Below are 57,099 nucleotides of genomic sequence, written 5' to 3'. Positions count from 1 at the left end.
ATATTGGAACGCTCTGATTCTACTCGTAAAATTGATCCCTCACAGTTTACTAAAGACCTTGTATTCAAGGTGCTGCCAAGTGTAATTGCCACTATTGTCGGTGCATGGTTACTCATACATTTTGGCCTCAAATAAAATGAACAGGAGACGATTAAATGACTAAAATCAACTGGAAAGTAAGACTGAAAAAGAAAACATTCCTTGTTGCGATTTTCTCTGCAACGCTGTTATTCGTACAAGCAATTGCCTCTGCATTTGGATACGACTTAACTGTATTTGGCGACAATTTGACTGAGAAATTTAATGCGCTTCTAACTTTTTTAACTGCAATGGGTATCATTGTTGACCCAACAACTCAAGGTATTTCTGATAGTGAACAAGCAATGGATTATGATTCACCGAGCTAAAACCCCTGCCCTTCTCTTAATTGAGGAGGGTATTTTTTTCGTTTTTTAAGAAAACATTAATCTTCCTTATTCCCTTAAATATGATAAAATATTACATATTTAGTCTATTGGATACATAGAGGGAGGGATTTCAATGGAGCAATTAATTCCGTCATCCACAGTTGGAGTTAAAATCAATGAGTGGTATAAATACATACGGATGTTCGCCGTTCCAGATGCAGAGGTATTAAAAGCAGAGGTTGAAGAAGAAATAAAACATATGAAGGAAGACCAAGACTTATTGCTGTATTATTCTCTAATGTGTTTTCGTCATCAGCTAATGCTTGATTACCTTGAACCTAAGTCATTGAATGAAGAACGCCCTAAAATTTCAGACTTATTAGAAAAGATCGAAAGTACCCAAACGAAACTTAAAGGTGTCCTGGAATACTACTGCAATTTCTTTAGAGGAATGTATGAATTTGATAAAAAGGATTATATAAAAGCAATAAGGTCATATAAAATTGCTGAGAAAAAGCTCGCTTTAGTAACAGACGAAATTGAACGAGCTGAGTTTTATTTCAAAATGGCTGAAGTGTATTATCATATGAAACAAACCCATGTATCAATGCATTATGCAGAAGCAGCCCTTAACATTTATAAAAACCAAAAAACTTATACTGTTCGCAGAATTCAATGTGCATTTGTTGTAGCAGGCAACTTTGATGATTTGGAAAGTCATGAAAAAGCAGTTCCCCATCTTCAGAGAGCCTTAAAAGACTCAAAGGCCATAAACAAACACAAGCTAATTGGTGCATCATTATATAATTTGGGAAACTGTTATTATAAGATGAAAGAGTATGACAAAGCTGCTGAATATATTGAACAAGCAGTCTCATTATACGAAAACGATAAAAGCGATCTTCTCCCTCACACGTTATTTACGCTTACACAAATTTACTTTAAAATGAAAGATATTGAAAAAGCCTTTATTCTTTATAAAAAAGGAATCGAGAAAGCACAAGCCATAAATGACGATGTCTTAGTTGCTGAGTTTAATTACTTAAAGGCTTTATATATCGACTCTATAGATAAACGCACAGTTTTCCGAACTTTTTCTGTACTTAAAGAAAATGTTATGTATCCAGATTTAGAGGAATTAGCACTCGACACGGCTAATTATTGTAAGGAGATAGGGCAATTTGAAAACTCAACCGCCTTTTTTGACGTTATGGTGGATGCCCGAATCCAAATACAAAGAGGAGAGTGTTTATATGAAATTTAAACTTGCATTAGCGACCTTGTCAGTTGTCGTTGGATTAGCAGTGTTTAGTGGCTTTTCATCCTCGAATGATAAAGAATTCCATGAAGCTAAAAGGAATATCACTTCTATTCAACCAACCAAGTTTTTTGTTTAATGTTTAACCCTTCTCAATGAGAAGGGTTTTTAACTCAGTTAAATACATCATTGACGTAAAGACTTCATTCCTCCATCAATCCACTTATCAAAATCCGATATCACTATGTCAGAATGATAATAGGTTCCAAGCAATGGACTACTACCGATAATCCAGGGATGAGTTATAGTATTATCCAACCGGCCTTGAACATCTGTATAGCCCGAATAAAAATCATTTGACATTACAATAGGGTTTATACTATTTTTATTCCCTAAATCTGATAACTTCGATGCTTTTGCTACAGATGCTCCTATCCAGACTAAGTTGCTTATGCCAAAAGATTTTCTCCCAGCCTTTACTGCTAAAGTTACAGAAGCGTCGAGACCAATGCCAGCCTTAATTCTAGGTAAGTCTCTCTTAGATAATAAATCATTTAACATGCGCATATAAGTATTTATATAAAAGGCTCTTTCAGCTAGATAGTATAGCTCCTCACAAGTTGGAGCAGAGTATATAGCATATACACAATCTCCTCGTATCCCTATCTCCTTCAGGTTATCTCCGGCTTCTTTCCGCAGTATTTCTATAATTTCAGAAGTAAAGCCTCGAATTACCTTGGCTACATCTATATCATTCTTGCTAATAAACAACGAAGTTGAGTCTCTAAGATCAACAAAGATTGCTGCAGCCCAAGCTTTGTAGCCATTTGTATAAGTAAAGTCTTCATCTTTAGGAAACTTATTTACTTTATTTATCAAACTTTTTTCATCCAGAATCCCTTCAACCTTACTCTTCCTCTCTATGTAATCATATTTTTTTAACCTCATTGACTCCCCCCATATAAGTCCAGAAAAATTCAATTAAATATACAGTCACAATGTTTGCAATATATAGACAAAAAAATTGGCCGACCACTTATGTTGTGCGGCGTCTAAGGGTTTGGTTACCTAGCGTGGCGCCTACATAAGCGTCATTATAAAAGCACCCTCTAAAAACTCTAACATATTGTGGAATTATATTTAAGATGTCGAATGCCTCAAACTCAAATTTTATTCATTTGCTTCATGTAATCGATTCCGGATTTAGTGATCCTCCATTTCATCTTTTCCTTACCTTGAATCTGAACTTTTTCTCCATCGACCAACTGTTTCTTAGAAAGATATAGCCTTACCGCTCGTATATAACATTCGTATCTTTTTTCCGCTTTTGAGTTTACCAATATTGCTTTTTGTTCTGTTGTTAAGTCTAATCTTTCTGCAACTTCATGATAGATATCCTTAATGAAAGACCCATTCCTTCTATATAAGGTTTTGAGCAACTCCATTTGGAAATCTGAGAATGCTGGCAGCATTCCTTTTTTGTAACTGCTATTTCGATTTGCCTTCATCTTCGTCTCCCCTTTCCTAATACAAGGCAAAGTATATCAGAAAGGGTTCCATATAAATCGCTCTCTGCAATCAACTAAAATATGGAATTAAACACGCTTATTATTATGATTTGTGTCCACCAGTCAACCCTGCTCTGTGAAGCGCAGTTCCTGCAGGTGTATAAGAAACTGCTCTCAGAATCGCTTTTGATCCATATTTGCTTCTAATTCCATCCATCACAAACCCGAGTTTCCTTCTCTTTTCATTATTCACTTCAAATAAGCTCAACTGTTGATTAACATCATCCTCTATATTTGATAACGCAACTGAGATACTTCTCACTGTTTTCCCCGAGTAAAACTTATTAAAGAGCATCAAGCAGCATTTATAAATGTCCATGGTTATATTTGTGGGTAGATCAATTGTTTTGGCTCGATGAAATCCACCACCAAGCTCATCCTTGCTGTATCCAATTCCTAGGCTTATTGTTCGACCAACTTTATTATGCGTGCGTGCCCTTCTTGCGACTTCTTCACAAATCTCCAGAAGAACAGCCTTAATTTCTTCTCTCCTTGTGTAATCCCTCAGTAAGATCTGACTCTTACCAAAACTAATCTGACCTTGCATTAACGGTGCACCTATTTCTGATAAATCGATTCCATGAGCATGATAATACAACTGGTTCCCCATTATTCCGAACTTCTTTTCAAGCAGCTCTAAAGGAAATTTAGCTAACTGACCTACAGTTGATATCCCCATTCGGTTCAGGTTTCTTTCCATCCTCCCTCCTATTCCCCACATTTTAGACAACGGGTGAACCTTCCAGAGTTTATTTGGCACATCTTCATATCTCCAACGTGCAATACCACTCTTCGTTTTCTTACTCTCCAGGTCAAGCGCAAGCTTACTTAGCAACATATTGTCACCAATGCCTACTGTGCACATTAGGCCAAATTCTCTCCACATGCTGCTTTGAATTGCTTTAGCCATTTCTTCAGGATCTTCTTTTCCTGCATCTAAAAAAGATTCATCAATTGAATACGTATGGACACATTTTTCAGGAACAAATCTGTAAAACAGCTTTGTAATCTCAGTCGAAACTCTGATGAAAAGCTTCATTTGCGGATTTACAATGTGTATTCTTGGATCTTCAGGTATCTCAAATAGTCTCGATCCTGTTTTGATTCCAAAATCTTTTTTAAGTGCAGGAGATGCAGCTAATACTACACTTCCCTGTCTCTCCGTATTCCCTACAACGGCAAGATAACATGTTAAAGGATTAAGCCCCATTGTTACAGCCGATACAGAAGCATAAAAGGATTTCATATCGACACAAAGTATATTTTTACGTGGAAATTGTGAGTAATCAATCATTGTATGTGACTCCTATGATGTTATTCATGTTGATATAAACTGTATTGTCGTTCTGGTCTTTTACGTGAAGCTTTTGTTGTTCAAAATTAATGTAATGGACTCTGCCGGTGACATTTTCAACGAATCCATTGTTAAAGAGTTTGAATTTCAACTCTTTATTAAATTCAAGTGCCTCAGAGACGAGAATATCCATCTCTTCAATTTGTTGGTCATCTAAGGATGGCTTTTCAATTTTTGATACATCCATCAAATCTTGTTTAAGCTGCGTTAAATGTTCTGAAAGCATCATTGATGTCCATTTGATTGTTCCTCGATCTCTAAGCATATCGACTCACTCCTTCATTGATCTAATATTAACAGAACACACGTTCTTTATTCAATATAGATAAGAACAAAAGTTCGATGTAAATGGTGGTAATAAAATATAAAGGTCAATAATGATATACGTAGTATTAATAAAGGAGAGATTCTTTTCGACGAGGGAGAGTGTGTTGGTGAATGAAGAAGAGGTTAATTGGATTTTTGGTGTTAGTTCCTGTTTTGATTATGTCAGGTATAAATTTAACCGAAGCAAATAAAAAGTCCCCTTTGGAAGTAATTGATAGTATTCGGGATGAATTTGGTTTATTTAGTGTGCAAATTGGTCAAACAGATCCGGCAATTACAATTGGCATGGATCAAACCAAAAGTGAAGCAAAGCTCCGTGAATATTTAGAAGATAATCTGTCTAGAGAAGCAAAAGAAAAATATAAGATTTATATATTCAAAGATGATATTGATAAGTTGGAGAAAGAACATCGAGAGTATTTGAAAGCAAATAACCCTAATAAGTAAAACGCCCAGCACTTTTATTAAGCTGGGCATTGTTTTCATTATTTAAATAGAATTTCTATAAGCATTAATTGCTTCATTTCGTACCAGCATATTATTTTTATTAACCATGCCTAAGTTATAAGCTTTTTTGATAACACCTAATACCTGTGAATCCATTGTAGAAAGGTTTCCACCTGCAGTAAATCTTAATTTCCAGTCTTCTAAAGACTTATTCAAATCAAGCGTGCTTTTTTTATTCTCGGGTTTAACAATCTCATTTTTCTCAAGTTTTTCGCAAAACTCGTTAAAACCTATGGAAGATTGCTGGGTATTGTTCTGACCGTACCCTTCTGTAGCTAAGCTACAAAAAGCTAAGAATTTTGGATCTTTAGTTACATCATAATTAGAAGTACTAATCACCTGGTTCACTCTCTTTCAAAATCAATTTTTTGGCTATAAAGAAAAGTAGTACCTGAGCTTAGTGCTCTTATCTGAATTGAGTTATCTTGAAGTGCGTCCATAGGAATCTCAAAATATTTATCCCAGCCTATTACCACCTTATTTTGACCAAGGATAGCATCAGATTTAAACATTTTAGCTGTGCCGTCATACAACAGATTTTTACCATCTTTGCCTGTGATAACTGTTAACTTGGTATAACCCATAAACCGAGCTTTCACATATAGTTTATTTCCCTTCAAAACGTTTGGCGCTTTGGTTTGACTAAAAGTGATGTTATCCCAAGCAAAATCGTTTCCGTCTGATGTAATCCCTGTAATTTGTAGATAATAAAGTGGTGTTGCTTCTGCTGCTTTGGCTTTTGATGAATCAGTGAAAGCAAAAGCTACTACTGCTAGAAGAACAAGCAGAACATACGTAATTCTCTTCTTCATTTCCTAAATCCTCCTTGGTACAAGTTTACATGTTAAATATCGTCATTTGAAGAGAATTGTTTAATATTTGAAATGAAAAAAGAACTTGCATTTTGCAAGTTCTTTTCATATTGTCAATTTATTGTGAATTTTTAACGACAAGGATATTTATGTATAGTATAATATTTCCTGTACATTAAGTTTGCTCACTCAAGGGAGTCTTGCTCATCCCCTAATGAAAGGGGGTGGGAAAATGACTGTTTACGAATCATTAATGATAATGATCAATTTTGGCGGGTTGATATTAAATACCGTCTTGTTGATCTTCAACATAATGATGATTGTAACGTCAAGTCAAAAGAAAAAATAGACCTCCCTTGAGACTGGAAACCTTAAAGGGTTAGGTCTATCTAAGTTTATTTCTGCATCAGAGCAAGCCCTTTGATGGGCAGCTTTTTGTACATAGCCGGGGTGTTGGTAGCACCTTGGCCTTTTTTATTTTATGCATTTCATTAAACAAAATGCAAAAAATAATTATATAATTGTATCATTACCCTAATTATAACCATATAAAAATGGTATTTGCAATACTATTGCTTGGTGGATAAAACCATTATTTTATTTGGATTTCAAATTTTAAGCTGTATTACTGATTTAAGATACCTTCGGTGAATTTAAAAGTTTGTTTTAAATTGCGACCTTCTTGCCCCTTTTGAGACCATATAATTTGCACCTCTAATTCAGAAGCCTTATCAGCTAGTATAATGTTCTTAAACCTCAACGGTGAACCATCGTTTAGACTATCTGCCAGCTCTCTTGAACCTTCACTTTGTTTTTCACACTTTTCTTCAGGACAGCCAAAAAGTGAATATTTGGTGATCGAATTAGGATCATCTCTAAACAATTGTACATCCGCTGTGGCTGCTTCTTTCCCAATGTTTTTAATTTCAACTGAATATATTTTATACTCTCCTTTTTTAGGACGTGCAAATTTCTTTTCGTTTTTTGCTTCACTTAACTCTACTGACCATTGATCAGTTTTTTGTTTGGTGGGCAATTCCTTAAAAGAAGATGACGCTTCAGTCTTTGTTTGCACAAAAAACAATACAAGTAACAAGACACTTAATAAAAGTAACAACCTCTTCATTTCAGTTACCTACCTTCTTTTTTTATTATCTTGTCCAAAAAAAGTGTCTTATACATTGTTTTAACCAATAAAAAAACTCTCAAAAAGAGAGTTCAACATCGCAATACTTTTTTTAAGAGATTATTCAATTTCTACGCCATCATATGCATCGCCTAGTGATATAAAGTCATTCCTTAACCAATACCAATGTTTACCCTTATTCTCAAGCAGTCGCTGTATTAAATCGGTAAATGAGCTTGCTATCACCTGTGTTTCACCGACTATTCCATGTCGATCAAAAAAGCTGTCATAGCATTTTCCTTTTCTCTCTTCGTTTAAGTCAATTGTTAGATATTCTCCTTTTCCATCCGTGCAAACAATATACCACTCGGATGAAATGTCTTCTTCACAGAGTTCTCCAACAATAATGGGATTAGCCAATTTAAACTCATCTGGTCTAACTATGTATATTGGATAATCCGCATTTTCAAATAAAACTGCACCACCACATTGTTCATAAAATTCACTAATATCTATTGGTAGTTGATGTTTCTCGTCTAGTATTGGGAGACCATCAGCTTCAAACAGCCGACAATCTGATGTAGAAGCAATCTTCTTGATTAACATATCGATACTCATATCTATGTCCGCACCTACTTTCTAAAGTTGTATTGATTAAATGCATTATAATATTGCTGTCTTGCTTCTTTAGGAACTTTAGCAGCATCAAACATCTTCTCAGTAAGGTCTTGTATTTCCCTAGGCGATACTTCTTTCCAATTTACTTTGCCGCCAACTTTTTTCCCTGTTTTTTCGTACAACCATTCTCTATAAACTTTCTTGGTAGCATTGTGTTGCTCCTTAGTTAAAGCTACTGTTGGCGTATTACTACCTCTACTCACATAATTCCGAACATTATGTTTAGCCCATACATCCATTACACCGTGATGATTCTCTAAAGGACTGTTACTTGGTCTATAATCAACGACATCGAAAGGTTTTACTTCTTTATCTGACCCTTTAGCAAAACTCATTAGTTGATTTTTTAAGTTTGCTCCATCCACTACATTGTATGGCACGTCCCCTGCCATAGCAAGATCGTACTTAGGGTTATACGGAAGCAAATCTGGAATCTTAACGTCCTTAATTTTCTTCCCTGCTTGACTTGCTTTGTTTATCACTTTGCCCGCTGCATCTGCTTTGTTAATGGCTCCTGCACCTTTTGTTCCGACAACAGCTGCAGCCACTGAGCCAATTGCATACGTCACCCATCTTGATCTAGAATAGGCATCCCCATTCACCATATCTTTTTGATATGACTCTTCTATTGCTGCTGAAACAGCATCATATGTTTTGACTGGATGAAGAACTGCATTGCCCAGTGCTGACAATGTTTCTCCTGGATCGGTGATCAAGTCCCATATACCGGTTACAGTGTCTTTTCCAACATCGTATAAACCAACTCCTACACCTTTTACGATATCCCAGGTGATTTCTCCTGCTCCCTCTAGCTGCTTCGCTTGTTCGATTTGCACCGCAAGCTGAACTTGAGATGGCTCCAGATTCTCGTAGCCTACTTTCTTAGCGATCTCTAAATACTCATCAGGATCAGACATACCATCATTAAGTTTTTTCTTTAATTCTTTGATTTCTCGTTCTTTTGCTTCTTCTTTTTTCACACTTAAGTAAGCTTCAGAATGCTTCTCAATATCGCCTTTTTTCTTATGTATGTCACTTTCTCTGTACGCTTTAGCGTTATAGTGAATCGGGGTGGCGTTCTTCCCTTTGCCTGTTGATTCCTGCAGCTTTTTAAAGTCTTGCTGAATAAATTGTTCGTTTGGTTCTGTTTCAGCGTATTCTGTTTTTAAATCCTCATCAAGCTTGTTTAGCTTATCGATTGTTTTTTCACGTTTGTCATCTGCAGAAGAAAGTTTGTCTTTGAAGTCTTCTGTTGAGAATATTTCAAGGGGAAGAATATCATTGATGTCGTTTAATATGTCTTTCATTGCTTTTTTCTGTTCAGACATAATGGATTTTGATTTTGTATAAGCGTTAGCCAACTCGTGTTCTAGAAAGGATTCTTCTATGTAAGCATCAGACATCTTAGCATCTTCAAGTTTTGCAGAAACGCTGCTTAAGAAAGCAATTTTCATATCAATTAAATCAATCCATTGATCTGTAACACCGACATGATCTTGATAAAATGCTTTAATGTTGTCTGCGCCCTTACCGGAAAACTCGCTGTCATCTAGGTCAGCTACGTCCTTAAAGGCTTTTCTGAGCTTCACCATTTGTGACCTTAGTTCCTTGTACTCTTTGGTTCTTTTATCTGCTTCAGAGAGTAATGAATCAGCCTCAAATACCTTCATATCATTCTCCTTCCTATCCCTACTCTATGTAAATTTTACCACAATTATCTATTTGAATAACAGAAAAAGACAGCCAAAATGACCACCCTTTAATGATTAACATGTAAAACTAAAAAATCTTTGGGTGCATCTTTAATTTATGTTCTTATATTAAGCTTTAGCATCTCTTTCAAGTTCCCAATACTTATTTCCATTTGAGCTTAAAAGTCGATCAAACCAAATTTCAAAATTCGCCTTTAAATCTACTGCTTCATCAAAATGATCAATCGAATCCAAATAAAATAAGTAATCTAAGTCCCCTTTTCCATATCTATTCGAATCTATAACATACCTTCCATCAAAATGATATCCAATTAAAAACACTTTTCTGGTAGGTCTTCTGTTTCATTGTATTTCATAACATCTTCAATGCTGAGTATTTCGATTCCATCAAGAAACTCCAATCCATTATGTAGAGCTAAGAACTCCTTATAATCCTTCGGTAAACTTACATTAAAATGAGATTCTAATTTTCTAATTTCTTCTTCTGTTGCGGGTTCATTAAATTCAAATGTAGCATCTTCTAACACGAAGCCACCTGGTTGAATCATCGGAAAAGTGCCGTACTTGGAAATAGCTTCTTTAATACCTGCAATTGTCAAGTGAATAAGTTTGCCTTCTTCCATCAATGCTCCTCCTTTATGATCACTCCACTAAATTTCATCACACGAAATCATTGAATAGCGAAATTAAAAGAAATCCATTATTAGAAATCCCCGACACTATTTTCACATTCCCAAAACGGAAATGAACTTAGTTGAATCACTTTTTTCTCTTATCCATGATTGAAACTCAGTAATCATCGAAACTAACTGCTTTACATTAGTATCATAGTTTTCCATAAACTCTTCCTCAGAATAAATAAATGGAAACCCTAAAACATCTTTTAATGATTGAGATTGAGGATTATTAATTAAATATTGTTTTACATTCTCCAATTCTTTAATAATCAACTTCCATGTATCTATTTTTATTTCGTTGAAAGCAAAATAATCGAAGCTCTTAAAACACTTTTCAAAGACAGGCAAAAGATAGCCAAAGTTATCTTCTGTAAAGAAAATAGAAGAAGAATTCCAACATTCGTCTTTATACCTGTCAGGGAGAACCTCTATATAACAAGAACCCTCAAGGGTACTAACATCATAAATTATATTAATCACTTTATCCCTCTTTTTGAACATGATAAGACATCAATAGGTTATTAAGAAACAATTTTACTCATAATTGAAGCAGCATTAGTGGTGAACAAAATATAAGTGTTATTTGCTGTTTTAATCACTACTCTGTCCGTAGAGCCATAAGGAAACCCAATCCTTACTGCGCTCTCTCCCCTCCCCCCATAGTTTGGATCAAGGAATATATCGTTAATTTCTTTGATTGGAATTTCAATTTTGGATAGCTGCCAATTGATAATTAAGTTTTCATTTGATTTTTCAACGTTGATTCCAAGCATAATCACATTCCCTTTTTGAATATGAATTCAGTAAAATTTTAACACACGCCAAGAAGTCTTAAAGAGAAATGCGATGATATTAAGGAAAAATTAAATTCACAATAATTGGATACAGGATTATAATTATTGATGATCTACCGATATAGTTAGAGAACAAACATTCTAAAAGGGGAAATGAAATTGAAGAAAGTAATATTAGGCTTTGCTGTATTCACTTTAAGCTTATCATTAGCTGCCTGCGGCTCAAATGATACTGAAAAAAGCAGTACAGAACTTAAAGAAACACAACAAGTTTCTAGGGATGCTAAACAGACAGAACAAAAGGAAGCTAAAAAGGAAAAGGCTGCTGACAAATCTAAGGCAAAAGACAATAAGGAATTGGTCGATGTTACATTAGATAGAGCTGTTGATGGAGATACGATTAAGGTTAAATACAACGGGAACGTTGATACAGTTCGTTACTTACTAGTTGACACTCCTGAGTCTAAAAAGCCAGACTCTTGTGTTCAGCCATACGGTGAGGATGCATCTAAACGAAACAAAGAATTGGTTAGCGACGGCAAACTGCAATTAGAATTTGATAAAGGTGACCACCGAGATAAATATGGAAGATTGTTAGCTTACGTATATGTCGATGGCAAGTCTGTTCAAGAAACACTGTTAAAAGAAGGATTAGCCAGAGTAGCATATGTATATGAGCCAAATACGAAATACATAGACCAATTTAAGAAAGACGAGCAGGAAGCAAAATCAGAGAAGCTTTCAATTTGGAGTAAGAATGGATATGTGACTGACAAAGGATTTAATGGCTGTGTTAAACAGAAAAATACTGCGGTTAAAAAAGCGACAACATCTAAACCGGCAACATCTCAGCCTACAACTCCAAAGGTATCGAGTGACACTTCCACTTCAAGTGAAAATGATGCATCTTCCTCTTCTTCAGCGTCAACTGGAGAGACAGAAACGTTTAAAAATTGTACTGAGTTAAGAAAAAAGTATCCAAATGGAGTACCTAGCTCTCACCCTGCTTACCAATCTAAAATGGACAGGGATCATGACAACTATGCATGTGAACGATAAAAAAGGAGATAAGTGATGGCACAAAAATTTCATAAATTAAACTCTAAGTATGGAATCATAGATTACCCAATATTCTTAAAAGATCTTGAGTCTATCATTCAAGAGTTCCCTAAATCAGAAAGAAAGTTTTATGAATATGCAATTAAAGCTTTAAAAAAAGAAGTTGGAAAAAAGGAAAAGATTTTACATATGACTTCTGCTGATCCAAAGCTTACTAAATTTGGTTTTATGGTTATTACTGAAAAGAAACTTCTATTTGTTACTATGAAAGGCGGTATTTTCGGCGGTGCAGATACTGAAGTTGTTGAATTTAAAAGTATCAAAGAAGTTGATTTTGATATTGCCCCAAATCCATTGGGAATGGCTACAATGCAATTGGGCATTCTCCATTTAAAAATCAAAGGTAAGCTTGGTATGAGTAGCAAACGCACCATTAGAAATATTGATGAACATTCTCTTGATAAAATAGTAGCTATACTAAGACAGCAAACAAATTAAAAAGCCCGTTTTTGGGCTTTTCTTTTTTTATTTAGCAACAAACATTAAAAACCCTCCTCTAAAAAGAGGAGAGGAATATTTTATAGAGAACCCCAGATAGATTTACCACCTGTATGTCCGGTTTTTTCATGTATAGTTCTATTTACTAATTGCAATCTGCCTGTATTTTCGTGGTGGTGCCATATATACCCTCGTGGAGTTTTCCCATTTTTAATGTCTTGAATCTGATACTTATTGAATTTTTTCGCATGCTCCCAAGTATTAATTGCCTTCTTCAAAGATGCGTTTGCATTCTTAAATTGTGTACCATTTGAAGATTTAATTAGACTCATAGGGAGATTGTAATTGTATTTAGATGCGAAAACAGGAAAACCTTTAGAATTAAATTTCACACCAGTCTTAGGATGCTTCTTTCCTGCGAGCTTACCATTTCTGACTGCAATTTTCTTTGTTGTTGACTTTAACGTCTGCTTAACTAAGAGCTTACCTCCGACACGACTAACAACAGCAATTGCAGGTGGAATTAACCAAGCCCACTGAGCATGATAAGATTCGTCCTCACCTACATCATCAGTTTCTGGTTCAGTGGCGCTTTCAGTCGGAGTTACAACATTCTCTTCAAATTCACTATCAGGAACACTTTCGTCTTCATTGATTTCTTCTTGCGTAGCTCCATCTTCTAATAAATCCTCATCTTCATAGACAGGGGCATCTGCTAAATTATCATAATACGAATCTTCCGAAACATCAGAGTAATCTTCGTATGTATCCTCTTCGTAGTTAAAGTCATCCTCATACTCTTCATACTCGGGATCAACCGGATTTTCATCTGATCCTAGAATTGTCTCTGTCCCAGATTGAACCGGTTGCTCAATTGACTGTGCTTCAGCAAAGTTCGGTAACACAAAAGTTAGCAGGAGAAGCAAACTCAAAACGACACTCAAAATCTTCCGATAGCTTTTCATTAATTCCCTCTTTTCTTTAGGATTTTTAACACATTCCCATTCTAGTACAAATGTTGTTAAAAATAAACAAAAAGAGGAAAATAATACTCATTTTACAAAAAGTCTTTAAGTTGATCTAATATAATCCCAGTATCTTCATTTCTGGACTTTCCTAACTCCTGAGCAGCTTCTTGAACCACAGTTTTTAAATTATTCGACTTTATTTGTTGTGAGCATGAAGAAACAACTGACATCAATACGTCAGCCAATTCAAAAGCCATGTCACCTTGTGCCCCTATGGAATTATCATTAATAATGTTCAGCAACCACTTTAGGTCTTCGACACTTTGGATTGGAAAAAGAGAAATCCTATGAATCTCCATAGGGTTCTTATTAGCAAGAATTTTTTCGACTTCTTCCTTCTGAATAGCATCTGGATCATTTGGATCAATACTTGGTATTTCATCAAAATCTAAATTTTCGTCTTCTTGAACTTCTTGGTATTCATGTGTATAGAGTTTAGATAAGAATTCATCAAATGAATCTGCAATCTTAAAATCATTATTTAATTCTAAGTCAAAGTAATGAACAGGTGGATTTTCATTAGTTAGACGATAATCTAAGGCTACCCAATTATGCCCATCTCCCTGTATTAACAATAATCTTTGTGGTAACCCCCACTCTTTAATTAGGTACTCACTCTCTAAGATTCCTATATCCTTTCCTATACCTCTAATATGATCAACTTCAATATGATCGTCTGCCCAAGATGTTTCCTGATCTGTTGGGAACGCATTAAAATTAATTAATCCACCATTTTGCTGAATGATCAATTTTTTATATTGTTCAGGCAAAGTTAAGTTTAACTCTTGTTCAACATTCTTTATTTCATCTTCACTGATGTCTTTTAACCTAAAAGGATCATATTCACTGTTCTCCCAAATCTCACTCATGGTATTACCTCCTATGGGCTATGTAATGATACTTCAAGACATATACGCTTTTAAATTCGGAAAGTTTCATTGAAATTAGTGCTGGAAATTAAAACAGGCGGTGAGGCTTATCTTAGAAGAAAAGCCAGAGAGTATGTGAGGGAACTCTCTGGCCTATAGTGGCTGATATACCAACTATGATACATATACAGGATACTTTATATTTGCGAGGTATTCAAGCAGCTTTCAGGTTTAAATAAAATGTGAATTTTATTGAGATCAGCTCCTAATAACTATGTATATAAAACTTAATTTCTTTCTAATCACAAAAATAAAGATTTGTTGTCCAGCAATAATGAGCAGTAGAAGAATTATTACCCATACATAAATGTTCAGGCTAAGCAAGAATGTTCCGATTGCTGGGAATAATTTTGGGAACATAGCAATTAGTATCGTTACGATTGCTCCAAAATTGTTAGAGATCAGTGGTGAAATTACGTTTTTTGTTTGACCCATTATTATTTCCTCCTAATAATTTTTTTAGATTTTGTAGGATAATTGCAGGTTTGACAGGTTGAAATTTTCCTCACAAGCATTATAAATAGTTAGTTGCGATATTTTAACAGAGTTTTGAAAGTACACTGTTTTATCCTAATGTTCCTTCATAGTCAATGATCCACCCCCTCTCTCATATGCTCAATAGATAATATGCACGTCGAATAAATGTCGCGCAAATTTCTTCCGTCATTAATAACTGCGAGGTTAGATTCGAAATGGCACAACCTTTTCACTAAGTCTTATCGCCCTTCATAAGTAAAACCCCATCGGTGTATTCGATTTTGCGACATCAGAAGTAAAACTTTTCCTCCCTCATTAATAACTGCGTATAAACTTTTCAAAACGGACATTTTTTCGCTGAAATTTCTTCGTTCATTATTAACTGCGTATGCACTTCGAAAAACAAAAAAATACCCCGACTTTTGAAGACGAGGTCTGATTTAAGAATTATTCGATTTATCATAAACGAGTTACACGAGTATAATTGTCCAACATACTTACTGTTTCAATAAGACTATATACTCCTCACTTTTTATACTGATTTTTAAAGGTTAAGTGTTGAATTCCCTGATCTTTAAAAACTTGACGAATATAAGGTGGAGAATAACCGTAAGCCCGACTAATTTCCTTCAGGCTCATTTTATTATTGAAATGTAGATCATAAAGAAAAGCAAAGTCTTTGGTTCGTCTACGCTTAGACAACTCCGGAAATGAAAGCTTGTCCACATTTTGAGCTTCAAATAAATCCAATATAATCCAATCTGAAATATTTAGTTCCTTAGATATCTCTCCTACAGTTTTAAGCTCTTCAAAGTGCATTTTTTTGATCTCATTAAATCGCTCTAAATATTGCTGCCATACGTATTTATACTGGCGTTCAGGCTTAGGGATATCGAGTTGGGAAGTGGCATAAAAGTTAAAACCATGTGCTTCACGAGCGTGTCAATCGCTTCTTTCCCAAAGTCCTTTTCGCCGCCTCTTGCAAGGGAATAGGCTTCGTCTATAAATAATATGCCGCCTAATGACTTTTTGATTAAATCCCTCGTCTTTTGGGCGGTGTGGCCAATGTATTCCCCGACCAAGTCAGCACGTTCCGCTTCGATCAGGTGACCTTTAGACAGTACGTTCATTTCAAAGAACAGCCGGCCGATAAGCCGCGCAACTGTCGTTTTCCCAGTCCCTGGATTCCCTTTAAACATCATATGCAGCGCTTGCTTTCCCACCTTTAAGCCTTGTTCCGCACGTTTTTGATTGACAAAAATCCATGCGTATATTTCCTTAATGTTTCGCTTCATTTCCTCCATTCCAACCAGTGTGTTCATCTCTTTTTCTATTTCCTTCAAAATGCCGTGCTTAGCTTCGTTTTTTTGCAAAGCGGCTTGATACTCCGCTTCTGCCTCAGCATTTGTCAGCACCTGCTTTTGTCCGTTAAGAATAATGTTGATCTGTCCGTTGTTTTTATAAGTCACAGCGCGCTCCAACATTTTCACCTCTCAATTCTCTCTATATGATATTCAAGCGTATGCCTTATGTGACAAACGCCTATCATGTGTCGAAACAAATGCTTTTTTTCGGGAACCATGGGGAATCCTGCGCTTTCCCGAGAAATACTTTATTTCTTATTGTATTCACGGACACAGGGTGGACAAACCAAGAGATTTTATTTTTAGCAAATTTGTTAGAACACACAGCTATGAAGGTGATATTTCTTTGATGTATAAACCTCCGTCAGTATATTCTCGATGCCGGCCTCTGTTATTTCTATTTGTAAAACAGTATATTGCGCAGATATGCTTGGGATGAGCTGATGAATTTGTGAATCATCAGATGTATGAAAGTATAACGTGTCCCCTTTCACTTCAGTAGGTTGACATGAAAGTGAATTCCAGTCTGCATAACGGCGTTTACTTCAACAGCCAAGCTTCCCTTACTGTTCGTCAATTGTGACAGCTTTTCTTTTGGTCCGTCGAATGTGATTTCTCCCTCATCAATCAGGATGATCCGTTTATATAAACGTTCAATGCCATCAATTGATGAGAGGTGAGAAAATCGTCGTTTTATCCTCAGTATTTACGTGATGAAGAAATTGCTGTATTCTACTTTTCACAACGATATCCTAAACCGATTGTCGGCTCATCGAGCAAGAGGATTTTGGCGTGATGTATAAAAGCAGCTACAGCTTCCCCTTTCATTCGACCGGTGTGTCTAAGAAACCTTCCATGTCTAAACATCGAAATAAAATCACTCATTCTTTCCTTATAATCTTTGTCTGGCACTTGGTATATCGCCTTTAACAGTAAACGAATCCCGAAATGGAGGAACGCACCATAGCTGTGTAAAAAAAGCAGACTTTTAGCAACCTTCCTGTCGCATCCTGTTGATTTGTGCGCTTTCCCGAGAAATAATTTTACGTGTAACAAGGGTTAATTTCCTCATTTTTCAGCCGGATGATAATCGTACAAGCAGAAGCCGTCTTTTTTCATATCCTGTAATGAGGTGATGGAGAATGGTTAAAATTTTTATCGATCCAGGTCATGGCGGGTCCGACCCAGGCGCAACAGGCAATGGTCTTCAAGAAAAAACGTTAACCCTGCAAATTGCGTTAGCTTTACGCACTATATTGACGAATGAGTATGAGGGTGTCACTGTGCTGCTGAGCCGGACAAGCGACCAATATGTCAGCTTAAGCGACCGGACAAATGCTGCAAATAACTGGGGAGCAGATTTCTTTTTATCCATTCACATTAATGCCGGGGGCGGAACAGGTTTCGAAAGCTACATTTATCCGGGAGTCGGAGCACCGACAACGACTTATCAATCGGAGATTCACTCTGAAGTCATACAAGCTGTCGACTTTTCCGACCGCGGCAAAAAAACAGCAAACTTCCACGTATTAAGGGAATCCTCAATGCCTGCCCTGCTTACGGAAAACGGTTTTATTGATACGGTTACAGATGCGAACAAGCTTAAAACGAGCAGCTTTATTCAAAGCTTGGCAAGAGGTCATGCAAACGGGTTGGAGCAAGCCTTCAGCCTTCAAAAGACATCCGACTCAAGATTATATAAGGTTCAAATTGGCGCTTTTAAGGTCAAAGCAAATGCGGACAATCTTGCAAGCAGCGCAGAGTCTAAGGGCTTTGACGCCATTGTGCTCTTGAAGGACGGATTATATAAGGTGCAGATCGGCGCATTTTCCTCCAAAGATAATGCTGACGCCCTTGCCGCCAGAGCAGATAATGCCGGGTTTGACGCTGTGGTCATCCAAGAGTCATAATATTGCTGTAGACGAGCATGCCTGATAAAAAAACCCGGTTCCTCTTCATGAGAAACCGGGTTTTTTTATTCAAGAATGTCAACCACAAATTGCGACCATGTTTCCAGTCGGTTATAAATGTCTGTTTGTTTTAGTTCCGAAATTTTCATCCATTTACCCGCAATTTGCTCTTTCTCTTTGACTTCCACATGTGAGCCGGGCTTTAATTGAAGCGCAGATAGTATACCGATATGCACTTTACCGACACTGTTGTCATCATCATTGATCAAACCTAATGTGATAATGGCCTGCTTATCCTCTTCCTCGATTTGCAGTTCTTCATCAAGCTCCCGGTCTGTGTTCAGCTTTAAGACCTCGGCAAAAGAAGCGGCTCCTTCAATATGATTCATATGGCCGCCAAAGCCAAGAGAAAGCTTATTGTGAAGACGTGATTCCCCGCCGCCAGCCAGCCGCTCATAGAGGAAAACTTCATCCTCGCGTTTAATGACGACATAAGGAATCGGCTGCTTATAATGAGGATCTTCTTCGGCGTCTCCCCTTCTCATTTCACGATAGGTCGCCTCAATTTGAGCCATAATTTCTGCTACTCGGGCATCTTCACTGTTTACGCCTTGAAAAGTCAATTTTTCTTTTTTAAACACTTCATCGCGCGGAGCGACCAAAATGATTTCGTCCATTTTTCCCATGATTACTGCGTCCTCCTATTTCAACCTTCAAGCCGAAAAGAGCAGATATTATATCTGCTCTTTTTCATCATCAAAGAAAAAGTCGTCGTCTTTGATCGGCTCAACGGTCGCCTTTTTGTACCCGTTCCCCTTCATGGAGAAGAAGTCATGTGATTTTGTTTTTGTATTTAATCCGTTTAAAACGATCGGATTAATATCTTCCTCTTCAAAGTACGCATCAAATCCAAGGTTCATCAGCGCTTTATTCGCATTATAGCGAATGAACTTCTTGACATCGTGTGAGAGTCCGACTTGGTCATATAAGTCCTCGGTATACTCAAGCTCATTCTCATAAAGCTCATTCAAAAGGTCAATGGCAAATTCGCGAAGTTCTGCTTTTGTCTCTTCTGTCTGCTTATTGTAGATTTCTTGAGCGAGAAGTCCGACATAAACACCGTGAATCGCTTCATCACGAAGGATCAGGTTGATGATTTCACCGCTTTGCATCAGTTTTCCTTGTCCGTAGAAATATAACGGATAATAGAAACCGCTGTAGAATAGGAAGCTTTCTAAATACACCGATGCAACCATGGCTTTAAACAGTGAAATCTCATCATCTTTTTTAATCGCTTTGTAGAGTCCGACGATGATTTGCGCTTTTTTCTGCAAAAATTTGTTTTGTTTGACCCATTCGAATACTTCATTAATCGTTTCAGTCGGTGCCAGTGTCATGAAAATATTAGAGTACGATTTTGCGTGAACGGCGTTCTCCATCATCGCCATAAAATTCAGCACGGCTTTCCGCTGGTGGCCGTCTACGTGTTCAGCCACGATCGGCATTCCTGTATTCCCCTGCTCTGTATCAAGAAGAGTCAATCCGGCCAGTACCTTCATATACGTATCTTGCTCGTTTTTCCCGAGGTACTTCCATGTGAGGAGATCGCCGTTTAAAGCAATCTCTTCCGGAAGCCAGAACTGTTTCACATTTTGGTTATAGAACATTTGGGTAAAGTCGTCTTCATGCTTTGACCAGTTTGCTGCGTCATAAATTTTCGTCACTATAAACTCTCCTTTAATCAAACAACACAAGAAAGGCAGCTGTCTTGCCCAGTATCTTTCGTTCTTGCATAGTAAATGGTTTTAATTCCTCTGTGATGTGCATACAAATCAATCCGGTTTAAATCACGAGTCGTCATTGTATCTTTTAGGAACAATGTAAAGCTGATTCCCTGATCAACGTGCTGCTGGATTGTCGCGATCATATCTACGACTTTGAACATATCCATATCATAGGCTTCTTTGTAGAAGAACCAGTTATTAGATGCAAGCCCAGGCATTGGGTAGTACGTTTTTGAGTTGCCGTATGTTCTTTCTTCAATTCGTTCCATAATGGGCATGACAGATGCCGTGCTTGACTGAACGTATGAAATCGAGCCTGTCGGCGCAATGCATAATCTGTAGCTGTGATACATGCCGTGTTCAGCGACAAATGCTTTTAATTGCTTCCAGTCCTCTGCCGTCGGGATATGCATACCTTCAAACAGATTTGCGATTTTTTCGTATTTCGGTGAGAAATCAGTTGAAACGTACTTATCGAAATATTCACCGGTAGCATAGGTTGATCCTTCATATTGATCAAACGTCTCGCCCTTCTCTTTTGCGATCTCCGCAGAACGCTGGATAGAGTAGAAGTTCACCATCATAAAGAATGTGTTCGCAAAGTCGCGCGCTTCTGGACTTTCATACGCGATGCCGTTTTGCGCAAGGTATCCGTGAAGGTTCATCGCGCCGAGACCGATTGATTTCATCGCTTTGTTTGCCCGTCTTACAGCAGGCGCATTACGGATATCAGTCGTTTCAGAAACGTGAGTTAAAGAATCAGTCGCAAGCTTAACAGTCTTTTCAATCGATTTGTGCTCCATCACGTTGAGAATGTTAAGCGATCCCAGGTTGCAGGAAATATCCAAACCGATTTCATCTTCTACATCGTAGTCTGTGTAAGAAGAAACCTGAGATGCCTGCAGCACTTCGGAGCAAAGGTTAGAAAATTTCACCTTTGAAATATGGTTATTCGCATGTACTTTGTTGACATTATCCTGGAACATGATGTATGGATAGCCTGATTCAGAACGAAGCACCGCCAGTTTTTCAAGCAATTTCCGCGGGTTGATTTTCTCTTTTTTCACCCGAGGGTTGTCGACGAACTTGTCGTACATTTCATTCATGTCCATTTCGTCCATGTGCTGTCCATACTCTTTATAGATGGTATGCGGATAGAATACATAAGCCGCTTTGTCCTCACGCGCAAGCTCAACGAACTTGTCCGGAATGACCACACCGATAGAAAGTGTTTTGACGCGCACATCCTCGTCGGCAGAAATCTTTTTCGTATCGAGAAAATCATTGATATCGCGATGGAAAATGTTTAAATACGCCGCGCCAGATCCTTGTCTTTGTCCCATTTGGTCAGCATATCGGAACGCGTTATCAAGAAGCTTCATGACGCCTACAACGCCTTTTGTGGCATTCTCAACATCTTTGATGGCTTCACCTTTTGCGCGAAGCTTGGACAGGTTAAGAGAAACCCCGCCGCCCAGTTTAGAAAGCTGCATGGAAATATCGATCGCTCTTGAAATGTCGTTTAAAGAATCATTGACTTCGAGCAAGAAGCAGCTCACAAGTTCTCCGCGGCGTTTTCTGCCCGCGTTTAAAAATGTCGGTGTGCTCGGCTGATATTCCTGATTAATCATCAGGTTCACATATTCTTTTGCTTTCTCAGTGTCGCCGTTTGCGAAGAACAGCGCAACAATTGAGATCCGGTCCTCATAACGCTCGAGGATTTTTTTCTTGTCATTCGTTTTCAAAGCATAGTCATTATAGAATTTAAACGCACTCATGAAGGAAGGAAAACGAAACTTCTTAGCGTAAGCTGTCTTAAACACTTCTTTAATGTCTTCAAAAGAATAAAGGCTTAAAAACTCTTCTTCATAGTATTGATTTTCAATCAAATAATCCAGCTTCTCTTTTAAATCGTGAAAGAATACTGTGTTTTGATTGATATAATCTACAAAATAGCTATGTACAGCCTCTTTATCCTTATCAAACTGAAATTTTCCATCTTTTTGGATCATGATTTCGTTATTTAACTGGATCCATTTTGGCACTTGATTTTGTGACAACTCTTTCTACCTCCTGAGTAAACAATTCAACGTCTTTAGATGTGCCGCTGAGTTCAAATTTGTGCAAAATCGGCACCTGATATTGTCTTGAAATAGTATCGGCGCTTTTCGCAAAGTTATCGCCCCATACTTTATTGCCGCTCGCAGCGACGCCTAATAAGAGATGGGCGTATTTTTCGAGAAATGATTGTGTTGATGCCGGTACTTGGCCGAAGTTTGTCGTGTAGGTGACCAAAACAAACGGAGTGTCCAGATGGTCAATTTCGTCCACCTTGCGGATCTGCTGAAGGCCTATCTTATTTACAAAGCGCTGAACATTCCCTGTTTTTGAATCAAATATGATTTGTACCACGTTTTATCACGACCTATCAAAAAATATGAATCTCTCAACCACTAACACTATATATAGTATACTACCCTCTGGCAAAAACACAATATATAGATTCGTTTTAATAAAAAATTCATATTTTCTCTCTGGCACCCTCATCAGGGCCCAAAAAAGAGAGCAGAACGAGAATCATCTCTCATCCTACTCGAAGTGTCGTTTTTAAGCCGATGTATATCATAACACGAAAAAAAACTGCTTAGTAGTCTAGATTTTTTTTTCTTATACTGTCACAGCATTTTTCGCTTTCGACAGTTTCTTCTATTTCTGCGTCAGCGCCGATTTCTTCTAAAACTGCCTTCAATGCGCTTATAATTGAGGCTTCTCTGATTAATTCTTTTCCATTAACAATAATACTCGTTCCATATTCATAGCAGGAATCGTCTTCACAGATTTCTTCCCAGTGATTGACAACAATCTTATGCTTCATCATTTCACCCTCTGTATGTTCTGTGTCAGTATTCAGTTTAGCGGCCTGCGTCTGCTTTGTAAAATTCCATGCTTGTGAATTTTATTCAAGCTCATCAGATGGATACTCTTTTTTAAGCTTTACCTTGTTATCAGCCTCATTATACTCATAAATTTCTATATTGCCGTCATTTACGATTCCAAAATGGTTATTTTCGAGCGGAAATGAGCTTGGCTGGGGCGTTTCATAAGAATCTCCGCTATCTGTTTCAATCACTGTCTCATCTCTCCCGCACGCACCAAACAATAAGAATACGGCAATCCAGACAAGTGCAATTCTGATTCGTCTTAACTCCGCTTCGAATTCAGAAAACATTCATTAACTCCCCTAACATTCAAATTTTTTACATTATATACATTTCACCCCTTTTTATGTTCTCATTATCAAGTAGACCACGCAAGATAAAATAAACAAGAGAGGCTGCTAGTTTCTCAGCCCCTCTATTTCTTACTTCTGTACATAAATAGATACTGAACCCCCATTTACATGAAACTCTCCCCATCCATCAGAACCAATCGTAACAGGAGCGGAGCGGTTCCCAGTGATGTCATACCATGTCTCGCCGGCATTTTGCTTCCCGACGTACATCCTCTTTGACCCGCCGGGACCGTCTGTGATTAAAGCGGCCAATCCTGATTGGGCGGCGGATTGATCACCTTCCCTCGTCCAGCCAATCACATCCTCATGATCAAAATAATCATGCTGGGTCCCGTATGCATAATGTTTACGTGCTTTTAAGATAGGTTCTATTTTATTTTTGAGCACCGGAATTTCCCTTGATGATGAACCCTTTGTTCCATACATATCTCCATAGAAAACCTGCGGGTAACCAGCCTCTCTCGTTAATATGAAGGCATACGCGAGCGGCTTAAACCATGTTTGTACAGTCGACTCCAAAGATTGCCCCGGCTGTGTATCATGATTTTCCACAAAGGTCACCGCTTGCATAGGATGCTTCGCTACGACAGTGCCGTCCAGCAAATGTCTCATATCATAACCGCCCCCTTGTGAGGATGCAGCCTGCAAATGATAATGAAGCGGAACATCAAAAACGGATTGCTTAAAATCAGTTTTATTCAAATAGTTTTCGAGTTCGTTCAGGTTATTTTGCCAATACTCTGCAACTGTAAACATTTCCTTTCCTGTTGATTGCCTGACTGCCTTTACCCAATCACTCAGAAACGAAAATTTAATGTGTTTAACAGCGTCGAGCCGAAAACCGTCGAGTTGAAGCTCGTTCGCATACCAGGTACCCCATCTTTTTGTTTCTGCGACAACATCCGGATGATCATAGTCGACGTCTGCATACATCAAATAATCGTAGTTGCCGTTTTCCCTGGATACTTCCCAATCCCATACCTTTCCATCCCCTTGAAATTTATAGATGCGGTTCAGCTTTCGGGATTCGTCCCAATCTGCTCCGTCGAAATGATACCAATGCCACTTAAAATCGCTGTACGTGCTTCCGCGGCTTGGGTAATGAAAGTCTGTCCATGCTTTTATTTGATACTCTCCTGATATTTCCTGATTCCTATCGTTCGGATTCACTTCGACCGCCCTTACATCTTCTGTTGCATCCGCGCCCGCCTTATGATTCAAAACGACATCACCATATACTTGGATGTTTTGCGAATGCAGGGAGCTGATCGCTGACTGAAGCTCATGCTTTGTGCCGTATTTTGTCCTCACCGTCCCTTTTTGCTGAAATTCTCCTAAATCGTACAAATCATATGGGCCATATCCATTGTCAGATTGACTTGTTCCTTTGTATGCAGGAGGAATCCATACAGCAGTGATTCCGATTTCAGATAAATGCCCCGCATCTTCTTGCAAACGTTTCCAATGTTGTCCGTCATTAGGCAGGTACCATTCAAAGTACTGCATCAGCGTGCCGTTTATGCTTGCTGCCCAAGTTTTAGATACCGGTAGCGCGACAAACAGCAGTGTTAACAAAACCACCAGTCCGCATGATACGGCACGTTTTCGTTTGTGAATCATTTTCCTCTCCCCTTTCCAGCATAATCACAAATCATTGTACCTTAATATGAAATTTACACAAATAACCAAATTCCTATATTTTTTGTAATCTCTATAGGAGCTTCTGCGACACAAAAAACCTCGGGCTGAAAGCCCGAGGTTCTTCTATTTCTTTATATCTTTGTATGGTCTATTCTAATTCAAGCTGGACGTTTTTTTGCGGTGCAAAAGTCGAGATCGCATGTTTATATATAAGCTGCTGCTTACCTTCCGATTCTAGCAATACGGTAAAGTTATCAAAGCCTTTCACCTGGCCGCGCAATTGAAAGCCGTTCAGTAAAAAAACAGTGACATACGTATTTTCTTTGCGGATTTGATTCAAAAACTGATCCTGAATATTAATCGGTTTCATGTTTCGTCCTCCTTGATTCTCTATATCATACAGTTTCGATTAAAGTTGCAGTTTTCCTGCTATATGTGTGAAAATTTCCTTTTTTTTCAGCTCAATATCAACAGGCGGTGTCATATCGAACCACTCAATCGGCATTTTGTTGCGAAACCACGTCAGCTGGCGTTTCGCATACCGTCTGGAGTTTTGCTTTAATTGCTCGACAGCCTCAAAAAGTGTCACAAATCCGTCAAAATATGCGTACAGCTCCTTGTAGCCGATCGCCTGTATCGATTGACAGTCCCTCAATTTTCGGTCGTAGAGCTGTTTCACTTCCGGAAGAAGTCCGGCTTCCATCATCAGGTCGACCCGCTGATTAATTCTTTCATAAAGCGTGTCTCTGTCCATTGTAAGCCCGATTAATACAGCATTGTACAGCAGCTCCCGCTTTTGCTCTTTTAAATGCTGCGACATCGTTTTACCAGATGTATGTAAAATCTCCAGTGCGCGAATCACTCTTCTTGTATTATTCGGATGAATCGCTTTTGCTGCCTCCGGATCAGCCGCAGCCAGTTTAGCGTGAAGGAATTCCGCCCCCTTCTGCCCCGCAGCCTTCTGCATTTCTTCCCGAAACGCCGGATCGTTCGCCTCTTCCGTAAATGTATAATCGTAAAGGACGGATTGAATATAAAGCCCCGTACCGCCGACAATCATCGGAAGCTTTCCTCTGTTTGCAATTTCGCTGATTTTATTTCTGACCAAGCCTTGATAATCCGCGGTGGAAAACGAATCTGCCGGATCTAGAATGTCAATCAGATGATGAGGCACACCTTCTGTCTCCTGTTCAGAGATTTTAGCTGTCCCGATGTCCATTCCTTTATAAACCTGCATGGAGTCTCCGCTGATAATTTCCGCGTTCAAAGCCTTAGCAAGCTGAATGCTTAAATTGGTTTTCCCCACTGCCGTTGGTCCGACTAATATGACAACGGGCTGTTTCTTATTTTTCACTATGTATCACTCTCTTTTACAAATCTCCCCCCATTATAGCATTCATCATATATAATCACCTATCCATTTTGCCCTTTTTTTGCAGCAGTAAACATCTCTTTTACCAGCCAAGAGGCTCATTTCCGACGATCTCCCGTGTCTTACCTTTCAAATGATGGCGATGCGTCTTCCTGGTTTGATTTCGGGGATCGTACACAACGCCTCCGTAACGGATCTGAATCGGCTCGTTATAAGCGAGATAAGTGTTTTCTTCAATTTCGTGATAATGCGTGCCGTCAGCCCGTGGAATGGCAGGGCCTGAGATCCCGTAATAGCGGTGGAAATGGCCATTTTCAAACGAAGTAATCCCAGTGAAATAGTGTGTATGGCGATCCGTATTCGTTCCGTTTGCCGGCTGAGTAAAACCTTCAATGATATGATAATGCCCCTCTTCGCTGGTCGTTTTCGCTCGATAAGCATGTACGTGAGGCGGCGCCTTGGCCCAGTCAGATTGATACAGGCCCAATCAGTTCACTCTCCTTCTTTTTGAGCTGAACGCCCAATCAAATTTAGATAGGCTGAATACACTGCATCATCTATACTTTATTATTGGAGGAAAGAAAAAATGAACGAAGTGGAGCATTTCATTGCTGGAAATGATGCAAGAATCTTTGGCAGACCAGGGTTTGGCTACGGATTTGGAAGACCTTGGGTTAGACCTGGGTTTGGCTATGGCTTTGGACGGCCATTTGGATTTTACGGAGGACCTTTTTTTGGCGGTTTGGTAGGCGGACTTGTAGGAAGCGCTTTATTTAACCCTTATTTTTATGGCGGATATCCATATCCTCCGTACCCATATTACTATTAAACCCGGCAGCCCCTTATAAAAGGGGTCTTTTTTATCCCCCGAACCTGAGGTAAAATGAATCTCTTGACTCATACATAGGTTTACACTAATATTTTTCTAGCTGATGATCTTTTCATTAACTTACATTTATCATATTTTGAGTGAGGGGGATTACGATGATGATCGGATACTTATTCCTCACAATTGCCATATGCTCAGAATCAATCGGAGCAGCCATGCTGAAAGTGTCTGACGGCTTCAAAAAGTGGAAGCCGAGTGCATTGGTCGTGATTGGTTATTCCCTTGCCTTTTATATGCTGTCGCTGACCCTAAACCGCATCCCTCTAAGCCTTTCATATGCGACATGGAGCGGCGTGGGTACGGTGCTGACGGCCGTGATCGGGGCGAAATTTTTCAAAGAAAAACTGAATGTAAAAGGACTTATTGGGATTGGTCTATTAATTTCAGGTGTTGTGCTGCTTAATTGGCAGTAAGGGAGTGTTGTATATGAGAGGATTTCTTTATTTGGCTCTTGCCATATTATCTGAGGTATTTGGGAGCACAATGCTCAAATTCTCCGAAGGCTTTACACAATTCTGGCCTATTATCGGAGTGGCTGCCGGATTTCTGTCCGCTTTCACGTTTTTAAGCTTTTCTTTAAGAACCATAGACTTATCAAGCGCATACGCCACTTGGTCCGGTATCGGGACGGCGCTTACAGCGGTAGTCGGTTTTTTGCTTTTTGGCGAAACTGTCAGCTTGAAGGGTATATGTGGGCTAACACTCATCATTGCAGGCGTTGTGCTGTTAAATCAGTCAAAAGCCCCTAATAAAGAAAAAAAGCAGACGGCCTGTCATTGACCGTCTGCTTCTTTATGATTGCCCCGATATTTTCACAGAAGCTTCTAGCTGCAATTCGACGTTTCCTTGAATGGCTCGTGAGATCATGCAAGAAGACTCCGCTTTTTCACAAAGCTTGTGGGCTAACGCTACGTCTTCTTTTGAGGCATCGTGTCTGAGGACTACTGCGGGGCGGTGAATGATTTTTTTGTATGTAAAGATCCCTCTTGTCACATCAACTATGCCTTCTGATTCCATCTGCAGATCTTCTTTTTCCAGTCCGCTTCTTTCCATCATAGCAGCAAGTGTAATAATATAACAGGTTGCCGCTGCCCCGAGAAGCATTTCATCCGGGTTGGTCCCTTCCCCCGGTCCGTCCATTTCTTTAGGAATGGAAATAGACGTGATGAGATTGCCGCTTTCGATTGTGCCGACATCATTACGTTTTCCCGGCCAATTCGCTTTTAAATAAAAATGATGATCTGCCATATGATTGCCTCCTTCAATGGATTCCATTTCAGTCTACTGATCTTCCTTGATTTTGTCCTCTGATTTGCTTATTAGGAATATTCTTTTTCAAGTACATGTTTTATCGCGCGAACATAAGAGTAGAATTCACTGGTTTTCGTGTATTTCCTATCTTTATAGTAAAAATCATCAAAAAAGGCTTCTCTCTGTTCACGGCTGATTTCTAGCTGGATACTCAGCCCGGTTTCCCCCTGGTTATTAATGTTATCTGCACTTAATCCTGCAAGGCCGCTTTGAGAGGACGCTAATTCGGCGGAAAACCCTCTTTTTTCAAGAGCTCTGACAATCATTTTCGCCCGCTTACGGTCTGTGCCTCCGACAAGTGTATTTTTGTTTTCTCCTTTATATCCGTGAAAAGCGACAACGTACTGGTGCTCCTTAATCTTCTCTTTAGCCAATGGCTCATCAAAGTTGGTGCTTGTAATGTGCAGCGTTTGATTATCCTGTGACTTTAAGCCCTCAAACAGGTAAGTCGAGTAGTCATTGTTGAAATAACGCACAAGCTCACTTACTCCACCTTCAATTCTTCCGCCGTGTGGAGACATGATTAAAACTTTGCTCCCTTTTTTCTCTTGATAAGAAATATCATAATCGGCAGGGTCCTCATTCTCTGCCAGGCTGCTGAAATTTGAATATGTATCCGGCTGGTTAGATGGTTCAGGTTCTAATGAGTAATGAACATATCTTATGAATAAGACTATGGCTAAGACGAATATGACATTTAGTAAAAATCTTCTCATGTTAAACTCCTTTCACAAGAATGGCAAGGTTCATTATATGAGGTGTAGTCAATAGGTTTTATCTTACCATTGTATACACTATATCATCAGTGAAAAAGTTCCCGGTTTCAAAAAATCAATTGAATGTCACATTTATCAGCGGTTATATACAAATATCAGTGAAAAAAGATTGAGAGGAAAAACAAAAAAGGTAGGAACAACCTCACTTGGTAATTAAATGTATAGAGGTATAAGGAAGGTTTTACTAAAAACCAGGCTGTCAGGGATGCTGAAGCCGACAGCCTGTTATAGTCCTGCGAACCGGGGTTCTTGCTTCCTTGTTCGCGCAAAGTCACAGGAGAGGATAGAGTCTAATAAAAACGTTCTGATCTGATGGTTCGTAAAACAAAAAGCTTTAATTTGTGTATTGCTTTTCTGCCTGACGATAATCGTTCTTTTTGTTATGGTGCCGTCTTTCTTCATATATATAATGCAGATTGGTATTTGATCTTCCAAAGACCGGCGTAAGAAAATATCCATACGATCTATCACTCCCTCCTGATTAATATATATAAATTATAATACGAACAAACGTTCCTTTTCAATACCCAATGATTAACAGTACACATGATTCTTTCGTATCAGATTCAAAAGATTCGTAAAAACAAACTCTTGTCGCCTCCTCTAAAGGACAAACAAACTTACCAAACATACGATCCACTCATAGAGTATACAGAGAACTTCTTAATAGGAGGAAAATCGATGTTTGGCTACTCTATGGTACAAATGGTGAGAGCAAACGCTCATAAGCTTGATTGGCCGTTGCGGGAAAGCGTCTTGCAGCTCTACAAGCCCTTCAAGTGGACTCCTTGCTTTTTGCATCAGTTTTTTGAAACAAAGTTAAATAACAGAAAAAAAATGTCGGTCATCATAGAATTCGAGGAAGGCTGCCATGAGGCAGGCTTTCAAATGACGGGACAGGTTTTGCAAAAAGAAAAACGCAGCAAGCTAAAAAAACGTTTTAACAAAATCAATTGCTGCAGCGCAGAGGTTACCCCTTCAGCATTGCATTCTCTTCTTTCTGAATGCAGCGATATCCGTAAAGTATATTTAAACCGCGAAGTCAAAGCGCTTCTTGACACAGCAGCCGAAGCAAGCCATGCAAAGGAAGTCGTCAGAAACGGGCAAACCTTAACAGGTAAAGGCGTTACAGTCGCAGTAGTCGATACAGGAATCTACCCGCACCCTGACTTAGAGGGAAGAATTATTGGCTTTGCCGATATGGTAAACCAAAAAACAGAGCCGTATGATGATAATGGACATGGCACACACTGCGCAGGTGATGTCGCAAGCAGCGGCGCGTCGTCTTCCGGCCGTTACCGCGGCCCTGCACCGGAAGCCAATTTAATTGGAGTAAAAGTGCTGAACAAACAAGGTTCAGGCACGTTAGCGGACATTATTGAAGGCGTCGAATGGTGCATTCAATATAATGAAGACAATCCGGATGAACCAATTGATATTATCAGCATGTCCCTTGGCGGCGATGCGCTGCGTTATGACAATGAACTAGAAGATCCTTTAGTCAAAGCAGTTGAAGAAGCTTGGAACGCCGGGATTGTCGTCTGTGTTGCTGCCGGAAATTCTGGCCCTGATCAGCAGACTATTTCAAGCCCTGGTGTAAGCGAAAAAGTCATTACTGTCGGTGCGTTTGACGATAACAATACAGGAAGCAGCGAAGATGATACAGTCGCTTCTTTCTCAAGCCGCGGACCGACTGTATACGGGAAAGAAAAGCCCGATATTGTAGCGCCGGGCGTAAACATCATTTCCCTTCGCTCACCGAATTCATATATCGATAAGCTGCAAAAATCAAGCCGTGTAGGGTCCCAGTATTTCACAATGTCAGGGACATCAATGGCAACGCCAATTTGTGCGGGAATCGCCGCCTTAATACTCCAGCAAAATTCAGACCTAACACCGGATGAAGTGAAAGAGCTGCTTAAAAATGGGGCCGATAAATGGACAGGCGAAGACCCGAATATTTACGGTGCCGGAGCAATCAATGCCGAGAAAGCTATTCCTGGTGAATAAGATTTCATGATCTTCGTGGACACTGCTGGTTCTTTATAAAAAGGGTCAGCAGTGTTTTTTTAGCGTACATAAGCCGCTATATCCAGCAGAGTGTAAAACATAAAACAATTGGGAATAGTACAGTATAGATCAAAAGGAGGAATGACTGATGACACTCAACAACACTGAGCTTTCCGAATGGTTGAGAGAGCGGATCGGCCAGACGCTTGATATTAGAAAAGGCGAGCTGACCAATAACCAAGACGAGATTTCAGATTTGGATCAGATTGTTCTTCACCTTCAAAAAGTGGGCATACGCAGCACAAACCACCCTGACGACTACGTTGCAAATGACGAACTCGTCCTGGAAGGCGAAGGAACAACCTTTACTGAAGCTGGAGACGTACCGCTTCCGCAGAACGCTTATGAAATTCCTTTATTAGGAGATATTCACATTCACCAAGAAAATGGCGGATTGAAGGTACTGACTGATCGTGCGGTATATACTATTGATGTACAAAACAAATGAAGAAACTTTCACCTGTCGAAAGAATACAGCGCCTTTGAAATTGCCCCAAAGGCGCTTGTTTGCATGGAATCATTTCCTTACCCGTAAGCCGATATTTACGTTATGTTTAAAGGTAAAAGTATATTGTAATTCTGTTATTAGTATAAAAAGATGTATGTACCGCATAAGTAACCATTTTCACCATACCTATCAATATGAAGTTCTTTCATTCTCTCTTCCATTCCCACTTTACCAAACAATATGCGGCCGTTCCATTCTTCAATTCATTCTTGCAGTTACGCTTGATCCTCATAAAAAAGTTATTCTTTTTGGAGACTTGTCCATTCAGAATAACTTTTTGCAGTGACCTATTCACTCTTGGCTGATTCATCAACGCATATAGATTGTAAATGCTGCATAATAACACGTTTGATCCGTTCTTTATTCACACGGCGAGGGTCAAACATCGCATGTAAAGCCAAGCCATCGATTAAGGCGTACAGCCTCTCTCCTTCTATTTCTTTATCAGCATGTTTTTGCAGTAAATGAATCTGGTCCAAGTAGTCAATCAGATTTCGAATTGCTTTGTAAATCTCGTCATGTCCCGCGTCAAACATATTATCTTTATGTCTCGCATAAACAGTAAAAGCAAACCATACCTCCATCTCTCTAATCGTTTCAGCATTTGTCGGGACAATTTCAAGCAGTATGTGTAACACTTTTTCTTTAGGCGGCAAATCATGGGCAGCAATTTCATTAATGCGAGCTGTCACCTTTTCTTTCACAAGTTTCATTGCAAAAACAAGCAATTCATCCTGAGTCGAAAAATAATGGCGAAGCGCACCTAACGACAGTCCTGCTTCCTTGGCAATGTTTCTGACTGAGGCCCCCTCCATCCCTCGTTCTAAAATCACCCGCCATGTCGCTTCTGCAATGTGTTTTCTTCTTTTTTCATGGTCAATTTGTTTTGGCATGTCTTTATTTTACCAAGAAAAAAATCGGAGAGCAATTTTTATAATACAGTTGTTTTATAAAAACGCAGATGGTAAAATCATATCAAATAATACAACTGTATTGGAAAGAGGGGAACAGATTGAACAGTGTCGCTTGGATGATTGTCTTCTGTGAAATAGCATTTTGGGTTGTAATTGTGTTAGGCCTTGTCGTACGCTATCTATTCAAACAAGATAAATTAGGGCTGCTTCTTTTTGCCTTAACCCCTGTCATTGACCTGATTTTGTTAATAATGACGTCCGCGGACTTATACGGCGGAGCCGTTGCGACTACTGCACACGCGATTGCGGCAGTGTACATTGGCGTATCGATCGCTTTCGGCAAGCAAATGATCCAATGGGCGGATGAAAAATTCCGTTATTATGTAACAAAGCAAGGCTCAAAACCGCTTGTGCGCTATGGAATGGATCATGCGAAACATTATGCGAAAAGCTTGATCAGACATGTGCTCGCTTATCTTATTGGTGCCGGGCTGCTCGCCGGAATGATTTATTTTATTGATGATGCTGCTCGAACCGAAGCGCTGAGCAGTATTTTAAAGCTATGGACAGTAATTCTCGGCATTGATTGCCTGATCACCGCCAGTTATTTTATCTGGCCGAAAAAAGCGAAAGCTTCGAAAAATCTCAGAAGTTAAAATTAGTCTCGCAAAAAATCCTTTTTCAATAGAAAAAGGATTTTTTCACTTTTGTAAATATATGTTACACTTTATGCAAGTTATCTAGATAAGGAGCTTATATGAAAAAACCTCTGCTTTCTCAGTATACCTGTCGGATTTTCGCTTTTTCATTAGGCACTTGCCTAGGAGTACATATTCTGTTTTTATTAATATCGGTATATTCGGATGAGTTCCGCTGTATTGTGAATCATTAACATAAAGGAGTGTAATACGTGAGCCAGAAAGAACACGACACGCCATTTAAAGACTTAAAACCAAGCTCAAAAATAACAGTGATTGTATCCATTGGCCTCCTTATCACAATTGCAGCCGCTGTGATTTTCGGCGGTTATTTCTTCGGCATAAAAGGGCTATTTACCATCCTCGGCATCACATACGATTCCAATCAAACCTTATTGTTTTTTATATTGGGATGCTTTGCTGCCGGACTGGTCATAGATCCTCTAACAAAAGTCGTTTCTCTGATCATGATCCATTCGCTTTCTATGAGAAAAACAGCACTTTTCGCATTTGCCCTTTATTTCATCGCTAATTTTATAACGATTTGTTTAGTAGATTACTTTATGGATTCTATTTATATTCCGGACGCATTACTCTTTGTCATATCAGCATTTATAGCGTTAATTGAACTAGCATTTGATCATCAGCCTAAATCATAACCTGATAAAAAACCGCTTGTAATTGATTCAAGCGGTTTTATGCTTTAAAGACATTTTCATCACCTAACTTTCCTATATAGTCAACGAGAAAGTGTAAAACAATAAGAGGAATGATGGAACCTAGAATGATAGAAAGTGAGCAAAACAAAAACCCAAAACATGACGTCCTCACAACCCCTTGCCAAAACCCTTGATACGTGTGGGCTAATCCAAATATCAGAGAGGCAGCAAGGACCACAATCCAAATTGAAAGTGAAGGAAATAAGGCTGCCAGAGCAAACAGCAAAAATCCTCTGTAAATCAACTCCTCCGTTATCCCCGCAGTTAAAGAAACATAGTTCCATATTCTTTTTTCCTTCAAGGTTATCGGCAATATGTCACCAATATCAGATTTCTTCATTTCTTCAGCTTTTTTCTTGGACAAGTCATGTTTTACCTTTTGGCTGCACCAATAGCCGATCATACAATACAGAACAAGCCCAAAATAGAGAAAACCCAGCCCTAGAAAAATATAAGATGCAAATGAACCGAGCGTTCCGGTATGAATGGCCGGTATCGTTATCCCCATTTGTTTGAGAGACAAATCGGTGCATACAGCTAAAGTGAGTATAAACAAAGCTGGAACCCACAAGCCGACCATTACATCTTTGTAATATTTTATCTTTGCACTTTCGCTTCTTTTCATATTCTGTTTAAACTTCTGAAAATGATAAAACCCAAAAATCGGCTCACAGGTTAACAAAAACACAATGACAATCCAAAAAACGATCTCCATGACATACCGCCTTCCTCTATAAGAGTAAAACGTATCAGCATACCGAGAGCCGTTGAAACACCCTGTAGTATTACGACGACATCCTCTTCTGCAGTAAATGTACTGAACGATGCACAGCCAAGATACACTAAAAAGGAGAATTGCACTTTGTCTTGACCTGAAAATGGTGATAAGTTTTTAAAAAAGCCCGCTTAAATCGCGGGCTTTTATCCTAACGTAAAGGCATTGAACATTTACTACATCACACGCTTAAACATCTTCTCCATCTCATACGTGGAATGATGAATCATAATCGGACGGCCGTGCGGGCATGTAAATGGGTCTGATGTACTTCGGAGATCGTCCAGAAGCGCTTTGATCTCGTCGTTTCTGAGGTGGCGGTTTGCTTTGATGGAACCTTTACAGCTCATCATAATCGCCGCTTCTTCACGCAGCTTTTTAATATCAATGTTTTTCGAATCGAGCACCTGCTGAATGATTTCTTCTATCAGCTCGGCTTCTTCTCCTTTTGGAAACCAAGCCGGGTGGCAGCGGACGATGTAACTGTTCGAGCCGAAAGACTCTAAAAAGACACCTACGCTTTCGAGTTCTTGTTGATGCTGTTCGATAATGAGTGCCTCGTTCGTGGAATAATGGAACGTGAGCGGCACGATCATGTCCTGCACCTCAGGCTCAACCTCCCCGACCTTTTCACGGAAATATTCGTATTTAATACGCTCTTGGGCTGCATGCTGGTCGATAATATATAAGCCGTTTTCGTTCTGCGCCAATATATAGGTCCCATGCATCTGGCCGATCGGGTACATGATCGGAACACGTTCAGATGATGTCTGCTGCTGTTCCTGAGCGGGCTCCTGTTCGCATGCTTCAGGCCATTCTTCTGAAACAGCAGGCTCTTCCATCCTTTGTTTCGTTTCAGCCACAGAATGAGTTTCAAGCTGCTCTGAAGGCAATTCGTCTTCTATCTCAACTGGTTCTTTGACAACTGAGCTGAGCTTCATTGGTGAATACGAAGGCATAGGCGCTTTTTCCGGCACTTTTCTTTCAGCAGGCTTTTCATCAAAGGTTATGAACTGCTGCTCATTTTTGATCACAGGTGCTGACTTTTTCGGAAGCTGTGCGCTCGGTATCAGCTGCTGCTGTTTAAATACATCTTTTATGCCGTTACGAATTAAGTCGTGCAGCTCTGTTTCCTTGCTGAGCCGTACCTCAAGCTTCGAAGGGTGTACGTTGACATCGACTAAAATCGGGTCCATGGTGATTTCTATAAATGTGATCGGATGGCGTCCGATTGGCAAAAGTGTGTGATATCCTTCGTGCACCGCCTTGACGAGCGGGAAATTTTTAATATAACGGCCATTGATGACAGACGACATGTAATTTCTCGATGCCCGTGTAATCTCTGGCAGTGCGATATATCCCTTTACTTCAAAATCCAGTGAGCTGACATGAAGCGGCAGCATTTTTTTAGCGACAGCCGTACCGTAAATCGCGGCAAGGACATGACGCACATCTCCATTTCCGTTCGTTTGGAGAAGGTTTTTTCCATGATGGCGAAGGCGGATCGATACCTCTGGATGTGCCAGCGCAATCCGATTGACCACATCCGTAATATTCCCAAGCTCTGTATGAACGGTTTTCATATATTTCAAGCGGGCTGGTGTATTAAAAAACAGATTGGACACGACAATTTCCGTTCCCTTCCTGCTTGAGGAACGCGATTCAGAAATGATGTTTCCGCCTTGAAGCATAAGCTTCGTCCCCGCTCCTTCTCCCGTGCTTGTCGTAATCTCAAGATGGGAGACTGACGCAATACTCGGCAGCGCCTCTCCCCTGAATCCAAGCGTTCTCACTCTGAATAAATCATTTTCATCTTTTATTTTACTTGTTGCGTGGCGGCGGAAGGCACGCTTGCAATCATCATTTTCCATTCCTTCTCCATTATCCAGAACACGAATGGATGCAAGACCGGCTTCCTCAATGTCGATTTCAATGACTGTGCTGTCAGCATCTATGGCATTTTCCACCAATTCTTTAACAACTGAGGCGGGCCGTTCCACAACCTCGCCCGCCGCAATTTTATTAGAAAGTTCATCTGACAGCTGGATGACTTTTGCCACATTCATCACCCCGTTTTAATGTAATTTCTTTTGCAGCTTGTACATTTCATTCATCGCTTCCAGCGGTGTCATATCAAGTATATTCAGAGATTTAAAGACATCAAGTACTTGCTTTTCTTTTTTAGAAAGCTTTGGTGATACAGCCGGTTTATCCGATTCGCCAAAGAAGGACAGCTGTGCCGGCTCTTCTTTCACTTCATGTTTCTGTACTGGTACCTCAGGTTTCTGCACTGGCACTTCTGGTTTGTTCCCTGAATGCTCAAGTTCTTTTAGAATGTCTTGAGCGCGTGAAATCAGATCTGCCGGCAGCTCAGCCAGCTGGGCGACATGGATACCGTAGCTTTTGTCAGCTGCCCCTTCTTTAATTTGATGAAGAAAGACAACCGTTCCATTATATTCCTCAGCACGAACATGGACGTTTTTCAGCTGCGGAAGCTTTTCTTCAAGAACCGTCAGCTCATGATAGTGCGTACTAAACAGCGTCTTGGCGCCGATATGGTCATGAACATATTCAATAATCGCTTGCGCAAGGGCCATGCCGTCATATGTGGACGTTCCCCGCCCGATTTCATCAAACAGAATGAGGCTGTTTTTTGTTGCATTTACAATCGCATTTTTGGCTTCAAGCATTTCCACCATAAATGTACTTTGTCCGGAAATCAAATCATCCGCCGCGCCGATTCGGGTGAAAATTTGATCAAAAATCGGAAGCATAGCTTTTTTCGCGGGCACAAAGCAGCCGATTTGCGCCATAATGGAGATGAGCGCGATTTGTCTCATGTATGTGCTTTTCCCCGACATGTTCGGACCGGTAATGAGCAGCATCTGTCTATTGTCGCCCATCACACAGTTGTTAGGCACGTATTCCTGGCTATCCATTACTTTTTCAACAACCGGGTGTCTGCCCTCTATGACCTCAACTTCATCTTTAGAAAACTCTGGTTTCGTGTAATGACGATTTTCACTGATTGTCGCAAAGCATTGCAGCGCATCAAGCTCACTCATCTGTTTGGCGAGCTGCTGCAAACGCGGAATATACAATTTCACTTTCTCACGCAGCTCAGTGAACAGCTCGTATTCCAGCTCGCAGATGTTATTTTCCGCTTCCAAAATGAGCGCTTCTTTTTCTTTTAATTCAGGTGTAATGTAGCGTTCTGCATTCGTTAGCGTCTGCTTCCGCTCATAACGCCCTTCTTCAAGAAGGTGCAGGTTCGCCTTTGTCACTTCAATATAATAACCAAATACTTTATTGAAGCCGACCTTTAATGACCGAATGCCTGTATATTCACGTTCCTGCTGTTCAAGGCGGGCGATCCAGTCTTTCCCGTTTCTGCTTGCATCGCGGTATTCATCGAGCTTTTGATTGTACCCGTCTTTGATCAGGTTTCCTTCTTTTACTGATAACGGAGGGTTTTCGTACAGGGCTTCTTCCAGTAATGCTAGAACATCACCGCACGGGTCAATCCGCTCCGCACGTTCCTTCGCTTTCTTATGAGCCAGTGAAGCAACAAGCTGTTTAATGCCGGGCACTTGCTTTAATGATTCCTTCAGCTGAATGAGATCCCGTGCATTGACATTTCCGAATGCCACACGGCCTGCGAGGCGTTCTAAATCATAGACTTCCTTTAAACGCTCACGCAGATCCTCCCGTTCAAAGAAATGAGACATCAATGTTTCTACCATTTCCTGGCGCTCTTCAATTTGATTCACTCTGATAAGCGGACGGTCAATCCACTGTTTCAGCAGCCGCCCCCCCATCGCTGTTTTTGTTTCATCAAGCAGCCATAGCAGGGAGCCTTTTTTATTTTTTGAACGGATCGTTTCGGTCAGCTCCAAATTTCGCTTGGAGTATAAGTCGATTTTCATGGCTTCTTCAAGCTCATACACTTGTACAGGCTGAAGGTGATCTAAGCTCCGTTTCTGAGTCCTTTTCAGATACGTATATAAACGGAGAAATGTTTTCGTTATGTCCTGGCTCTGTAAATGCTCAATAATCTGAACGTACTCATCTGTTTGCCCATCTTCAATTGAAATGGTAGCGCCGCACCGCTCCTTCAGCTGAGCAACCGTCTTTTCATCAAGGCTTCCCGATACGACAATTTCCCGAGCGCCAACTGAATAAATTTCTGATATAACGTCTTCCAGCCGTTCAATTAAAACAGCCAAATTTTCACCCGTTGTTAAATCGGACAATGCCAGCCCGTATCCGTTTGAGCAGGACGAAACTGATGCAATAAAGTTGTTTTCTGATTCATGGATGCCTTTTCCGTCCATTACAGTTCCGGGCGTAATCAGCTGAACGACTTCACGTTTGACGACGCCCTTTGCAGCCTTTGGATCTTCGGTCTGTTCGCATATGGCTACCTTGTATCCTTTTTTAATAAGCTGCTCAATGTATGCCGAAGCAGAATGATACGGCACACCGCACATCGGTATTTTTTCAGCGGCGCCTCCATCTCTGCTTGTTAACGTTATTTCCAGCTCTTGTGACGCTTTTTTAGCGTCCTCAAAAAACATTTCGTAAAAATCACCGAGACGAAAAAATAAAAAGGCATCCTGGTGCTCTGCCTTTATTTTTAAATATTGCTGTATCATAGGCGTATAAGTAGCCATTGTTTAATCCCTCACTATGTATCAACGTTTCTATTTGCCAGCCTTCATTATAACATAAACAGAAAGTGTTAAAAGGATGATATGTCTATATAAAAAAAGAGACTTGGGGTACCGACTCCCCTAGTCTCTTTTTTATTCTTCAGGATCTCCAACTAAAAATTCAGGATTGATGTCCTCCAGCTCTTCATCAAGTTCGTCTTCCCAATCCTCTTCGTCATCCTCTTCCCAATCAGGATTTACTTCTACAACAACCTTTGTTTCCCCTACCACTTCCGCCAAAAACTCTCTCTCCGCTTGCACAACAATTTTATTGCCATTCGGTGAAATGGTCACTTCAAGACAGTTTGGCTGCTGAAGCACTTTTGCTATCACTTCATGCTCATCATCTAAGTAATTGTTATCTCTGTATCTGAGTTTAATCACATCCACGTACTTCACTCGTTCTGTGACAACCTCTGTTTTTGTATTGTCCGCGTAAGAGTACCATACGTTTATATCATAATACCCTTCAATTTCTACGGTTTTTCCGATTTTTTCTGCGTCATATTTGTGATTGATAATCCAACCGCCCAAAATGCTGCTCGGTTTTTTCTCAGGGGAGATGGTATTGGTGCACTGTGTAAATTTTCTGCCTTTCGCTACTACCGCCTTCGTGATAATTTCCCTGTATTCAGACATTCCGGCATGCCTCCTTGTTCTTCTTCGTGTTATCTTATGCTGGGCATTCGTCTAGTGTGCATTTTTATAAATAAAATATAAAAATACAAAGTTTCTGTTCCATTGTATGCAGGGGTGCCTAGAAACTTTACTTATAAGTGCGATAAAGTTTATTTGGCTAAAGGCAGCAAAACATATTGAATATTTAGTACATAGTTTATTTAGTTCTTTTATAGTTCAACATAAAAAAACACGGGCCTGAAAAGGCACCGTGTTTAAAGAGAACAGCTGTTATTTGAATGTTTCATCTTCGAACCGGTTTCTCCTTTTAGAAGATCGCCTCCGGTTGATGCAATGATTTCATTTGTGACCTGGTTGGAAATGGTGGTCGCCACGAGCTGCAGAAGGTCATTCACCTCAACCTGAGAGTCTCTGAATTCCTGGATGACAGGAATGTCTTCAAGCTCCTCTTGCAGCGCATCAATTTTCTCTTCTACTTGTTTGAGCGCTTCGAGTTTTTGGTAATGCTTCAGATTAACGGCTTGTTTTTGCAGGGCTTTAATCTGATTAATGATTACAGACACTTTTGCGTTCTCATTAATTTGCGCTTCAGCACGTTTGAAAAAATCAACCTCTTCCGTTTCAGAGATCATTTTTGCAAGGTTTCGTGCTTGCTGCACAATGTCTTTTTTAGAGTAGAGCGTCATCTTATTTCACCTCGATTGCTTCTCCTACCATCTCTCCGTCAAGCGACCACGTTTTCGCTTGCTGGATTTTCACGCGAACGATTTTGCCGATCGCTTCCTTTGGACCTTTGAAATTCACAAGCTTGCTTTTTTCAGTGTAGCCGGCAAGAACCTCAGGGTTGTTTTTGCTTTCACCTTCAACTAATACTTCGACAACCTTGCCTTCATATTCCTTCATTTTTTTAGCGGAAATTTCATTAACCAATGCGTTCAGACGCTGCAGACGTTCTTTTTTCACTCTCATCGGAACGTTATCTTTCATTTTTGCCGCAGGTGTGCCTTCACGCGGAGAGTAAATGAACGTATAGGCGCTGTCAAATTCCACTTCACGGTATAATGACAGCGTTTCTTCAAACTGTTCATCCGTTTCGTTAGGGAAGCCGACGATAATGTCAGTTGTTAAAGAAGCGTTTGGCATAGCCGCTTTGATTTTTTTGACGAGCTCCATGTAACGCTCTCTGTCATATTTGCGTGCCATCAGTTTCAAAACCTCTGAGCTTCCTGATTGGACCGGCAGATGAATGTGATCGAGCAGATTGCCACCTTTTGCAAGCACTTCAATGAGATGATCGTCAAAATCACGCGGATGACTCGTTGTGAAACGGATTCTCGGGATATCGATTTTGCGCAGCTCATCCATTAAATCACCAAGGCCGTAGTCCATATCTTCAAAGTCTTTTCCGTACGCGTTTACGTTTTGACCTAAAAGTGTAATTTCCTTATAGCCTTCGCTTGCAAGTCTTCTTACTTCCTGAATGATCTCTTCCGGACGGCGGCTTCTTTCTTTTCCGCGTGTATACGGTACGATGCAATACGTACAGAACTTGTCACAGCCGTACATAATGTTGACCCAGCCCTTAATTTTTCCGTTGCGGACTTTCGGAAGGTTTTCTATGACGTCGCCTTCCTTGGACCAAACTTCTATGACCATTTCTTTTGAAAGGTATGCTTCAGACAATAGCTCCGGCAGACGATGGATATTATGCGTCCCGAAAATCATATCGACAAACGGATGTTTTTTCAAAATCCTGTTAACGACTGATTCCTCTTGTGACATACAGCCGCAAACGCCTAAGATAAGATCCGGGTTATTTTTTTTGAGTGCTTTTAAGTGTCCAAGCTCACCGAACACCTTGTTTTCCGCATTCTCACGGATTGCACATGTATTTAACAGAATGACATTGGCATCGTCAACAGAGTTTGTCGCTTCATAGCCAAGAGCCATAAAGATCCCTGCCATTACTTCTGTATCATGTTCGTTCATTTGGCAGCCGTACGTCCGGATATAGAATTTTCTTCCTTCACCCATGCCTTTGAATTCTTCAGAAATTTTAAAGTCATTATGATAAGTAACGGCTTCTTTGCCGCGTTTTTTCGCATCTTTTAAAGAAGGCGGAATGTAGACAGCTTCAAAGTACTTGCTGTAATCCTTCTCGGATTTTTTGTCCGATGGATTAACTTGTCCGCTCTCTAATTTTTGCTTTTCATTCATATGATATTTCTCCTTTCAAACCAAACTTCCACCCTCCAGTATAAAGGTTATTGAAGCTCCGCACAACTGGCAACCTATCATTGTACACTCATTGAGAATAATAATCAATAAGGAATGAAAGGGAGAAGAGTGTTCCCTTCTCCCTACAATAGTTGAAGCTCCTTTGCTGTCTTTTCGATGGCATCAAGCGCCTGATCCAGTTCTTCTTTGGTGTGCTCGGCTGTCATAATCGTACGTATTCTGGCTTTTCCTTTTGCAACAGTCGGGAAAACAATGCTTTGTGCAAAAACACCTTGAGACAGGAGCTGATCAGAAAATTGCTTTGCTGCCCCCTCATTACCTATTAAAATAGGCAAAATCGGCGTTTGGCTCTGCGTGAGAGTAAAGCCCATTTGGATAAGCCTTGATTTAAAATAATGAGTATTCTCCCACAGACGCTCCATATGCTCCGGCTCTTCCAGCAAGACATCAATTGCTTCCATACAAGCTGCAGTTACAGCCGGAGGATGCGACGTGCTAAATAAAAACGGACGCCCTTTATGACGCAAGTAGTCGATTAACACCTTTGAACCGGCAACGTATCCCCCTAAGACTCCGATTGCCTTGCTTAACGTTCCAACTTGAATATGAACACTTCCGTCAAGACCGAAATGATTTACCGTCCCTCTGCCGCTTTCGCCAAGCACTCCGGATGCGTGGGCGTCATCAACCATCACAAAAGCGTCATATTTCTCAGCGAGCTCCACAATGTCAGGCAGAGGAGCAATATTGCCATCCATTGAAAATACGCCGTCAGTGACAATCAAACGCATGCGGTAATTCATTGATTTTCTCAGCACCTTCTCTAAATCACTCATATCCACATGCTGATAAACCTTTTTATCCGCCTTTGTCAATCTGATTCCATCGATGATAGAGGCATGGTTTAATTCATCAGAAATGACAATATCGTCTTTTGAAAGAATGCTGGAAAGCACACCTTGGTTTGTTGTAAAGCCTGATTGAAAGACAAGTGCCGCCTCTGTTTTTTTAAAGGCTGCCAGCTTTTTCTCCAACTCTTGATGCATGGTAAACGTTCCGGCGATTGTTCGGACTGAACCGGTACCGGCACCAAATTGCTGAGCAGCCTCTTGTGCAGCTTTGATGAGTCTTGGGTGTGAAGTAAATCCGAGGTAATTATTAGAAGAAAGCTGAATGACTTTTTTATGATTCACTGTAACAGAAGGGCCCTGCATTGATTCAACCTGTTTAACGTCTTGCCATGTATGGTTTTCTTTCATTCTTTCAAGCTCTGCTTTTAGAAACTCAAATTCTTTTGTCATGTTGATCCCCCTCTTATGGAATTAAAATAACCTTCCCGCACTGTCCGCTTCTCATCAGTTCAAACCCTTTCTCAAATTCTTCCAATGGAAACTGATGAGTAATAATAGGCGATAGATTCAGTATGTTTGAACCAAGCAATTGTGAAACCTGCCGCCATGTTGTAAACATCTTTCTCCCTGTGATCCCTTGGATGGTAAGACCTTTAAACACGACTTTATTCGTCAAATCGATGGTAACGGGATGTTCCGGCAGACTGAGAATATGAAATCTCCCGCCATTTGCAGCCATTGCAAGGCCTTGTGCAATAGCTGAAGGGTGACCCGACATCTCACAAACGAGATCAGCGCCTTCCCCCTCTGTTAAAGCGCTTACAATTTTGAGCGGATCTTCTTTTTCGATGCAGACCGCCGTTGTGGCACCCATTTGTTTGGCGAGAGCTAATCTGTACTCATTTTTGTCAATGGCGACCACCTGCGCTGCACCTGCTGCTTTTGCGACCGCTACCGCCATAAGTCCGATCGGCCCGCATCCGATAATGGCAGTCGTTCCTCCGGCGTTCTGACTCTCAAGGACTGTATGAACGGCATTTCCTAAAGGCTCTTGAATGGAAGCAATCGCCGGGTCCATATCCGCGGGGTTCTTCCAAACGTTTTCGGCCGGCACTTTGACATACTCCGCAAAACAGCCTGCCGTGTCCACTCCGATAATGGCCGTATTTTTACACACATGAGGCTTTCCTGTTAAACAAGGGACGCATGTGCCGCATACAATGTGCGTTTCTGCAGAAACATACTCCCCGATTTTTACACTGCTGACATTCTCGCCTACACCCTCGACAATCCCGCTGAACTCATGGCCGAAGACACAAGGAGTTTTTATTCTCTGCCGTGCCCATTGGTCCCAATTATAAATATGGACATCTGTGCCGCAAATGGAAGCTGCCTTAACTTTTATAAGAACTTCATGCTTATCAATTTCAGGAATGGGAACTTCAGCCAGCACAGCGCCGAAAGCACCGTGTTTTTTCATTACAGCTTTCATCTTTCCACTCTGCATGTACAATCCTCCTTTAAAAGTCTTGTTATAACCGGATTGTACCATGATCTGGAATCATCGTAAACAGCTGTGTCCTCTCAGGAAATACAAAAGTATCCGTCTTGAAAAATGGGCTGAATTTTTTTCAAAAAAACCGGAATGCTTTTTACACGTGACATATGGTTCATTTATATTATCAAAATACTATTGAGAGAAAATATCACAATAAACGAAAAACAACCTGCTTGCATGATGCAAACAGGTTGTGAATACTTTATTTTTCTTAGCGAGGCTCCACAATTAATTTAATCGCTGTTCTTTCTTCACCATCGATTTGAATATCAGTAAAAGCTGGAATACAAATCAAATCAACCCCGCTCGGCGCCACAAATCCTCTGGCAATTGCCACAGCTTTAACAGCTTGATTTAAAGCACCCGCTCCAATTGCTTGAATCTCGGCGGCCCCGCGCTCTCTTAACACACCTGCAAGCGCACCTGCCACTGAATTTGGACTCGATTTTGCTGAAACTTTTAAGATTTCCATTTCTGCTCCCCCTTAGTTTTACAATGGATAAGTGAGTGTTCATTAGAACAATCATTATTAGATGTTGCTATCCAAAAAGCCATCCCCACAATGCTTTTCAAAAATAGCGGGCTACCTTCCATTTTTACTATATTCACTAAGGAGTTGCTATATTCCTGCTTTTCTTTTTAATATTTTTATAAAATAACCCGTGATCAATTATTCAAAGAACATGTGATCATCATTGATTAAAATACGTTCGATTTTAACGGCCTTTTTCGTTTGATCATCTATATCGATGACGACTCCGCTTAGGGTTGTTTTTCCTTCAGCGACAGTAAAGCGCACAGGAAGGTTTGTTTTAAAACGCTTGATAATCGTTTCTCTGTCCATCCCCAGTATACCGTCATATGGACCGGTCATACCTACATCCGTAATATATGCCGTGCCCTTCGGCAAAATGCGGTTGTCCGCTGTTTGCACATGAGTGTGAGTTCCTACTACAGCAGATGCCCGTCCATCCGTGTACCAGCCGAGTGCGAGCTTTTCACTTGTCGCTTCCGCATGGAAGTCGATAAAAATGTACGGTGTTCTTTTAGCAGCTTCGGCAATTAATTCATCCGCTTTTAAAAACGGATCATCGAGCGGCGGTAAAAATGTACGGCCTTGTAAGTTCATAACGGCAAGTTCTTTACCGTTTGCTTTCACATATGTGATCCCTTTCCCCGGTGTGCCCTCCGGAAAGTTTGCGGGACGGACTAAGTTCGGGACATCGTCGATAAAATCGAAAATTTCTTTTTTGTCCCAAGTATGGTTTCCCATCGTGATTGCATCTGCGCCAGACTGTATCAAACTGTGATAGATTTTTTCTGTTAAGCCTTTTCCATGTGCGGCATTTTCGCCATTTATAATGGTAAAATGCGGCTTGTATTTTGATTTCAGCTTGGGCACATACTCTTTTACCATGTCGCGGCCCGGTGACCCGACAACATCTCCGATAAATAAAATTCTCATTTTGTAAATCCTTTCTATTCCTCAGCCGTCAAAAAAATAAAGTGATGCTTAGCGCATCACTTTATTTTGCATACTCTACGGCTCGAGTTTCTCTAATGACTGTCACTTTAATATGACCTGGATAATCGAGCTCGTCCTCAATTCGTTTGCGGATATCTCGCGCCAGGCGATGGGCTTCAAGATCATTTATTGAATCCGGCTTCACCATAATACGCACTTCACGTCCAGCCTGAATCGCAAATGATTTTTCAACACCTTCGTAGGACTCAGAAATTTCTTCGAGCTTTTCAAGTCTTCGAATGTAGTTCTCGAGCGTCTCACTTCTCGCGCCAGGTCTTGCAGCGGAAAGCGCATCTGCTGCAGCTACCAGCACAGCGATAATGGAAGTCGGCTCCTCGTCCCCATGGTGTGATGCAATACTGTTAATTACGACTGGGTGCTCTTTATATTTAGTCGCAAGCTCGACTCCGATTTCAACGTGGCTTCCTTCTACTTCATGGTCAATTGCTTTTCCGATGTCATGAAGGAGTCCCGCCCGTTTCGCAAGCTTTGCATCTTCTCCAAGCTCCGATGCCATCAGCCCGGCCAAGAATGCGACTTCCATGGAATGCTTAAGCACATTTTGACCGTAGCTTGTACGGAACTTTAAGCGGCCGAGAATCTTGATCAGATCTGGGTGGAGGCCGTGAACGCCAACCTCAAATGTCGTTTGCTCACCCATCTCACGAATGTAGTCATCGACCTCGCGGCGAGATTTTTCAACCATTTCTTCAATCCGTGCCGGATGAATACGGCCATCCTGAACGAGTTTATCAAGAGCAATCCTTGCTGTTTCACGTCTGATCGGATCAAATCCGGACAGAATGACAGCTTCAGGGGTATCATCGATAATCAGGTCAATACCTGTCAGCGTTTCAAGCGTACGAATGTTACGCCCTTCCCGGCCGATGATACGTCCTTTCATCTCATCATTTGGAAGATTGACAACTGATACCGTTGTTTCGGCAACGTGGTCCGCTGCGCAGCGCTGTAAGGCAAGTGAAAGAATGTTTTTCGCTTTTTTATCAGCCTCTTCTTTCGCACGGTTCTCAGTTTCTTTTGTCATGATGGCGATGTCATGTGAAAGCTCGTTTTCAACCCGGTCAAGAATGATTTGTTTCGCTTCGTCACGAGTCAGACTCGAAATTCGTTCCAACTCTGACTGCTGCATACGAATCATCTCATCCACTTTGCTTTCCATCTCTTCAATATGTTGTTGTCGTTCATTCAGAGAATGATCTTTCTTCTCCAACATCGCTTCCCGTTTATCAATTCCCTCATGTTTGCGATCAAGGTTTTCCTCCTTTTGGAGTAAACGGTTTTCTTGTTTTTGAAGCTCATTTCGTCTTTCACGAACTTCTTGTTCAGCATCTATTCGAAGTTTGTGGATTTCATCCTTTGCTTCAAGCAGAGCTTCTTTTTTCAGTGCTTCAGCATCACGCTTTGCATCTTCAAGAATTTGCTCGGCTGCACCGCGTGCGCCTGCAATTTTCGCTTCGGCAATGGTTTTACGAACATAGTAGCCAACAACTAAACCGAGTAGAATCAGCAAAATGGAGATGAGAACCATCATAATTGGGGTCATACTTTCACCTCCTCTTGCTATGAACTTGGTTGTTGCTCAAAATAAGTGTCGGCATGTACATTGTCTAGTTTTCTCAACATACAGAACCTTCACAGGGAATGAAAGTTTCATCGCCCTTGTCAAGTTTAAATGGTTTAACAATCATGTTAAAAAAACAAATGTTACAACTTCATTGTAATTGTGTCGGAAATACTTGTCAAGCTTGCCAGCTTAACGTTTGCCGAGCCGCCCCCATTTACCGTGCCGAACATGAATCCGCCTATCTTTTGAAAAAACAGATCGTAAATTACTCCTGATTTAGAAGCTGGTATATTTTATTGTTCACTTGTCCAAGTTTAGCGTTATTTTGAATATTTGACAACAAAACAACAACGGTTTGTCCGGATTTGCTGAAGCTGTTCAATACGTTAAAGCCAGGCATGACTCCGTGGTTTGAATAGCTTCCGGGAGCAACATAAAACCCCATTCCGTATGTGGAACTGCTTCCTGGTGTGAACATTTTTTCATAGCTTTCTTGCGAGTAAAGCTTGCCGTCTATCAGCGCTTTGTCAAATTTGTACATATCTGTAGCACTCATATATATATCGCCTGCTCCATACATCTGAGATAAATCGAGCATATACGGTGTAATGGCTCTGCTGCCTTCCAGCTTATAGCCGACAGCTGGATAAGGCTGCTTATCATATGTCTTGTAAAAACCCGAATGCGTCATCCCCGCCGGCTTAAAAATATGATTCTTTATGTATTGTTCATAAGACTCGCCGCTCACTTCAGCAACAAGATAAGCGAGAACTGAATAGTTAGAATCCTGATAGTCCCACATTCCAGGCTGACGTTTGATTCCTTGCTGTTCGATGTCTTTTATTAAGTCATCAGGAGTGATCGCGCCATTCCCTTCAACATGTCCGTTTATTCCCGATGTATGAGTAAGCAGATTCTTTAATGTAATATTCTTTCCGTTGGGAAAATGGGGTAAATACATGCTGACCGGATCACTTGTCTGGAGTTTTCCTTTCTCCTCAAGCTGCAGAATAGCGGTTGCTATTAGCGCTTTTTGTGATGATCCGATATAAAAAGTTGTCGCAGGATTATTTTTTATGTGATGCTTGCGGTCCGCATAGCCAAAACCTTTATTTAATTCGACTTCTCCGTTTCTGACGATCATGGCTGTCCCGCTGAAGCCAATCTCTTTTAAATAACTGCTGATTTTTGGATTGCGGTCCACTGTTTTGATTTGTTCCTCTGTTTTTTTGGCTTTGTTTTTCTTCTGATCAGCTTGCTTCTGACCGGTATCAGAAACCGCTGCAGCTTCTTGAGATGGTTCGGCTTCTTCATCCTCTCGATGAACGGCATTCCAAATCGTGAAACAAATGATTGCGGCCAACATACCAAACAAAAATTTGCCTCTTTTATTTAGTTTTCTGCGTCTGCGCGTCGCAGTTCTTCTGCGAGTGGGGCTTGTCATCCATTTTATCCTCCCAATCTAATTTCAAATGCACACGTTTTGTTAGACGTATGAACTACTATAAAAGTTGTCAAATGAACCAATTTATTTATCATTATTTTGCAGAAAATACAAAAGAAAAAAAGGCAGAGTTTGCACTCTGCCTTTTTTATTATTTCAAATTCATTTTATTTTTATTCTTCAAATTCGAGTTCTTCCTGTGTCTCTTCCGCCTGCTGCTGTACTACTCCGTTATTATCTAAGCCGTAATGTTCACGAATTTGCTCCTGAATCATCAGCATGATATCTTTATTTTCTTTTAAGAATTGTTTGGCATTTTCCCGGCCTTGGCCAAGACGCTCTTCTTCATAAGAGTACCATGAACCGCTTTTTTGCACGATATCAAGTTCAGTTCCGAGATCAATGATTTCGCCTTCTTTTGAGATACCTTCTCCATACATAATATCAACCTCAGCTGTACGGAACGGAGGAGCTACTTTGTTTTTCACGACTTTGATTCTCGTTTTATTCCCCATAACGTCGTTGCCTTGTTTCAGCTGTTCAGCACGGCGTACTTCAAGACGAACGGAAGAGTAGAATTTCAGCGCACGGCCGCCGGGAGTCGTTTCCGGGTTTCCGAACATAACGCCGACTTTTTCACGAATTTGGTTAATGAAAATCGCGATTGTCTTCGATTTGTTGATGGCCCCTGAAAGCTTACGGAGCGCTTGAGACATTAAACGCGCCTGCAAACCAACATGTGAATCTCCCATGTCGCCTTCAATTTCCGCTTTCGGAACGAGCGCCGCTACAGAGTCGACAACGACGATGTCAACTGCACCGCTTCGAACCAATGCTTCTGCAATTTCAAGCGCCTGCTCGCCTGTATCAGGCTGAGACAGTAAAAGCTCTTCGATATTGACACCGAGTTTTTGTGCGTATACCGGGTCTAGCGCATGCTCCGCATCGATAAACGCAGCTTGTCCTCCCTGCTGCTGAACCTCAGCAATGGCATGGAGCGCCACAGTTGTTTTACCTGAGCTTTCAGGACCGTATACTTCAATAATCCGTCCTCGGGGATACCCGCCTATTCCCAGTGCCGTATCAAGAGCGAGGGAGCCGCTTGGAACAGTAGAAATTCTTGTATCTGTCTTTTCTCCCAGTTTCATAATGGAACCTTTGCCGAACTGCTTTTCTATTTGTTTAAGAGCCATATCTAAGGCTGCCTGACGATCACTCATTCTATTTTTTCCTCCTTTATGTTACCACTACATATACTATACCCTGTTTGAAGGGATTTGCCAAGAAAAAAGCGAACGCATATTCGGATTTTTTCTTGGCCTGAATTCTACCAAAATATCATAATGATCCGGAGAAATCATGTTTTTTGAGGAGGATAGTGTGCTGAAAACATTATTTTTGCTCTAACAGTTTTAAAATTAAATGGCAGCCATATTTAGCAGCACGTTTTCTAATTCCTGTTCTGGAGCCCGCAAAGTGAAACTCGTGAACCTCTTCTTTTCCATCTGCAGAAATACCAATAAACACATGTCCAGGTGCATGGCCTTCTTGAGTATCAGGGCCGGCAACACCGGTAAAGCTAATGCCAATATCGCTTCCAGTGAGCTGCTGAACACCCTTTGCGAGCTCAGATGCGCATTGCTCGCTGACTGCGCCGAAACGGTCCAATGTTTCCTTATTGACGCCGAGCACATTTTGCTTCACTTCGTTTGAATAGCAAACGACGCCGCCGGAAAACAACGCTGAAGCGCCGCTAAGGTCTGTCAGCCATTCAGAAAACAGCCCGCCGGTAAAGCTTTCTGCGGCAGAAAGCGTGATGCCTTTTTCCTTACATGCTTTAGATAGCTCTTTCACAAGCGATGTATCGTCGTAGCCATAGAAAAATTCACCGACACGTTCTAAAATAACGGCTTCTGTTTCTTTTAACAAACGCTCTGTTTCTTTTTCATCGGCATGTTTCGCTGTCAGGCGCAGCGTCACCTCTCCATCCGCTGCCAACGGAGCAATCGTCGGGTTCGTCTGTGCATCAATGATATCTTCTAAATCAGCTTCTAGCTGAGATTCGCCGATACCGAAGAAGCGAAGAACCGTTGACACAATTTTTTCATTTGAGCCCATCTTTTTAAGAAGAAGCGGTTTAGCCTCATTTTCAAACATCGGACGCAATTCACTCGGCGGTCCGGGAAGAAGCATATAAAAGCGTGAATCATGCTCTGTAAGCATTCCCGGCGCCATTCCAAAGTGATTTGCCAGTACGTCAGATCCTTCGATGACAAGCGCTTGTTTTCGGTTATTAGGTGACATCGTGCGTTTTGTTCGTTTGAAATAATCCTCAATGGATTGAAACGCCTCATCATTTAAAACGAGCGGGCGTCCCAGCACATTAGCTATCGTTTCTTTTGTTAAATCATCTTTTGTCGGTCCGAGTCCTCCTGAAAAAATAATAAAATCAGAGCGCTCTTCAGCAATGCGGATGACCTGCTTCAGTCGCTCCGGATTATCACCGACTGCTGTATGGTAGAATACGTTTACTCCGATTTCTGCCAGCTGTTTGCTGATAAATTGAGCATTTGTATTGGCAATCTGACCAAGCAAGAGCTCTGAACCTACTGCAATAATTTCTGCTTTTTTTGGAAATTCCATCACGTATGTCCTTCTTTCTTAGTTAGATGTTTTTAGCGCTTCCCAGTTTTTAGCGAAATAGTCCCACCCAGATACAACGGTAAAGAATACGGCTACCCATAACGCCAGGTCAGCGAACGGAAATGACACAAGCTCAAACGGAAGATTGTGAAGAAGCAATGCAGATACTGCGATAATTTGAGCCCATGTTTTAATTTTACCAAGCATATTCGCAGCTACTACTTCTCCCGTTCCGGCTAATACAAGCCTTAAACCTGTTACGGCAAACTCCCGGCTGATAATCACAATGACCATCCAAGCGGGAGCAAGATCAAATTGCACAAGGATAATTAACGCTGCCGATACGAGAAGTTTGTCCGCAAGCGGATCGAGAAATTTTCCAAAGTTTGTAACAAGGTTCAGTTTGCGGGCATAATAACCATCTATCCAATCTGTCGTCGATGCAATAATAAACAAAATAGCGCCCGCTAAGTGTGTGACCGGAATGGATTTGTCTCCAAAATCGAGCCTGCCCCAGTCAAACGGCGCCAGCATGATAATCATGAAGATCGGGATTAATGCAATTCTTGCTAGTGTGATTTTATTCGGTAAGTTAAACATAAAGCCCCTCCAGTTTCATACTCGGACGTGAAGAAAAGTCATCTGGTGATTAAGATGACTTTTCTTCCTTTTTATTTACAATCTTTATTGTTTGTGCCATCACTTCTTTAGGATCAAGTTTATACGACAGAACCTCACCGTTGATTTTGATTTTCAGGTTAGGTGCATATCCTGTGCGGATTTCAACTTGTTTCTGATCTGTTATGTCTTTTTTATACGTTTCGTCTTTTTTCAGTGTACCCTCTTTGAGAGAGCTGCTGTTTTCATCGCGCACTCGAATCCAAGAGCTGTCTGAAGCCTTCAGCTCTAGCTCGATTTTATCGGCGCCGGACACTTCATACGTTGTTACAGATCCTTCAGTGCCAGTTGCTTTCATCTCTAGTTTGTTACTGTCACTGTCTTCTTTTTTATCTTCTTTGTCTTTCGTTTCTTTTTTTGTGTCTGTCTCTTTTGCAGAGCTGTTGGTTTGATTCTCTTTCAGCGTCGAATCCTTAGGGATCTCATACTTGCTTTCACTTTTCGTGATTGATTTTTCTGATGCCGCGTTGCTATTATCATCGTTTTTATGATTCGCAAACTGAATTATAGCGTAAACAATGGCGATCACGACAATCACGCCGAGAATCACAAGTATTGTAGGCAGCAATTCCAGCGCCTTAGAGGCAGGCTTTGGCATTTCCTTCTGCATATTCATGCCGGAGATTTTTTCAGACACATCGTCATGATACGTATTCGGGATATCTTTTTTATACTCTTCAAACAATTGTTCAGCATCAAGCCCGACGGCTTCCGCATATTGTTTGATGAAAGCCCGGACATAAAACTTACCCGGAATAATGTCATAATTTCCTTCCTCCAAGGCGGTTAAATACCTTTTTTGAATCTTAGTTGCCGCTTGGAGATCATCCAATGACATTGCTTTTTCCTCTCTGGCTTCTTTCAGCCGGATTCCTAGTTCAGTCACAACAAACACCTTCCAATTTTAAAAATCAAAGCTTGAAAACCCGGATTGATCAAACAGTTGGGGTTCTTCAGCATGTTCATATGTAATAACCTCATCAGGATCATTTCTCAGTTCAATAATATAATCAAAGTCATCTAGTGTATACTCTGTATTTTGAACGAATATGTCCGGATGCTCCACCACTTTTGTAGCAGGCAGCCTCATGATTTCCCTCACCAGCTGCAGATGGCGTTCAGACCCTCTTCTTGTCGACACAATCCCGTCAACGATAAAGACATTTTCAGTGCTGTATTCATCGGCAATCAGCTGGCTTCTGATTGTTTGTTTCAGCAAGGTAGATGACACAAACAGCCACCTTTTGCTGGCGCATACGCTGGAAGCTACAATTGACTCCGTTTTCCCGACGCGCGGCATTCCCCGGATTCCGATTAATTTATGGCCTTCTTTTTTGAACAGTTCGGCCATAAAATCGACTAATAGGCCCAGCTCGTCCCGTTCAAAGCGGAATGTTTTCTTATCATCGGCATCCCTCTGGATGTACCGGCCGTGTCGCACGGCGAGACGATCGCGAAGCCTTGGTTCCCTCAGCTTCGTTACTTTAATTGTTTCCATCGTTTTTAAGATTGATTCTAATCGTTTAATTTGATCTATATGGCGGCACCTGAGCAGCATTCCCCTTCTGGAAAGATCGACGCCGTTTATCGTTACGATGTTAATAGAAAGCATCCCGAGAAGAGATGAAATATCCCCGAGCAGTCCGGGGCGGTTCACTTGAATTTCATATTCAAAATACCATTCGAGCTTTGCCAAATGATATACCCCCTTCATTGTGGCAAATTTTTACCTTCCTTTATCATAAAGCATTTTTCTCTAATTAGAAAGAAGAATGTTGCTGTGATGAGGAAAACATAAAAAAGAGAGGAAGAATCTCCTCTCTTCTTAATGAGTGCTGTTATTTTCAACAAGCTTAACCATCATATTGGCAATGGCATGCTGTTCTTCTTTAGATGCTACGCTCCAAAGATCTGCCAGCACTTTTTCCTGCTCGTTCTTAGAATCCACTTCATTAGCCAGGTAACCGCCGATTTCTGTAGCAAGGTCAGTGATGGTGTCCTGACTCATGCCTTTATCTTGCGCATAGTTCAAACGATCACCAAGGAAATTCTTCCAACTATCCCAGTTTTCTAATACTGACATGTGAGTTTCCTCCATTTCATGTGAAGTTACAAAATTATTTTGTCCTTCTTAAAAGAAACTATACACATTTTATTTTGCATCAGCAGTGCCAGCCCCCGTTAACAGACAGAATCTGTCCAGTAATATAGGAAGCTTTTTCAGACAGGAGAAATGCTACCGCCTCGGCAATTTCTTTCGGCTGTGCAAGCCGGCCGATCGGGATCTCATCAGCGATCTCTTCCAATTCATCCGGACTGAATTGATTCATCATGTTGGTATCTACAGCACCAGGTGCTACTGCATTGACCCTGATACCGCTTGGAGCCAGCTCCTTAGCCAGTCCTTTTACAAACGAGTGCTGTGCTCCCTTTGCCATGCTGTACAGCACCTCACACGATGCGCCAGTCTCTCCCCAAATAGAGCTGACTGCCACAATCGCTCCCGTTTTGTTTCGGATCATGCTTGGAAGAAGGTTTCTCGTCAAAATGTAAGGACTTGCCACATGCAGCTGAACCATTTCCTGTACCGTAGCATTATCTACATCAGTAATCAGCCCGAAATGGCTTCTGCCGCTGTTTAAAACGATCGCATCAACCGGCTGAACAATTGATTTTGATAGTTCATCAGCGCCATTCGGAGTGGAGAGATCTCCTTGCAAAATATTAGCATCTATGCCAAACGCCCGTTTCAGTTTTTCAGCAAGCTCTGCTGCCGCGTCTTCATTCTGATTGTAGTGCAAAAGCAGATCATACCCCTCTGCTGCAAGCGATTCACTTATGCTTTTGCCAATACCGCCGCTTGCCCCGGTGACTAATGCTGTTTTTTTCATCCTCTTTCCTTCTTTCCGCAGAAAAACACCCCTCACATTGGAGGGATGCATGTTAAGATTTAGGAACCACTTTGCAGACAGTCAGTCTATCCTCAGCAATTTCCTCTTGTATGATTTGCTGCACATCCTCAAGGGTGATCTGCTCGAGAACAGTTACGATATCAAACAGGCTCATCTCCAAAAATGCATAGCGAGTGAATTGGTTAGCGATGTATTCAGGTGAGTTTAATGCCTTTAAAAATGACCCGATTTTTTTCTTTCTGGCAAGTTCAATCTTCTCAGCGGTGATGATTTCACCGGCACAAAGCAGATTGCTTGAAATGTCTTCAGCCAATTTATCCGGTTCAGGCGTGTCCCCACCGATGGCCGCAAAACCGAACCCATATTCAGCCGTAAAATCAAAGCTGAACGTTTCATCTATATACCCTTTTTCATAAAGGGATTCATATTGGGCAGAGCTTTTGCCGAACAAAGATTCCAGCAATAGGTTCATTGCAAGTTCATGCTTGAGCAGCTCTTTCCCTAATCTATACGGATGCTTTGATTTCAGTCCGACGAGACATTTCGGTCCCTGAACATTCATTTTAATTTCTTTTTCTTTCCGGAAAACAGCTTCTTGCTCTTTTACTTCTTCCCGTTTAATTTCCGGCTGATCTGTATACGGTTTTCTTCCCTGATTTTCTCTTACCTGAGAAATGATCGCTTCAGGATCAACAGGGCCGACTATAAAGAGGAGCATGTTGCTCGGATGGTAAAACGTCTCATAACATTCATAAAGAAGGTCCTTAGTGATATGGGATATACTTTCTACCGTTCCGGCTATATCAATTTTGACAGGATGATCTTTGTACATGTTTTCAATCACCCCGAAGTACAGCCTCCAGTCAGGATTATCATCATACATGTTAATTTCCTGGCCGATAATCCCTTTTTCCTTTTCTACTGTTTTTTCTGTAAAATAAGGGTCCTGCACAAAATCAATCAGTGTTTCCAAATTGCGTTCCACGTTTGACGTGCTCGAGAAAAGATAAGCCGTTCTTGTAAATGACGTAAACGCATTGGCAGAGGCGCCCTGTTTACTGAAATCTTGAAAAACATCTC

The 57,099-nt window shown here is 40.6% G+C and carries 65 protein-coding genes and 2 pseudogenes (2 of these 67 cut by a window edge); 16 read left to right on the top strand and 51 right to left on the bottom strand.

Translation table 11 applies throughout. The annotated features are described in order from the left end of the window. The 4 genes from NST56_RS09865 to NST56_RS09850 all read left to right on the top strand — a co-directional run. Positions 1–135, top strand: the 3' end of a protein-coding gene (locus NST56_RS09865; RefSeq protein WP_072183127.1) for a hypothetical protein. 258 nt of this gene lie to the left of the window's left edge; the window shows 135 of its 393 coding nt (coding positions 259–393); its start codon lies beyond the left edge, outside the window; the stop codon is at positions 133–135. Positions 136–155: 20 nt separating this feature from the next. Continuing rightward, entirely contained in the window at positions 156–407 is a 252-nt protein-coding gene (locus NST56_RS09860; RefSeq protein ID WP_332276152.1) for a phage holin, read from the top strand. Between the two features lie 133 nt (positions 408–540). Then, positions 541–1,671, top strand: coding sequence for a Rap family tetratricopeptide repeat protein (locus NST56_RS09855; RefSeq protein ID WP_339181601.1), 1,131 nt, complete (start codon positions 541–543; stop codon positions 1,669–1,671). Beyond that, complete coding sequence (locus NST56_RS09850; RefSeq protein ID WP_154230908.1) at positions 1,661–1,804, top strand: hypothetical protein; 144 nt, start codon at positions 1,661–1,663, stop codon at positions 1,802–1,804. Before NST56_RS09855 ends, NST56_RS09850 begins: the two co-directional genes overlap by 11 nt. A gap of 47 nt (positions 1,805–1,851) precedes the next feature. Here NST56_RS09850 and NST56_RS09845 read toward each other — a convergent pair whose 3' ends face one another. From NST56_RS09845 to NST56_RS09830, 4 genes are all read right to left on the bottom strand, one after another. Beyond that, a complete protein-coding gene (locus NST56_RS09845; protein ID WP_339181597.1) occupies positions 1,852–2,613 on the bottom strand; it encodes an adenylate cyclase in 762 nt (253 codons plus the stop codon). A gap of 215 nt (positions 2,614–2,828) precedes the next feature. Next, a complete protein-coding gene (locus tag NST56_RS09840; protein WP_339181594.1) occupies positions 2,829–3,173 on the bottom strand; it encodes a winged helix-turn-helix domain-containing protein in 345 nt (114 codons plus the stop codon). 103 nt (positions 3,174–3,276) lie between these two features. Then, on the bottom strand, positions 3,277–4,527 hold the full coding sequence (locus tag NST56_RS09835; protein ID WP_339181591.1) for a UV damage repair protein UvrX: 1,251 nt from the start codon (positions 4,525–4,527) through the stop codon (positions 3,277–3,279). After that, entirely contained in the window at positions 4,520–4,852 is a 333-nt protein-coding gene (locus NST56_RS09830; RefSeq protein ID WP_339181589.1) for a YolD-like family protein, read from the bottom strand. Before NST56_RS09830 ends, NST56_RS09835 begins: the two co-directional genes overlap by 8 nt. 173 nt (positions 4,853–5,025) lie before the next feature. Here NST56_RS09830 and NST56_RS09825 point away from each other — a divergent pair, with 173 nt between their 5' ends. Continuing rightward, entirely contained in the window at positions 5,026–5,361 is a 336-nt protein-coding gene (locus NST56_RS09825; protein ID WP_339181586.1) for a hypothetical protein, read from the top strand. A gap of 42 nt (positions 5,362–5,403) precedes the next feature. Here the strand turns inward: NST56_RS09825 and NST56_RS09820 are convergent, their stop codons facing one another. Together NST56_RS09820 and NST56_RS09815 are read right to left on the bottom strand one after the other, a co-directional pair. Then, positions 5,404–5,760, bottom strand: coding sequence for a hypothetical protein (locus NST56_RS09820; RefSeq protein ID WP_339181583.1), 357 nt, complete (start codon positions 5,758–5,760; stop codon positions 5,404–5,406). Between the two features lie 5 nt (positions 5,761–5,765). Beyond that, on the bottom strand, positions 5,766–6,233 hold the full coding sequence (locus tag NST56_RS09815) for a DUF4879 domain-containing protein (protein WP_166851697.1): 468 nt from the start codon (positions 6,231–6,233) through the stop codon (positions 5,766–5,768). A 232-nt stretch (positions 6,234–6,465) separates the two neighbouring features. Between NST56_RS09815 and bsrG the strand changes: the two genes are divergently transcribed. Next, positions 6,466–6,582, top strand: a complete 117-nt coding sequence (bsrG, locus tag NST56_RS09810; RefSeq protein WP_009967548.1) for a type I toxin-antitoxin system toxin BsrG — start codon at positions 6,466–6,468, stop codon at positions 6,580–6,582. 276 nt (positions 6,583–6,858) lie between these two features. Here the strand turns inward: bsrG and NST56_RS09805 are convergent, their stop codons facing one another. The 6 genes and pseudogenes from NST56_RS09805 to NST56_RS09780 all read right to left on the bottom strand — a co-directional run bounded on the left by NST56_RS09805 (position 6,859) and on the right by NST56_RS09780 (position 11,199). Then, positions 6,859–7,359 carry a hypothetical protein gene (locus tag NST56_RS09805; RefSeq protein ID WP_339181576.1) on the bottom strand — a complete coding sequence of 167 codons (501 nt, stop codon included), beginning with the start codon at positions 7,357–7,359 and terminating at the stop codon, positions 6,859–6,861. 120 nt (positions 7,360–7,479) lie between these two features. Further along, entirely contained in the window at positions 7,480–7,977 is a 498-nt protein-coding gene (locus tag NST56_RS09800) for an SMI1/KNR4 family protein (protein WP_268287019.1), read from the bottom strand. Between the two features lie 14 nt (positions 7,978–7,991). Continuing rightward, the gene (locus NST56_RS09795; RefSeq protein WP_339181571.1) at positions 7,992–9,707 is read right to left on the bottom strand and encodes a ribonuclease YeeF family protein; all 1,716 of its coding nucleotides are present in this window, start codon (positions 9,705–9,707) and stop codon (positions 7,992–7,994) included. A 150-nt stretch (positions 9,708–9,857) separates the two neighbouring features. Continuing rightward, a pseudogene (locus NST56_RS09790) lies at positions 9,858–10,372 on the bottom strand (SMI1/KNR4 family protein). A gap of 102 nt (positions 10,373–10,474) precedes the next feature. Next, positions 10,475–10,906: a hypothetical protein gene (locus NST56_RS09785; RefSeq protein WP_268374085.1), complete on the bottom strand. Its 432-nt coding sequence runs from the start codon at positions 10,904–10,906 to the stop codon at positions 10,475–10,477. Positions 10,907–10,947: 41 nt separating this feature from the next. After that, complete coding sequence (locus NST56_RS09780; RefSeq protein WP_339181567.1) at positions 10,948–11,199, bottom strand: hypothetical protein; 252 nt, start codon at positions 11,197–11,199, stop codon at positions 10,948–10,950. A gap of 180 nt (positions 11,200–11,379) precedes the next feature. On the opposite strand from NST56_RS09780, the gene NST56_RS09775 reads away from it, so the two are divergent. Next, a complete protein-coding gene (locus NST56_RS09775) occupies positions 11,380–12,279 on the top strand; it encodes a thermonuclease family protein (protein ID WP_339181565.1) in 900 nt (299 codons plus the stop codon). A gap of 15 nt (positions 12,280–12,294) precedes the next feature. Next, positions 12,295–12,777: a PH domain-containing protein gene (locus NST56_RS09770; protein WP_339181561.1), complete on the top strand. Its 483-nt coding sequence runs from the start codon at positions 12,295–12,297 to the stop codon at positions 12,775–12,777. A gap of 80 nt (positions 12,778–12,857) precedes the next feature. On the opposite strand, the gene NST56_RS09765 is transcribed toward NST56_RS09770, so the two are convergent. From NST56_RS09765 to NST56_RS09745, 5 genes and pseudogenes are all read right to left on the bottom strand, one after another. Beyond that, positions 12,858–13,742 (bottom strand): HNH endonuclease, encoded by an 885-nt coding sequence (locus NST56_RS09765; RefSeq protein WP_268291982.1) that lies wholly within the window; start codon positions 13,740–13,742, stop codon positions 12,858–12,860. Between the two features lie 92 nt (positions 13,743–13,834). Further along, a complete protein-coding gene (locus NST56_RS09760) occupies positions 13,835–14,674 on the bottom strand; it encodes an SMI1/KNR4 family protein (protein WP_339181556.1) in 840 nt (279 codons plus the stop codon). A 258-nt stretch (positions 14,675–14,932) separates the two neighbouring features. Next, on the bottom strand, positions 14,933–15,169 hold the full coding sequence (locus NST56_RS09755) for a hypothetical protein (RefSeq protein ID WP_339181553.1): 237 nt from the start codon (positions 15,167–15,169) through the stop codon (positions 14,933–14,935). A 567-nt stretch (positions 15,170–15,736) separates the two neighbouring features. Continuing rightward, positions 15,737–16,030 (bottom strand): AraC family transcriptional regulator, encoded by a 294-nt coding sequence (locus NST56_RS09750; protein ID WP_339181551.1) that lies wholly within the window; start codon positions 16,028–16,030, stop codon positions 15,737–15,739. Positions 16,031–16,134: 104 nt separating this feature from the next. Then, a pseudogene (locus tag NST56_RS09745) lies at positions 16,135–16,695 on the bottom strand (AAA family ATPase); the annotation flags it as partial. A gap of 1,022 nt (positions 16,696–17,717) precedes the next feature. Here NST56_RS09745 and NST56_RS09740 point away from each other — a divergent pair. Beyond that, on the top strand, positions 17,718–18,485 hold the full coding sequence (locus NST56_RS09740; protein WP_010334340.1) for an N-acetylmuramoyl-L-alanine amidase: 768 nt from the start codon (positions 17,718–17,720) through the stop codon (positions 18,483–18,485). 65 nt (positions 18,486–18,550) lie between these two features. Here NST56_RS09740 and NST56_RS09735 read toward each other — a convergent pair whose 3' ends face one another. From NST56_RS09735 to NST56_RS09690, 10 genes are all read right to left on the bottom strand, one after another. After that, on the bottom strand, positions 18,551–19,171 hold the full coding sequence (locus tag NST56_RS09735) for a hypothetical protein (RefSeq protein ID WP_010334339.1): 621 nt from the start codon (positions 19,169–19,171) through the stop codon (positions 18,551–18,553). Positions 19,172–19,219: 48 nt separating this feature from the next. Beyond that, positions 19,220–20,209 carry a class 1b ribonucleoside-diphosphate reductase subunit beta gene (nrdF, locus tag NST56_RS09730; protein WP_010334338.1) on the bottom strand — a complete coding sequence of 330 codons (990 nt, stop codon included), beginning with the start codon at positions 20,207–20,209 and terminating at the stop codon, positions 19,220–19,222. A gap of 17 nt (positions 20,210–20,226) precedes the next feature. Then, on the bottom strand, positions 20,227–22,329 hold the full coding sequence (nrdE, locus tag NST56_RS09725; protein WP_010334337.1) for a class 1b ribonucleoside-diphosphate reductase subunit alpha: 2,103 nt from the start codon (positions 22,327–22,329) through the stop codon (positions 20,227–20,229). Further along, positions 22,289–22,681: a class Ib ribonucleoside-diphosphate reductase assembly flavoprotein NrdI gene (nrdI, locus tag NST56_RS09720; RefSeq protein ID WP_168747910.1), complete on the bottom strand. Its 393-nt coding sequence runs from the start codon at positions 22,679–22,681 to the stop codon at positions 22,289–22,291. The genes nrdE and nrdI overlap by 41 nt, the downstream gene beginning before the upstream one ends. Positions 22,682–22,913: 232 nt before the next feature. Further along, on the bottom strand, positions 22,914–23,144 hold the full coding sequence (locus tag NST56_RS09715) for a hypothetical protein (RefSeq protein ID WP_010334335.1): 231 nt from the start codon (positions 23,142–23,144) through the stop codon (positions 22,914–22,916). An 81-nt stretch (positions 23,145–23,225) separates the two neighbouring features. Then, complete coding sequence (locus tag NST56_RS09710) at positions 23,226–23,498, bottom strand: YmzC family protein (RefSeq protein WP_168747909.1); 273 nt, start codon at positions 23,496–23,498, stop codon at positions 23,226–23,228. A gap of 132 nt (positions 23,499–23,630) precedes the next feature. Next, a complete protein-coding gene (amyS, locus tag NST56_RS09705; protein ID WP_339181545.1) occupies positions 23,631–25,181 on the bottom strand; it encodes an alpha-amylase in 1,551 nt (516 codons plus the stop codon). Positions 25,182–25,350: 169 nt separating this feature from the next. Further along, a complete protein-coding gene (gene hfq / locus NST56_RS09700) occupies positions 25,351–25,572 on the bottom strand; it encodes an RNA chaperone Hfq (RefSeq protein ID WP_003221097.1) in 222 nt (73 codons plus the stop codon). Positions 25,573–25,611: 39 nt separating this feature from the next. Next, complete coding sequence (miaA, locus tag NST56_RS09695) at positions 25,612–26,556, bottom strand: tRNA (adenosine(37)-N6)-dimethylallyltransferase MiaA (RefSeq protein WP_339181542.1); 945 nt, start codon at positions 26,554–26,556, stop codon at positions 25,612–25,614. A gap of 100 nt (positions 26,557–26,656) precedes the next feature. Further along, on the bottom strand, positions 26,657–27,061 hold the full coding sequence (locus NST56_RS09690) for a YmaF family protein (protein WP_029441282.1): 405 nt from the start codon (positions 27,059–27,061) through the stop codon (positions 26,657–26,659). 99 nt (positions 27,062–27,160) lie between these two features. Here NST56_RS09690 and NST56_RS09685 point away from each other — a divergent pair, with 99 nt between their 5' ends. The 3 genes from NST56_RS09685 to NST56_RS09675 all read left to right on the top strand — a co-directional run bounded on the left by NST56_RS09685 (position 27,161) and on the right by NST56_RS09675 (position 28,243). Beyond that, on the top strand, positions 27,161–27,403 hold the full coding sequence (locus NST56_RS09685) for a hypothetical protein (protein WP_010334330.1): 243 nt from the start codon (positions 27,161–27,163) through the stop codon (positions 27,401–27,403). A 155-nt stretch (positions 27,404–27,558) separates the two neighbouring features. Then, positions 27,559–27,876 (top strand): multidrug efflux SMR transporter subunit EbrA, encoded by a 318-nt coding sequence (gene ebrA / locus NST56_RS09680; RefSeq protein ID WP_010334329.1) that lies wholly within the window; start codon positions 27,559–27,561, stop codon positions 27,874–27,876. A gap of 13 nt (positions 27,877–27,889) precedes the next feature. Beyond that, on the top strand, positions 27,890–28,243 hold the full coding sequence (locus tag NST56_RS09675; protein WP_168747902.1) for a multidrug efflux SMR transporter: 354 nt from the start codon (positions 27,890–27,892) through the stop codon (positions 28,241–28,243). A gap of 12 nt (positions 28,244–28,255) precedes the next feature. Here the strand turns inward: NST56_RS09675 and NST56_RS09670 are convergent, their stop codons facing one another. From NST56_RS09670 to NST56_RS09660, 3 genes are all read right to left on the bottom strand, one after another. Continuing rightward, a complete protein-coding gene (locus NST56_RS09670; protein ID WP_010334327.1) occupies positions 28,256–28,711 on the bottom strand; it encodes an OsmC family protein in 456 nt (151 codons plus the stop codon). A gap of 71 nt (positions 28,712–28,782) precedes the next feature. After that, positions 28,783–29,490, bottom strand: coding sequence for a poly-gamma-glutamate hydrolase family protein (locus tag NST56_RS09665; RefSeq protein ID WP_010334326.1), 708 nt, complete (start codon positions 29,488–29,490; stop codon positions 28,783–28,785). Between the two features lie 285 nt (positions 29,491–29,775). After that, the gene (locus NST56_RS09660; RefSeq protein WP_168747899.1) at positions 29,776–30,009 is read right to left on the bottom strand and encodes a WYL domain-containing protein; all 234 of its coding nucleotides are present in this window, start codon (positions 30,007–30,009) and stop codon (positions 29,776–29,778) included. A 222-nt stretch (positions 30,010–30,231) separates the two neighbouring features. Here NST56_RS09660 and NST56_RS09655 point away from each other — a divergent pair, with 222 nt between their 5' ends. Then, positions 30,232–31,560, top strand: coding sequence for a S8 family peptidase (locus NST56_RS09655; protein ID WP_339181532.1), 1,329 nt, complete (start codon positions 30,232–30,234; stop codon positions 31,558–31,560). Between the two features lie 148 nt (positions 31,561–31,708). Next, positions 31,709–32,068 (top strand): hypothetical protein, encoded by a 360-nt coding sequence (locus NST56_RS09650; protein WP_010334324.1) that lies wholly within the window; start codon positions 31,709–31,711, stop codon positions 32,066–32,068. 347 nt (positions 32,069–32,415) lie between these two features. Here NST56_RS09650 and NST56_RS09645 read toward each other — a convergent pair whose 3' ends face one another. After that, positions 32,416–33,021 carry a TetR/AcrR family transcriptional regulator gene (locus tag NST56_RS09645; protein WP_010334323.1) on the bottom strand — a complete coding sequence of 202 codons (606 nt, stop codon included), beginning with the start codon at positions 33,019–33,021 and terminating at the stop codon, positions 32,416–32,418. A 119-nt stretch (positions 33,022–33,140) separates the two neighbouring features. On the opposite strand from NST56_RS09645, the gene NST56_RS09640 reads away from it, so the two are divergent. Both NST56_RS09640 and NST56_RS09635 read left to right on the top strand, forming a co-directional pair. Continuing rightward, entirely contained in the window at positions 33,141–33,698 is a 558-nt protein-coding gene (locus NST56_RS09640) for a hypothetical protein (RefSeq protein WP_326192185.1), read from the top strand. A 254-nt stretch (positions 33,699–33,952) separates the two neighbouring features. Then, a complete protein-coding gene (locus tag NST56_RS09635) occupies positions 33,953–34,399 on the top strand; it encodes a YrvL family regulatory protein (protein WP_339181527.1) in 447 nt (148 codons plus the stop codon). A gap of 37 nt (positions 34,400–34,436) precedes the next feature. Here the strand turns inward: NST56_RS09635 and NST56_RS09630 are convergent, their stop codons facing one another. The 20 genes from NST56_RS09630 to NST56_RS09535 all read right to left on the bottom strand — a co-directional run. After that, positions 34,437–35,174 carry a CPBP family intramembrane glutamic endopeptidase gene (locus NST56_RS09630; protein ID WP_339181525.1) on the bottom strand — a complete coding sequence of 246 codons (738 nt, stop codon included), beginning with the start codon at positions 35,172–35,174 and terminating at the stop codon, positions 34,437–34,439. A 236-nt stretch (positions 35,175–35,410) separates the two neighbouring features. After that, positions 35,411–37,294 (bottom strand): DNA mismatch repair endonuclease MutL, encoded by a 1,884-nt coding sequence (gene mutL, locus NST56_RS09625; protein ID WP_339181523.1) that lies wholly within the window; start codon positions 37,292–37,294, stop codon positions 35,411–35,413. A 15-nt stretch (positions 37,295–37,309) separates the two neighbouring features. Then, positions 37,310–39,907: a DNA mismatch repair protein MutS gene (mutS, locus tag NST56_RS09620; protein WP_339181520.1), complete on the bottom strand. Its 2,598-nt coding sequence runs from the start codon at positions 39,905–39,907 to the stop codon at positions 37,310–37,312. Positions 39,908–40,039: 132 nt separating this feature from the next. Beyond that, positions 40,040–40,585: an outer spore coat protein CotE gene (gene cotE, locus NST56_RS09615; RefSeq protein ID WP_003231833.1), complete on the bottom strand. Its 546-nt coding sequence runs from the start codon at positions 40,583–40,585 to the stop codon at positions 40,040–40,042. 254 nt (positions 40,586–40,839) lie between these two features. Continuing rightward, positions 40,840–41,271 carry a RicAFT regulatory complex protein RicA family protein gene (locus tag NST56_RS09610; RefSeq protein ID WP_010334317.1) on the bottom strand — a complete coding sequence of 144 codons (432 nt, stop codon included), beginning with the start codon at positions 41,269–41,271 and terminating at the stop codon, positions 40,840–40,842. Position 41,272: 1 nt separating this feature from the next. Continuing rightward, positions 41,273–42,802 (bottom strand): tRNA (N6-isopentenyl adenosine(37)-C2)-methylthiotransferase MiaB, encoded by a 1,530-nt coding sequence (miaB, locus tag NST56_RS09605; protein ID WP_168747880.1) that lies wholly within the window; start codon positions 42,800–42,802, stop codon positions 41,273–41,275. A gap of 143 nt (positions 42,803–42,945) precedes the next feature. Then, the gene (locus tag NST56_RS09600; protein ID WP_339181516.1) at positions 42,946–44,124 is read right to left on the bottom strand and encodes a glycine C-acetyltransferase; all 1,179 of its coding nucleotides are present in this window, start codon (positions 44,122–44,124) and stop codon (positions 42,946–42,948) included. A 13-nt stretch (positions 44,125–44,137) separates the two neighbouring features. After that, positions 44,138–45,181 (bottom strand): L-threonine 3-dehydrogenase, encoded by a 1,044-nt coding sequence (gene tdh, locus NST56_RS09595; protein ID WP_339181513.1) that lies wholly within the window; start codon positions 45,179–45,181, stop codon positions 44,138–44,140. Positions 45,182–45,443: 262 nt separating this feature from the next. Beyond that, positions 45,444–45,704, bottom strand: a complete 261-nt coding sequence (gene spoVS, locus NST56_RS09590; RefSeq protein WP_003154135.1) for a stage V sporulation protein SpoVS — start codon at positions 45,702–45,704, stop codon at positions 45,444–45,446. 198 nt (positions 45,705–45,902) lie between these two features. Then, positions 45,903–46,697: a 2',3'-cyclic-nucleotide 2'-phosphodiesterase gene (gene ymdB / locus NST56_RS09585; protein WP_029441277.1), complete on the bottom strand. Its 795-nt coding sequence runs from the start codon at positions 46,695–46,697 to the stop codon at positions 45,903–45,905. Positions 46,698–46,758: 61 nt separating this feature from the next. Next, positions 46,759–48,321 carry a ribonuclease Y gene (gene rny / locus NST56_RS09580; RefSeq protein ID WP_010334309.1) on the bottom strand — a complete coding sequence of 521 codons (1,563 nt, stop codon included), beginning with the start codon at positions 48,319–48,321 and terminating at the stop codon, positions 46,759–46,761. A gap of 286 nt (positions 48,322–48,607) precedes the next feature. Then, positions 48,608–49,786: a serine hydrolase domain-containing protein gene (locus NST56_RS09575; protein WP_339181509.1), complete on the bottom strand. Its 1,179-nt coding sequence runs from the start codon at positions 49,784–49,786 to the stop codon at positions 48,608–48,610. A gap of 173 nt (positions 49,787–49,959) precedes the next feature. Next, on the bottom strand, positions 49,960–51,006 hold the full coding sequence (gene recA / locus NST56_RS09570; RefSeq protein WP_010334307.1) for a recombinase RecA: 1,047 nt from the start codon (positions 51,004–51,006) through the stop codon (positions 49,960–49,962). A gap of 172 nt (positions 51,007–51,178) precedes the next feature. Continuing rightward, positions 51,179–52,429, bottom strand: a complete 1,251-nt coding sequence (locus NST56_RS09565) for a competence/damage-inducible protein A (protein WP_339181506.1) — start codon at positions 52,427–52,429, stop codon at positions 51,179–51,181. Positions 52,430–52,447: 18 nt separating this feature from the next. After that, the gene (pgsA, locus tag NST56_RS09560; RefSeq protein WP_339181504.1) at positions 52,448–53,029 is read right to left on the bottom strand and encodes a CDP-diacylglycerol--glycerol-3-phosphate 3-phosphatidyltransferase; all 582 of its coding nucleotides are present in this window, start codon (positions 53,027–53,029) and stop codon (positions 52,448–52,450) included. A gap of 49 nt (positions 53,030–53,078) precedes the next feature. After that, positions 53,079–53,945, bottom strand: a complete 867-nt coding sequence (locus NST56_RS09555) for a RodZ family helix-turn-helix domain-containing protein (protein WP_339182138.1) — start codon at positions 53,943–53,945, stop codon at positions 53,079–53,081. Between the two features lie 66 nt (positions 53,946–54,011). After that, a complete protein-coding gene (locus NST56_RS09550; RefSeq protein ID WP_168747870.1) occupies positions 54,012–54,803 on the bottom strand; it encodes a YmfK family protein in 792 nt (263 codons plus the stop codon). A gap of 129 nt (positions 54,804–54,932) precedes the next feature. Continuing rightward, positions 54,933–55,190, bottom strand: a complete 258-nt coding sequence (locus NST56_RS09545) for a DUF3243 domain-containing protein (RefSeq protein ID WP_029441274.1) — start codon at positions 55,188–55,190, stop codon at positions 54,933–54,935. Positions 55,191–55,269: 79 nt separating this feature from the next. Then, on the bottom strand, positions 55,270–55,998 hold the full coding sequence (locus NST56_RS09540; protein ID WP_326202407.1) for an SDR family oxidoreductase: 729 nt from the start codon (positions 55,996–55,998) through the stop codon (positions 55,270–55,272). Positions 55,999–56,050: 52 nt separating this feature from the next. Then, positions 56,051–57,099, bottom strand: partial view of a pitrilysin family protein gene (locus tag NST56_RS09535; protein ID WP_339181497.1) — the 3' portion only. 238 nt of this gene lie beyond the right edge of the window; 1,049 of the gene's 1,287 nt are visible here — the last part of the coding sequence; the start codon falls outside the window, past its right edge; the stop codon is at positions 56,051–56,053.

It is taken from the genome of Bacillus sp. FSL R5-0560, from assembly GCF_037966305.1.
GTDB lineage: Bacteria > Bacillota > Bacilli > Bacillales > Bacillaceae > Bacillus > Bacillus mojavensis.
The sequence above is the reverse complement of the archived record's forward strand: the minus strand, read 5'-3'. Positions and strand labels throughout refer to the sequence as shown.

Coding starts and splice junctions, on each gene's coding strand:
- NST56_RS09665 (WP_010334326.1), bottom strand. CDS start 29,490: ATGAGAAGATTTTTACTAAATGTCATATTCGTCTTAGCCATAGTCTTA.
- NST56_RS09630 (WP_339181525.1), bottom strand. CDS start 35,174: ATGGAGATCGTTTTTTGGATTGTCATTGTGTTTTTGTTAACCTGTGAG.
- NST56_RS09600 (WP_339181516.1), bottom strand. CDS start 44,124: ATGACAAAAGAATTTGAGTTTCTAAAAGCAGAGCTTGAAAGAATGAAA.
- NST56_RS09565 (WP_339181506.1), bottom strand. CDS start 52,429: ATGGAATTTCCAAAAAAAGCAGAAATTATTGCAGTAGGTTCAGAGCTC.
- NST56_RS09540 (WP_326202407.1), bottom strand. CDS start 55,998: ATGAAAAAAACAGCATTAGTCACCGGGGCAAGCGGCGGTATTGGCAAA.
- NST56_RS09825 (WP_339181586.1), top strand. CDS start 5,026: ATGAAGAAGAGGTTAATTGGATTTTTGGTGTTAGTTCCTGTTTTGATT.
- NST56_RS09860 (WP_332276152.1), top strand. CDS start 156: ATGACTAAAATCAACTGGAAAGTAAGACTGAAAAAGAAAACATTCCTT.
- NST56_RS09795 (WP_339181571.1), bottom strand. CDS start 9,707: ATGAAGGTATTTGAGGCTGATTCATTACTCTCTGAAGCAGATAAAAGA.
- NST56_RS09555 (WP_339182138.1), bottom strand. CDS start 53,945: ATGTCATTGGATGATCTCCAAGCGGCAACTAAGATTCAAAAAAGGTAT.
- ebrA (WP_010334329.1), top strand. CDS start 27,559: ATGATGATCGGATACTTATTCCTCACAATTGCCATATGCTCAGAATCA.
- NST56_RS09675 (WP_168747902.1), top strand. CDS start 27,890: ATGAGAGGATTTCTTTATTTGGCTCTTGCCATATTATCTGAGGTATTT.
- NST56_RS09715 (WP_010334335.1), bottom strand. CDS start 23,144: ATGAAGCATAAGATTGTTGTCAATCACTGGGAAGAAATCTGTGAAGAC.
- miaB (WP_168747880.1), bottom strand. CDS start 42,802: ATGAATGAAAAGCAAAAATTAGAGAGCGGACAAGTTAATCCATCGGAC.
- NST56_RS09610 (WP_010334317.1), bottom strand. CDS start 41,271: ATGACGCTCTACTCTAAAAAAGACATTGTGCAGCAAGCACGAAACCTT.
- NST56_RS09755 (WP_339181553.1), bottom strand. CDS start 15,169: ATGGGTCAAACAAAAAACGTAATTTCACCACTGATCTCTAACAATTTT.
- NST56_RS09760 (WP_339181556.1), bottom strand. CDS start 14,674: ATGAGTGAGATTTGGGAGAACAGTGAATATGATCCTTTTAGGTTAAAA.
- NST56_RS09835 (WP_339181591.1), bottom strand. CDS start 4,527: ATGATTGATTACTCACAATTTCCACGTAAAAATATACTTTGTGTCGAT.
- NST56_RS09770 (WP_339181561.1), top strand. CDS start 12,295: ATGGCACAAAAATTTCATAAATTAAACTCTAAGTATGGAATCATAGAT.
- NST56_RS09575 (WP_339181509.1), bottom strand. CDS start 49,786: ATGACAAGCCCCACTCGCAGAAGAACTGCGACGCGCAGACGCAGAAAA.
- NST56_RS09845 (WP_339181597.1), bottom strand. CDS start 2,613: ATGAGGTTAAAAAAATATGATTACATAGAGAGGAAGAGTAAGGTTGAA.
- spoVS (WP_003154135.1), bottom strand. CDS start 45,704: ATGGAAATCTTAAAAGTTTCAGCAAAATCGAGTCCAAATTCAGTGGCA.
- NST56_RS09800 (WP_268287019.1), bottom strand. CDS start 7,977: ATGAGTATCGATATGTTAATCAAGAAGATTGCTTCTACATCAGATTGT.
- NST56_RS09660 (WP_168747899.1), bottom strand. CDS start 30,009: ATGGATATTTTCTTACGCCGGTCTTTGGAAGATCAAATACCAATCTGC.
- NST56_RS09780 (WP_339181567.1), bottom strand. CDS start 11,199: ATGCTTGGAATCAACGTTGAAAAATCAAATGAAAACTTAATTATCAAT.
- bsrG (WP_009967548.1), top strand. CDS start 6,466: ATGACTGTTTACGAATCATTAATGATAATGATCAATTTTGGCGGGTTG.
- NST56_RS09850 (WP_154230908.1), top strand. CDS start 1,661: ATGAAATTTAAACTTGCATTAGCGACCTTGTCAGTTGTCGTTGGATTA.
- NST56_RS09740 (WP_010334340.1), top strand. CDS start 17,718: ATGGTTAAAATTTTTATCGATCCAGGTCATGGCGGGTCCGACCCAGGC.
- cotE (WP_003231833.1), bottom strand. CDS start 40,585: ATGTCTGAATACAGGGAAATTATCACGAAGGCGGTAGTAGCGAAAGGC.
- pgsA (WP_339181504.1), bottom strand. CDS start 53,029: ATGTTTAACTTACCGAATAAAATCACACTAGCAAGAATTGCATTAATC.
- NST56_RS09805 (WP_339181576.1), bottom strand. CDS start 7,359: ATGAAGAGGTTGTTACTTTTATTAAGTGTCTTGTTACTTGTATTGTTT.
- NST56_RS09650 (WP_010334324.1), top strand. CDS start 31,709: ATGACACTCAACAACACTGAGCTTTCCGAATGGTTGAGAGAGCGGATC.
- rny (WP_010334309.1), bottom strand. CDS start 48,321: ATGACCCCAATTATGATGGTTCTCATCTCCATTTTGCTGATTCTACTC.
- mutS (WP_339181520.1), bottom strand. CDS start 39,907: ATGGCTACTTATACGCCTATGATACAGCAATATTTAAAAATAAAGGCA.
- NST56_RS09545 (WP_029441274.1), bottom strand. CDS start 55,190: ATGTCAGTATTAGAAAACTGGGATAGTTGGAAGAATTTCCTTGGTGAT.
- NST56_RS09750 (WP_339181551.1), bottom strand. CDS start 16,030: ATGCACTTTGAAGAGCTTAAAACTGTAGGAGAGATATCTAAGGAACTA.
- NST56_RS09840 (WP_339181594.1), bottom strand. CDS start 3,173: ATGAAGGCAAATCGAAATAGCAGTTACAAAAAAGGAATGCTGCCAGCA.
- tdh (WP_339181513.1), bottom strand. CDS start 45,181: ATGCAGAGTGGAAAGATGAAAGCTGTAATGAAAAAACACGGTGCTTTC.
- NST56_RS09830 (WP_339181589.1), bottom strand. CDS start 4,852: ATGCTTAGAGATCGAGGAACAATCAAATGGACATCAATGATGCTTTCA.
- ymdB (WP_029441277.1), bottom strand. CDS start 46,697: ATGAGAATTTTATTTATCGGAGATGTTGTCGGGTCACCGGGCCGCGAC.
- NST56_RS09855 (WP_339181601.1), top strand. CDS start 541: ATGGAGCAATTAATTCCGTCATCCACAGTTGGAGTTAAAATCAATGAG.
- NST56_RS09645 (WP_010334323.1), bottom strand. CDS start 33,021: ATGCCAAAACAAATTGACCATGAAAAAAGAAGAAAACACATTGCAGAA.
- NST56_RS09655 (WP_339181532.1), top strand. CDS start 30,232: ATGTTTGGCTACTCTATGGTACAAATGGTGAGAGCAAACGCTCATAAG.
- amyS (WP_339181545.1), bottom strand. CDS start 25,181: ATGATTCACAAACGAAAACGTGCCGTATCATGCGGACTGGTGGTTTTG.
- NST56_RS09710 (WP_168747909.1), bottom strand. CDS start 23,498: ATGTTTTCTGAATTCGAAGCGGAGTTAAGACGAATCAGAATTGCACTT.
- NST56_RS09685 (WP_010334330.1), top strand. CDS start 27,161: ATGAACGAAGTGGAGCATTTCATTGCTGGAAATGATGCAAGAATCTTT.
- NST56_RS09815 (WP_166851697.1), bottom strand. CDS start 6,233: ATGAAGAAGAGAATTACGTATGTTCTGCTTGTTCTTCTAGCAGTAGTA.
- NST56_RS09735 (WP_010334339.1), bottom strand. CDS start 19,171: ATGGGAAAAATGGACGAAATCATTTTGGTCGCTCCGCGCGATGAAGTG.
- NST56_RS09670 (WP_010334327.1), bottom strand. CDS start 28,711: ATGGCAGATCATCATTTTTATTTAAAAGCGAATTGGCCGGGAAAACGT.
- recA (WP_010334307.1), bottom strand. CDS start 51,006: ATGAGTGATCGTCAGGCAGCCTTAGATATGGCTCTTAAACAAATAGAA.
- hfq (WP_003221097.1), bottom strand. CDS start 25,572: ATGAAACCGATTAATATTCAGGATCAGTTTTTGAATCAAATCCGCAAA.
- NST56_RS09765 (WP_268291982.1), bottom strand. CDS start 13,742: ATGAAAAGCTATCGGAAGATTTTGAGTGTCGTTTTGAGTTTGCTTCTC.